This is a genomic window from Nocardiopsis flavescens, assembly GCF_900141985.1.
GTDB lineage: Bacteria > Actinomycetota > Actinomycetes > Streptosporangiales > Streptosporangiaceae > Nocardiopsis > Nocardiopsis flavescens.
Genome location: NZ_FQZK01000004.1, coordinates 284573 through 340696, shown reverse-complemented (window position 1 = coordinate 340696; position 56124 = coordinate 284573). Strand labels below are relative to the sequence as shown.

The following is a 56124-nucleotide window of genomic DNA, read 5'->3' as shown; positions in this document are numbered from 1 at the left end:
CGGACCTGGAGGAGATCCCGGAGTCGGCGGAGGAGGCCGTGGTCGCGCAGGAGCACCGTGAGGAGCTGCTGGAGCAGGCCATGGAGGAGTCCGTGGAGGTGGGTGCTCCGGAGGACTACCTGGTGCTGGCCAAGGAGCTGGTGGCCGGGTACGTGCCCGGGGTGAACATCCTGAACGGGTGCACCCTGACGTTGACCGAGGGCGAGGTCGTGGCCATCATCGGCCCGAACGGCGCCGGGAAGTCGACGCTGATCAAGACGATCTTCGGGCTGATCCCGGTCCGGGAGGGCGGGCTGACGCTGCGGGGTACGAGCATCGCGGGCCTGCCGGCGCACAGCCTGGTGGAGCGCGGTGTGGGGTACGTCCCGCAGACGCAGAACGTGTTCCCGTCGCTGACGATCGAGGAGAACCTCCAGATGGGGGCCTACCTGCGGCCGAAGGCGTTCGCGGAGCGGTTCGCGTTCGTGGCGGGGCTGTTCCCGCTGCTGGGGGAGCGCCGCCGGGCCAAGGCGGGGTCGCTGTCGGGCGGTGAGCGCCAGATGGTGGCGATGGGCCGGGCGCTGATGATGGACCCGTCCGTGCTGCTGCTGGACGAGCCGACGGCGGGCCTGTCGCCGCTGTACCAGGAAGAGGTCTTCAAGCGGGTCAAGCAGGTGAACGAGGCCGGTGTCTCGGTCATCATGGTGGAGCAGAACGCCCGCCGCTGCCTGCAGATCTGCGACCGCGGGTACGTGCTGGACCAGGGGCGCAACGCGTACACGGGTACGGGTGCGGACCTGCTGAACGACCCGAACGTCATCGAGCTGTACCTGGGGACGCTCGGCAAGAAGGACTGACCGGGGGCGGTGACCCCTGACGGGGGCGGGGCCGGCGGCCCCGCCCTTCGTGTTGCGTGGTGGTGGTCCCCGGCGGGGAGGGGCACCCGGCCCGTGCCGGTCGGCGGACCGGGGCCTTGGCCACGTGGTTTTCCACCCGACCGGGGCGCCCGGCCCCAGCGGGAGGGTGTCGCTCCCACCCCAGGTTGCGGGGGTGAGAGCTCGACCGGAGTTCTCCAAGAGCTCAGCCATCTGGAAACGGCGGCCAGCGGAGCGTGGACCTGGCCCCGGCGCGGTCGGGGTGCGGCAGAGCGGCGGGCCGGTGCGTTGGGCGCACGTCCACGGTGGTGGGGGTGTGATCCGGGGCTGGGTCGAGCGAGGCGATCCCAGCCCAGACACAGCGGCGGGAGGAATGCCCCCTGCAAAGGACCAGGCGCGCGAGGAGCGGCCCGTACGTAGAGCCCACCCATGCCCTCCCAATGCCATAGGGGGTGAAGCGTGCGCTCTCTCTGGGCCTGAAGCACAGCCGGTCGGCATTGATCGCCACCCCGACTCCCAGGGGTTTCGGTGGGCGTACTCGGCTCCGCAGGCACACGGGGGTGAAGGCCGCGCGCACCTACCGGCCGCGCCACTGGGTGTTGTCCACCCGCCTGGAGCGCTCAGCCGTAGTCGGAGGGTGTCGCGCCCACCTCAGGTCGCGCGGGGTAGGGCCGCGCGTGCCTGCTCGCCTGGCCGCGCGGGGGTGAGGGCGGCGCACACGCGCGGCCTCGGTGCGTTGTGGTGCGGGAGGGTGCTTTGGTGCTGGTTACTGCGTCTGGGGTTGGTGTTCCAAGCGAGGTCGTGAGCAACCGCGCGGCCCCGGTCGGACCCTTCCTCCCTCTCCACGTGGTCGGGCGGGGCAGGCCTCGCCCGGACCCGCCCCCGGAAAGCGCACCCCCACCACCCGGGACGTGCACCCAACACGTCTGCCTGGTGGTCTGCCGTCCGTTGCATCGTGGGGGCGGATCCGGCTCCGCCGGTCTGTGCCTTTCCAAGCGGTGACCGTCTTGGAGACCAAAGGTTCTGGTCGGGCGCGTCCACAGACCGCCCTTCCCAACGGGTGACCGTTCTGGAAGCCTCCACGTCCGTCCCACCCCCTGGGGCGGAGCAGGCGGGAGTGTGCCCCGACACCCCCTGTGGTCGGGCCGAACAAGAGCGCGCGGCCCTACCCCGCGCGGCCTGGTGTGGGAGCGGTGCCCTCCGGCCGTGGCTGGGGGATCCGAGCGGGTGGACGACCCCCGGTGGCGCGGCGGGGCAGGTGCGCGCGGCCCTCAACCCGTGTGGCTGCGGAGGGAAAGTACGCCCTCGTCAACCCCCTGGAGCCGGGGTGGCGATCAATGTTCACCGGCTGTGCTGGAGGCCCGAAGACAGCGCACGCTTCACCCCCACGGCGTTAAAGCGGGTGAACAACCCCCAGCAGCGCGGCGGGCAGGTACCCGCGGCCTTACCCCGCGCGGCCTGAGGTCGGCGTGACGCCCTCCGGCTGTGGCTGAGGGCTCCGGGCGGGTGGACAACCGCCACTGGCTGGGCGGGGTAGGTACGCGCGGCCTTCACCCCCATGCGCCCGGGGAGGGAGGTACGCCCTCGTCAACCCCCTGGAGCCGGGGTGGCGATCAACGCCCACCGGCTGTGCCTCAGGCCCAGAGAGAGCGCACGCTTCACCCCCTACGGCATTAGGAGGGCATGGGTGTGCTCTACGTACGGGCCGCTCCTCGCGCGCCTGGTCCTTTGCAGGGGGCATTCCTCCCGTCTCAAGGGCTGGGGTGGGATCGCCTCGCTCGACCCAGCCCCGGATGACACCCCCGCCACTGAGGATGTGCGCCCAACGCACCGCCCCGCCACGCTGCCGCACCCCGACTGCGCCGGGGCCAGGTCCACGCTCCGCTGGCCGCCGTTTCCAGATGGCCGGGCTTTCGGAGAACTCCGGTCGAGCTCTCACCCCCACGACCTGAGCTGGGAGCGACACCCTCCCGCTGTGGCCGGGGCCGCGGTCCGCCGACCGGTAGGGGCCGGGCGCTCCGGTTCGGAGAGATACCACTGTGGCGCAGGCCCCGGTCCAGCCCCGGGCTGTGGCCGGGCGCCCCGGTTCGGAGAAGAACCACTACGGCGCAGGCCCCGGTCCAGCCCCGGGCCACGGCTCGGCGCCCCAGGCGGGTGGGGAATCACCGCTGCCCAGGCCCCTGCCATCCGGCCGGTGCAGGACGGGGGTACAGCCGGAAGACCGCTGCGGTCCCGCCCCCGCCCGCCTCCGGACGACGAAGCGCCCCGGGACCGCGTCCCGGGGCGCTTCAGGGGATGACCGGTGGGGCCGATCGGGTGGTGCTACTCGTTGACCGAGTACTCCTCGAAGCCGAGGGTCTCGTATCCGTCGTCTCCGAAGTGGAAGACCTGGAAGGTCGCGGAGGTCGGGTCGCCGTTCTCATCGAAGTCGATGTTGCCGCTGACGCCCTGGTAGTTGATCTCCTCGCCGTCCGTGAGCAGGTCACGGCACTCGGCGAAGGTGGTGCACTCGGTGCCCTCGGGGCTGGTCACGTTGGCCAGCTCGCCGACGTAGTCGGCCGGGGTGACGCTGCCCGCGGCCTCGGCGGCCAGGGCGATGGAGATCGCGCAGTCGAAGACCTGCGGGCCGAACTGGAAGGTCTCCAGGTCCGGGGCGAACTCGTTGAGGCCCTCGTCGAACTCCGGGTTGTCCGCGCCCGGGGCGACACCGGTGATGCCGGTGACGATCTCGGGGTCGCTCTCGTTGACGGAGTCGCCCAGCTCGGGGCTGTTGAGGCCGTCGGTGATGTAGAGCTGGTCGCCCTCGGTGCCGGTCTCCAGGAGCTCGGCGATCACCTGGGCGCCCTCCTCGAAGGAGATGAGCGCGACGGCGTCGGCCTCGGCGTCGTTCACGGCGCCGACCACGGACGCGAAGGTGGTGGTGTCGGGGTCGTAGGTCTCGTTGGCCACGACCTCGGCGCCCAGCGCCTCCAGCTCGCTCTCCAGGCCGCCGGCGTAACCCGCGCCGTAGTCGTCCGCGCGGGCGATCACGGCGACGCTCTGGTGGCCGTCCTCGACGATCTTGCGGGCCATGACCGGACCGGACAGCAGGTCGCTGGGCGCGGTGCGGAAGTAGTAGCCGCCGTCGTCGATGTTGGTCAGGTCGGGGGCCGTGTTGGAGCCCGAGCACATGACGATCTGGGAGCCGGTGATGGTGTCGTAGGTCGCCATCGCCATGCCGGAGGCGGCGGTGCCGATGACGGCGTGGACGCCGTCGGACACGAGGGAGTTGGCGGCCTCGTTGGCCTGGGCGGCGTCGCCGGCCTCGTCACCCTCGATGATGGCGGGGACCTCGGTGCCGAGGATGCCGCCGGCCTCGTTGATCTCCTGGATCGCGAACTCGGCCGCGGAGATCTGGGGCGGGCCGAGGAAGGCGAGGCTGCCGGTCTGGGGGTAGAGGATGCCGAACTGGAAGGCGTCGCCGCTGGCGCCGTCGCCGTTCCCGTCGCCACTACCGCCGTCACCGCCGCCGCACGCAGTAAGCCCCAGTACCAGGGCCGCGGTTGCGGCAGTGAGGCCTAGGACCTTCTTGCTTGCCATGATGTGGTCACTCCGTTCAACCGGCGAGCACGCGCTGCCGTGGTGCAGCCGTGCCGGATGATGCTCTTGCGTCCTGATGCCCGCGATGTGTGGCATGACTTAATCGGGTGCGTTAGCGGAGCTTAATCACGGAAGTTCGTTGTTCGAAAGCGGCAAATGCGCGTTGGTGCCGACTCGCCGTCATGCTGTTATGCCTCTGTAGTCATATCCGGCATCAGAGGCGCCTGAGCTGGACGGTCGACGCTTTTGAGTGCGCGCGGGGTGACAAAGTGTCGCGATCGCGTATACAGGAGGGCCCGACCGTCGAGCTTCGGCGGTCGGGCCCGGGAGCCGTCACAGGCTGACTTCACGGTGTTCTGTAGCGTGCCTGTTTCCGGTCGGTCGCCAATGAATGAACTATTCGAACCGTTTTTGCTCAGCCGGTGGGGAGTTCGCGGAGCATGCAGGTGAGCCGGGAGGTGCAGACCTTGCGGTCCCGCTCGTCGGTGATGGTGATGTCCCACGTGGCCAGGGTGCGCCCCAGGTGCACGGGGGTGGCGACGCCGGTCACGTGGCCCTCGGTGGCCGAGCGGTGGTGCGTCGCGTTGATCTCGATGCCGACGGCCACCCGGCCGAACCGCTGCGCGTGCAGGGTCGAGCCGATGGAGCCCAGGGACTCGGCCAGGACGCAGGAGGCGCCGCCGTGCAGCAGGCCGAACGGCTGGGTGTTGCCCTTGACCGGCATGCGGCCGACGACGCGCTCGGCGGAGGCCTCGGTGATCTCGATGCCCATCAGCTCGCCCAGGCCGGCGCTGAGGGAGCCGATGTCCGGCGCGGTCCCCGGGTCCTCGGGTTCGGTCGCCATGGTGTGCCGCCTTTCCGGTGCGGGCCGTGTTCCGGTCGGCCCTGTCGTGCTCGCGTGGCCGCGAAGTGTCCCCGTCGCATCCTAGGATTCACCTGTGGTGACCAATCGTGAGACCCCCGAGACATCGAAGGCCCGCCTACTTCTCCTGGACGGCCACTCGATGGCCTTCCGCGCGTTCTTCGCGCTGCCGGCGGAGAAGTTCGGCACCAGCACCGGGCAGTCGACCAACGCCGTGTACGGCTTCGCATCGATGCTGGTGAAGCTGCTCAGAGACGAGGAGCCCACCCACGTCGCGGTGGCGTGGGACCTGTCGGGGCCCACGTTCCGCCACGAGGAGTACGCCGAGTACAAGGACGGGCGGTCCGAGACGCCGCCGGAGTTCCCCTCGCAGGTGCCGCTCACCCAGGAGCTGATGCGCCTCATCGGGGTGCCCAACCTGTCCTCGCCGGGCTTCGAGGCCGACGACGTCATCGCGACGCTGGCCCGCGTGGGCGGTGAGGCGGGTGCGGAGGTGCTCATCGCCTCCGGCGACCGGGACGCGTTCCAGCTGGTCACCGAGTCGTGCACGGTGCTGTACCCGGGCAAGAGCCTGTCGGACCTGCGCCGGATGGACCCGGCCGCGGTCGAGGAGAAGTACGGGGTGACCCCGCCGCGGTACCGCGACCTCGCGGCGCTGGTGGGGGAGAAGGCCGACAACCTGCCGGGCGTGCCCGGGGTGGGTCCCAAGACCGCGGCCAAGTGGATCGCCAAGTACGGGTCGCTGGAGTCGCTGGTCGAGCACATCGACGAGATCGGCGGCAAGGCGGGCCAGAACCTGCGCGACCACCTGGACGACGTGCTGCGCAACCAGCGGCTCAACCTGCTGGCCACCGACGTCGACCTGGGCGTGGGCCTGGACGACCTGCTGCTGGGCCGGACGGACCGGGCGGGGGTGGACGCCCTGTTCGACAACCTGGAGTTCGCCTCCAGCCTGCGCGAGCGCCTGTACGCGGTGGTGAACCTGGATGGGGCCGAGGCCCCCGTGCCCGCCGCGGAGGCGGTCGAGGTCGACGTGACGGTGGCCGGGACGGGGGAGTTGGCGGCGTGGCTGGCCGAGCACGCCTCGGCCGACGACGTGACCGCCGCGGCCCCCGCCGGGCTGTTCCTGGACGGGGTGTGGGGCGCCGGTACCGGCCGGGTGGACGGGCTGTCGGTCGCGGTGGCCTCCGGCGCGGCCGTGGCGGTGGACCCCGCGCGGCTGGACGCCGCGGACACCGAGGCGCTGGCGGGGTTCCTGGCCGACCCTGAGCGGCCGGTCGCGGTGCACGAGTACAAGGGCGCGCTGCTGGCGCTGGGCGCCCAGGGCTGGGACCTGGGCGGGGTGGTGAGCGACACCGCGCTGGCCGCGTACCTGGTGCAGCCGGGCCAGCGCCGCTTCGACCTGGTGGACCTGTGCCGCAAGTACCTGGGGCGGGAGCTGGAAGAGGAGTCCTCCGGCGACCAGCTGGCCCTGGACCTGGACGGTGGGGAGGCCGAGGGCGCCTCGGGCCGCTGGCACGCCCTGGCGGTCCGGGCGGCCGCCGTCCGCGACCTGGCCGGCGTGCTGGCGGCCGAGGTCGACAAGCGCGGCGGCGCGCACCTGCTGAGCGGTGTGGAGCTGCCGCTGGTGCCGGTGCTGGCGCGCCTGGAGCGGGCGGGCATCGCGGCGGACCGCGCCTACCTGGAGGAGTTGCAGGGCGAGTTCGCGTCGGCGGCGCGGGCGGCGGTGGAGCGGGCGCACGAGATCGTGGGCCGGGAGTTCAACCTGGGGTCGCCCAAGCAGCTCCAGCAGGTGCTCTTCGAGGACCTGGGGCTGCCCCGGACCAAGAAGATCAAGACGGGGTACACGACCGACGCCGACGCGCTGACGTGGCTGGCGGCCCAGTCCGACAACGAGCTGCCGGGCGTGCTGCTGCACCACCGCGACCAGACCAAGCTGCGCACGACGGTCGAGGGGCTCATCAAGACGGTCGCCGACGACGGGCGCATCCACACGACGTTCAACCAGACGGTGGCGGCGACGGGCCGGCTCAGCTCCACCGACCCCAACCTCCAGAACATCCCGGTGCGCACCGACGTGGGGCGGCGCATCCGGCGGGCGTTCGTGGTGGGGGAGGGCTACCAGGAGCTGCTCACCGCCGACTACAGCCAGATCGAGCTGCGGATCATGGCGCACCTGTCGCAGGAGCAGGCGCTGATCGACGCGTTCAACAGCGGCTACGACTTCCACGCCCAGATGGGGGCGCAGGTGTTCGGCCGGGCCGTGGACGAGGTCACCGGCGAGGACCGGTCGCGGATCAAGGCCATGAGCTACGGCCTGGCGTACGGGCTGAGCGCGTACGGGCTCTCGCAGCAGCTGGGGATCTCCCCGGAGGAGGCGAAGAAGCTCATGGAGGACTACTTCGCGGAGTTCGGCGGGGTGCGCGACTACCTGAACGCGGTGGTGGAGGAGGCCCGCAAGGTCGGCTACACCGAGACCATCCTGGGCCGCCGCCGGTACCTGCCGGACCTGACGAGCGACAACCGCCAGCGCCGGGAGATGGCCGAGCGGATGGCGCTCAACGCGCCCATCCAGGGGTCGGCGGCCGACATCATCAAGGTGGCGATGCTCCAGGTGGACGCGGCGCTCACCGAGAGCGGGGCCGCCTCGCGGGTGCTGCTGCAGGTGCACGACGAACTCGTCGTGGAGATCGCGCCGGGCGAGCGCGAGGCGGTGGAAAACCTCGTGCGCCACGAGATGAGCAGCGCCTATGATCTGCGTGTCCCGCTGGCCGTGTCGGTCGGCGGCGGGCGCAGCTGGCACGACGCCGCGCACTAGGCGCGCAGGGAGGGGACGGTGGCATGAACGCGAGCACCGCCGGGGACGGCGGCCTGTCCGTGGGTTCGGTCACCGTTCCCGCCGACGCCCTGGTGTGGCGGTTCTCCCGCTCGTCGGGGCCGGGCGGGCAGCACGTGAACACCTCGGACACCCGGGTGTCGCTGTCGCTGGACGTGGCGGGGTGCGGCGCGCTGGGCCGGACCCGGCGCGAGCGGGCCCTGGAGCGGCTGTCGGGGCGGCTGGTGGGCGGTGTGCTGACGGTGTCGGTGCAGACGCACCGGTCGCAGGCGCGCAACCGCGCGCAGGCCCTGGAGCGGATGGCCGAGCTGTTGGCGGAGGCGACGGCGCCGCCGCCGCGGGAGCGCAGGGCGACCCGGCCGGGGCGTGCGGCGCGGCAGCGCCGGCTGGACGCGAAGAAGCGGCGCGGGGACGTCAAACGGTCACGTTCTCGTCCGCCGCTCGACTGACCGAAACCGGTACGGGGGGTGCCCGGTGATGCCGGGTGACCGTTTCAGTACGGACCGCACCGGCCGTTTCGGGGCCGCCGGAATGCCCGCTGTGCGGGGGTGTCGACCCAGTTCACGGGCGTCGGTATCGCCTAGTTGATCTTCCCCTGTGCACTCGGGTACATTGCCGCCATTGCGATCTTCGCCGGGTTGGCGCTTCGGGGTTCCGATTGACCAGGACGCCCTTGTCTCATATGCTGGCCGCAGCGTTGTGGGTCCGTGCGCCGTCTGATGTCCTCCGCCAGGAGGGCGGAGGGGCGGCACCACCAAGGTCCACTCTTCTGGACCCGGCGGTCGGTCGCTGCGGAAGGCTCCTTTCCGCGGTGGCACCGTTCCTCTCCTTCAGGACGATGGATCGGCGGGCTCGGATCTGCGGCGTGCCCATCTTCTGAATCTGTCCGTATCCGGAGTCCACCCACAAATGACGAGCAGCACCGAGGCCACCTCGACACCCCAGGTAGCGGTCAACGACATCGGGTCCGAGGAAGCCTTCCTCGCGGCGATCGACGAGACCATCAAGTACTTCAACGACGGTGACATTGTCGAGGGCACCATCGTGAAGGTCGATCGAGACGAGGTCTTGCTCGACATCGGCTACAAGACCGAGGGTGTGATCCCGTCACGGGAACTCTCGATCAAGCACGACGTCGACCCCGGTGAGGTCGTCGCCGTCGGCGACCAGGTCGAGGCCCTGGTCCTCCAGAAGGAGGACAAGGAAGGCCGTCTCATCCTGTCCAAGAAGCGCGCCCAGTACGAGCGCGCCTGGGGCACGATCGAGAAGATCAAGGAAGAGGACGGCGTCGTCACCGGCACCGTCATCGAGGTCGTCAAGGGTGGTCTCATCCTCGACATCGGCCTGCGCGGCTTCCTGCCCGCCTCCCTGGTCGAGATGCGCCGTGTCCGCGACCTGCAGCCGTACGTCGGCCGCGAGCTCGAGGCCAAGATCATCGAGCTGGACAAGAACCGCAACAACGTGGTCCTGTCCCGCCGCGCCTGGCTCGAGCAGACCCAGTCGGAGGTCCGCCAGACCTTCCTCAACACCCTCCAGAAGGGCCAGATCCGCAAGGGTGTGGTCTCCTCGATCGTCAACTTCGGTGCGTTCGTGGACCTGGGCGGCGTCGACGGCCTGGTGCACGTCTCCGAGCTGTCCTGGAAGCACATCGACCACCCGAGCGAGGTCGTCGAGGTGGGCCAGGAGGTCACCGTCGAGGTCCTGGACGTCGACATGGAGCGCGAGCGCGTCTCCCTGTCGCTGAAGGCGACCCAGGAGGACCCGTGGCAGCAGTTCGCCCGGACCCACCAGATCGGTCAGGTCGTCCCGGGTAAGGTCACCAAGCTCGTCCCGTTCGGCGCGTTCGTCCGCGTCGAGGAGGGCATCGAGGGCCTGGTCCACATCTCCGAGCTGGCCGAGCGCCACGTCGAGGTGCCCGAGCAGGTCGTCCAGGTCGGCACCGAGATCTTCGTCAAGATCATCGACATCGACCTCGACCGCCGCCGCATCAGCCTCTCGCTGAAGCAGGCCAACGAGAGCGTCTCCCCGGACCAGGTGGACTTCGACCCCACCCTGTACGGCATGGCCGCCGAGTACGACGAGCAGGGCAACTACAAGTACCCCGAGGGCTTCGACGCCGACACCGGCGAGTGGCTCGAGGGTTACGAGGCCCAGCGCGACGAGTGGGAGCGCAGCTACGCCGAGGCCCAGGCCCGGTTCGAGGCGCACCGCAAGCAGGTCGAGGAGGCCCGCGCGGCCGAGGCCGAGGCGGCCAACGCCCCGGCCGAGGCCGAGGAGGAGGACTACACCGGTGGGGCCCAGAGCTCCGGCGGCGGTTCCGACTCCGCCTCCAGCGGCGCCCTGGCCTCCGACGAGGCCCTGGCCGCCCTGCGCGAGAAGCTCGCCGGCGGCGAGGCCTGACCGGTTCGCGAGAGCCGTTGGGCCGGCCCCGTCCGCGGGAGCCGATAGCCGAGTGAAGGGCCGTCCCCTCCGGGGGGCGGCCCTTCGCCGTGTCCGGGGCCGTGCGCGGGCGAGAGGCGGCGGGTCAGTCGCCGGGGTCGGCCGCGACCGCGCGCAGCAGGTCCCGCAGCAGGGCGGTGTCCACCTTCTCCGGGCGGGAGAAGCGCAGGCACCCCTTGCCGGTGTCGTGCCCGGCCAGCCGGTCCGCGAAGGCCTCCCGCACCCGTGGGTGCAGGAGGTAGACCGAGATGTAGCGCTTCTGGGAGGCGAACGCCACCGCGACCTCCCGCTCCCCCCGCCGCCGGTAGGCGGGCATGCCGTACTCCATCGCCTCCTCGAACCCCGGCAGTTCGCGCCGGCACAGGTCCCGGATGGCCGTCAGCGCCTCCCGGCGCGTCTCGGGCAGCTCCGCCAGGTAGTCGTCGACACCGGTCGCCTTGCTCGTCACCATGTCCGCGACACTACGCCCCGGGGGTGACCGACGGGCTAGTCTCGTGCCGTGGCGCCCCGGCGGGCGGGGCGTGTGAGGAGTCGCCGTGTTCGAGATCCATCCGGCCGCCCCCGCCGACGCGGGGGAGATCCACACCCTCCAGCGGGCGGCGTTCGTCGACGAGGCGCAGGACTGCGGGGACCCGTTCATCCTGCCGCTCACCGAGACCCTGGAACGGATGGGCAAGCTCCTGGGCTCCCCGGACACCCTGGTGCTCAAGGCCGTCGAGGGGCACCGGATCGTCGGGTCGGTGCGCGCCCAGACCACCGGGACGACCGGGGTGGTGGGCCGCCTGGCGGTGGCGCCTGACCGGCGGCGGCGCGGGGTGGGCACGGCCCTGCTGGAGCGGGTGGAGGGCGAGCTGCGCGGGCGCCGCCCCGACCTGGCGGCGCTGACCCTGTTCACGGGGGCGCAGAGCGCGAGCGGCCAGCTCCTGTACCGGCGGGCGGGGTACGCGGTGACGCACCGGGAACGGGTCGCCGACCACCTGGTGATGGTGCACATGCGCAAGGAGCTGGCGGTGCCCGCGCCCTGAGGCTCCGCCCGGCCCCGCGGGACGAACGCCGCCCCGTGGGCCCCGTCGTCGCGGGTGCGTCCCCGGGGCCGGTGCGTGTCTCCCCGGTTGCGCTCGTTCGCTCCCGACCCCCTCGCAGGGCCCCGTGCGCCTCTGGCGTCCCGTGTCCCGCAGGCCCTCGTGGGTCCCCGGGGCCGTGCGGGTCTCGCTGTCGCCGGTGCGGTGCGGGCCGCCGTGCGGGTCTCGCTGTCGCCGGTGCGGTGCGGGCCGCCGGGCGGGTCCGGTCGCCCCGTGCGGCCGTCCGGTCCCGTGGGTACTGCCGTTTCGCGTGCCTTGCAGGGCCAGGCACAACCTCGTCCGCCCTCGGCGCCCCGCAAGCCGCCGTGCGGGCCCGGTCGTTCCGTGTGCGTCCTGCGGGTCCTGTGCGGTTCCGCCGCCTCGGTGCGTCCGCAAGGCCCGGGGCGCCGTACGGGCGGTGCGTTGCGTAGGGTCGTCGCATGCTGAAAGTGGGACTGACGGGGGGGATCGGCTCGGGCAAGAGCGCGGTCTCCGCGGAACTGGCCGGGTACGGCGCGGTGGTGGTCGACGCCGACGCGATCGCCCGCGAGGTGGTCGAACCGGGCACGCCGGGCCTGGCGGAGGTGGTCGGGGAGTTCGGCGCGGAGGTGCTCGCCCCGGACGGCTCCCTGGACCGGGCCCGGCTGGGGGAGATCGTGTTCGCCGACGAGGCGAGGCTGGCCCGGCTCAACGCCATCGTGCACCCGCTGGTGGGGGAGCGCAGCGCCGAGCTGATGGAGCTGGCGCGGGAGCGGGGTGCCCCGGTGCTGGTGTACGACGTGCCGCTGCTGGTGGAGAACGGCCTGGAGCCGCTGTACGACGTGGTGGTGGTCGTCGACACCCCCGACGAGGAGCGGGTGCGCCGGGTGGTCCGGACCCGCGGCATGGACCCGGAGCAGGTGCGGGCGCGCATCCGGGCGCAGGCCGACCGGGAGACCCGGCTGGCCGCGGCGGACCTGGTCGTGGACAACTCCGGTACCCGGGAGCAGCTCACCGAGCGGGTCGCGCGCCTGTGGGACGAACTGCTGTCCCGCGCGGCCTGAGCCCGCCCCGCGGGGCGGGCCCGCGCCGGGGTTCAGTCCTGCGCCGCCGCGGGGCCCGGGGCGGGCTCGGGGGCGGTGCAGGGGCGCGGCCGGGGGACGTCCAGGGGTCCGCGGGCGGCGTTCCCGGTCCCGGACCCGTCCGTCCCGGCCCCGGCCCCGGGGTGCAGCGCCGCCGACAGCGACGAGCCGGCGTCCACGGCCTCGCGCACCAGCTCCTCGCGGACGGAGTGGGCGGCCCGGACGCTGAGCAGGCTGTCGTCGATCTCGTCGGTCCGCATGGTCCCGCGCGCGGTGGTCAGGGCCAGGTCGGCGTACTCGGCGGCGCGGTCGGCGATCGCCTGGCACTGCTCCCACTCGCGGTGGGCGGTGACGGCGGCGCGAACGCGCCCGCCGTAGTCGGCCAGCACGCCGATGCGCTCGGCCAGGGCGGTGTGGGCGCGGGCGACCGCCTCCTCCTGGGGCTGGAGGGCGCGGGTGACCTGCCGGGAGACCGCCTCCCGCTTGCGCTGGAGCAGTTCGCGGCGGAGCGCGCGCAGCCGCAGCAGCTCCTGGGACATGCGCCACTCCTCCTCGCGGAGCAGGGGCAGGGTGGAGGCGGCGTCGAAGGACCCGCCCAGCACCCGGCCGCCCTCCTCGACGCGGTCGGTGGCCTGCTGTAGTCGGGCGAACAGGTGGGCCTCGGGCTCCTCGTGCCGGGTGGCGTGGCTGTAGGGGCGGCCGAAGTCCTCGGGCAGCACGTACCGGCGGCGGTTCTCCGAGGCCAGCCGGGGCAGCATGCCGGGGCGCATGACCGCGCCGGCCCCGCCTCCGGCGACGGCGAGGTAGAGGGCGGCGGCGGGGGCGCTGCCGGGGACGGCGGCGGCCAGCGGCTCCAGGGCGCCGCCCAGGAGCAGGTGGCCGGCCATGACGGCGGCGGTGGACACCGGCAGCGCCCAGAAGGCGTGCATGAGCAGGTCGGCCCAGTCGTCGGCGAGGGAGCCCCGGTCGGAGACCAGGTTCAGGACGGCGGCGGTGACGACGAGGCACAGTAGGGCGATGAGGGGCGTGGCCGCGCCGGGCACGAGCAGGGCGACCGCGGCCAGGGAGGTGCCGCCGGCGGCGGTGAGCGCGGCGCCGCGGCGCCAGGTGAGCCGTGCGGAGGGGCCCACCGAGTCGGGCAGGAGCCGCTCGGGGTGGGCGCGCAGGCGGGCGAGCGTCCGGGGCGGCAGGGTCGGGTCGAAGGTGGGTCGGCGGGGGTGGGACACGGCTGGCACCTCTATTCCGGGGGCGCGGTGCGCTGGTCTCGATGGTAACCCCGGGACGCCCGCCGGGTCAGGGGTCTCGGGGGCCCGGTCGGCCGTCCCGGGCGGGCGGGGGCGCGTGCGCCCGCGGGCCGCGGGATGTCCGGGGCGGTCGGTAGCGTTAGGTGGACGGGGACCCGTGTGCGGGGCCGGGTCCCGGGCGACGAGGGGAAGAGGGCGACGTGCGACCGGTCACCGAGATCAAGCGCAGCGAGAACCCGTTCGAGGTGGTCTCGGACATGCGTCCGGCGGGCGACCAGCCCAGGGCGATCGAGGAGATCGCGCGGCGGGTGGGCGGCGGCGACCCGCACACGGTGCTGCTGGGCGCGACGGGCACCGGCAAGACGGCGACGGTCGCCTGGTCGGTGGAGAAGCTGCAGCGCCCGACCCTGGTGATGCAGCCCAACAAGACGCTGGCCGCGCAGTTCGCCAACGAGCTGCGGCAGATGCTGCCGAACAACGCCGTCGAGTACTTCGTGTCGTACTACGACTACTACCAGCCCGAGGCGTACGTCCCGCAGAGCGATACCTACATCGAGAAGGACTCCTCGATCAACGACGAGGTGGAGCGGCTGCGCCACTCGGCGACCAACTCGCTGCTCACCCGCCGGGACACGATCGTGGTGGCGTCGGTGTCGTGCATCTACGGCCTGGGCACGCCGCAGGAGTACGTGGACCGGATGGCGCAGCTGCGGGTGGGCATGGAGGTGGACCGCGACGACCTGCTGCGCCGCCTGGTGGACATGCAGTACACCCGCAACGACGTGGCGTTCACGCGGGGCACGTTCCGGGTGCGCGGGGACACGGTCGAGATCATCCCGGTGTACGAGGAGCTGGCGATCCGCATCGAGATGTTCGGTGACGAGGTCGAGCGGCTGCTCACCCTGCACCCGCTGACGGGGGAGGTGCTGGGGGAGAGCGAGGAGATGTTCATCTTCCCGGCCTCGCACTACGTGGCGGGCGAGGAGCGCACGGCGCGGGCGGTGCGGACGATCGAGGAGGAGCTGGGCGAGCGGCTGGCGGAGATGGAGGGCCAGGGCAAGCTGCTGGAGGCGCAGCGGCTGCGCATGCGCACCACCCACGACCTGGAGATGATCCGGCAGCTGGGGACGTGCTCGGGGATCGAGAACTACTCGCGGCACTTCGACGAGCGCCCGCCGGGCAGCGCGCCCAACACGCTGTTGGACTACTTCCCCGACGACTTCCTGCTGGTGCTGGACGAGTCGCACGTGACGGTCCCGCAGATCGGGGCGATGTACGAGGGCGACGCGTCCCGCAAGCGGACCCTGGTGGACCACGGGTTCCGGCTGCCGTCGGCGCTGGACAACCGGCCGCTGAAGTGGGAGGAGTTCGTGAAGCGGATCGGGCAGTCGGTGTACCTGTCGGCGACGCCGGGCCGCTACGAGCTGCGCCAGAGCGGCGGCGACGTGGTGGAGCAGGTCATCCGGCCGACCGGCCTGGTGGACCCGGAGGTGCTGGTCAAGCCCACCGAGGGGCAGATCGACGACCTGGTGCACGAGATCCGGGTGCGGGCCGAGCGGTCCGAGCGGGTGCTGGTCACCACGCTCACGAAGAAGATGGCCGAGGACCTCACCGACTACTTCGCGGAGCTGGGCATCCGGGTGCGGTACCTGCACAGCGAGGTGGACACCCTGCGCCGGGTGGAGCTGCTGCGGGAGCTGCGGGTGGGCGAGTTCGACGTGCTGGTGGGCATCAACCTGCTGCGGGAGGGCCTGGACCTGCCGGAGGTGTCGCTGGTGGCCATCCTGGACGCCGACAAGGAGGGGTTCCTGCGGTCGGAGACCTCGCTGATCCAGACGATCGGCCGGGCGGCGCGCAACGTCGACGGCCAGGTGCACATGTACGCGGACAACGTCACCGACTCGATGCGGGCGGCGATCGACGAGACCACGCGGCGCCGGGACAAGCAGCTGGCGTACAACGCCGAGCACGGGATCGACCCGCAGCCGCTGCGCAAGCAGATCGCGGACATCCTGGACTCCCTGAACCGGGAGGACGTGGACACCGAGGCGCTGATGGCGAGCGGGTACCGCGGTGCGGGCTCGGCGGCCAAGGCGCCGGTGCCGGCGCTGGGCGAGCGGGGTGTGGACGCGGCGAACATGCCGCGGGCGGAGCTGGCGGGCCTCATCGACCAGCTGAGCGGTCAGATGCACCAGGCGGCGGCGGACCTGAGGTTCGAGCTGGCGGCCCGGCTGCGGGACGAGATCGGGGAGCTCAAGCGCGAATTGCGGGGTATGGACGCGGCCGGAACCCCCTGAGCCATGGGGCTTCGCGTCCCGCGAGGTCTCGGTGCGGATACGGTGACGCAACGATAGGGTCGCGCAGTTACCTCCGCGTGACATAATCTTGGTCTTGCGCAGGATGTATGTCGCAAATGCCGGGTGAAGCCGGGTGTGGGGGAAACGATGAGGGCTCGACTCCAGCTGGTCGCCTGCGGTGCCGTGCTGCTCGGCACCGTGCTGACCGGGTGCGGCCTGGCCTTCGGCCGCGAGCAGGTCGAGGGCCCCGACCTGCCCCCCGGGGCCGACGCCGTCACGATCCCCGAGGAGAACGTGGACGCCGACGATGTGATCATCGTCGTCGACGACGGCTCCGAGGTGCACGAGGAGTGCGGGGGTCGCGAGGTCGTGGTCTCGGCCGACGACGCCGTCGTGGTCCTCGACGGGACCTGCGGGGTGGTGCGCGCCACCGGCCGCGGGTCGACCGTCGACGTGGGCTCCGCCGACAAGATCGTGCTGGTCGGGGTGGACAACACGATCTCCTTCGCGGACGGCGAGCCCACGATCGTCAACCAGGGCCGCAACACCACCGTCGCCGAGGGCGGCGTCGCCCGCAAGTGATCCCCGGCGGCGGATCGCCGCCCCCGCGGTGTTTCCGTGTCGGTGGATTGACCGTCCCGCCGCCTGAGAGTGACCTTGGATCGGTTACGGTGGTCACCGTCCATATCCGCGTCAATGCGGATGGGTGACGACGGATCGGGCGGACGCCACCACCGAGTGTGAACTTTCGGTGTCGGTCGGCTGTACCGTTCCCCCGCCCGACTCTGAGACGGTACGGTCGATTCGTCCCGCTCGTCGTCGAGGCGGCACGACGGCGGGGTGGACACGTCAGACCCGCTGGGGGAGGGGTGGATGAGCGGTTATGTCGCCCGGGTGCGACATGATGAGTCGCCCGGGGGCGATGCGGGCCTCGATCCGCTGGTGCGGTCCGCCGCTCAGCGCTGGGCGGCCGCGGACCCCCTGCTGCCCGAACCGGTGAGCTTCGCCGCCGACTCCTATCCCCTGCTGACCGTCAGCGACGAGGACGGCCGCACGGTCGCCGCGGGCGCCATGCACTACACCTGGTACCAGCCCGGCGAGGTCGGCCGGATCTGGGGCGTGCCCGACCAGCACTGGCTGACCCCCATCGTCGGCGGCCCCGACCCCTCCCGCGCCCTGGACTCCCTGCTCACCAGCTGGCGCGACCAGCTGGAGGACCTGCCCACCGGCACCGGCTCGGAGTCGGCCGCCCTGGTGAGCTGGCCCTCCCGCGACGTGTGCGGGGTCATCCCGCTCCAGCGCCACGGCCTGCAGCCCTACACCGTGCTCGCCGCCCGCCAGCGCCGCCGGGGCGTGCCCCCGTCGCTGCCGCCGCGCGACGTCACCATCCGGCTGGCCGACCGCAGCGACCTCACCCAGGTGGTGGGGCTGCTCATGGAGGAGCACCGCTACGAGCAGCACTTCGGCGGCGTGTTCCTCCAGCCCGACACCGCCGAGCAGACCCGCAAGGTGGCGGCCCGCGCCCTGGAGCGCTCCCGCTCCTGGATCTGGCTGGCCGAGCGCCGCGGACGCGCCGTGGGCCTGCTGTGGGTGTCCCCGCCCGAGCGGTCCCGCTGGGCCAAGTCGCTGGTCCGGGCCCGCCCCATCGCGCACATCGGCTACGGGGTCGTCACCGCCGCCGAGCGCGGCAACGGCATCGGCACCGCCCTGGTCGGCCAGGCCCACCAGGCGCTGGACAGCCACGGCGTGGGCGTCTCGGTGCTCAACTACGCGGCGATGAACCCCCTGTCGGGCCCGTTCTGGAACCGCATGGGCTACCGCCCCGTGTGGACGACCTGGGAGATCCGCCCCGCCCTCGCCCTGCGCTGACCGGCCCCGCCGCCGGGGCGCGCGGGGCCGCTGGGCTAGCCTGTGCGCGAACGCAGGGACGGGTGGAGGGGGAACACCATGGCCGTGGACGACCGGGGGCCGGCGGGCGCGGAGCACGTCGAGATCGTCGAGGTGGGACCGCGCGACGGGTTGCAGAACGAGGCGAAGGTGCTCTCGGTCGACGACCGGATCGCGATGATCGACCGGGCCGCCGACGCGGGCCTGCGCCGCATCGAGGCGGTCAGCTTCGTCAACCCCAGGCGGGTCCCGCAGATGGCCGGGGCCGAGGAGATCATGAAGGGCGTCCGGCGCGGCCCGGACGTCTCCCACATCGGTCTGGTCCTCAACCGGCGCGGGCTGGACCGCGCGGTGGAGGCCGCGGTGTCCGAGGTGAACGTGGCGGTCCCCGCCACCGACGGGTTCAGCGTCCGCAACCAGGGCAGCACCGTCGACGCGATGCTCGACACCCTGGCCGACATCGACCGCGCCCTGGAGGGCACCGGCATCCCGCTGAGCGTCACCGTGTCGACGGCGTTCGGCTGCCCCTTCGACGGCGAGGTGTCCACGGAGCGGGTGGTGGAGGTGGTGCGGCGCATCGCCGACACCTCGGCGGTGGAGATCGCGCTGGCCGACACGATCGGGGTGGGCGTGCCCGGCCAGGTCACCGAGCTGGTGGGCGCGGTGGCCGCGGTCGTCGGCGGGCGTGCCCTGCGCTGCCACTTCCACAACACCCGCAACACCGGGTACGCCAACGCCTGGGCCGCCGCACAGGCGGGGGTGCGGGTGCTGGACTCCAGCGTCGGCGGGTTCGGCGGCTGCCCGTTCGCCCCGGCCGCGACCGGCAACATCGCCACCGAGGACCTGCTGTACCTGCTGCACCGCAGCGGCCTGCACACCGGTGTCAGCCTGTCGGCGGCGGCCGCCCTGGGCGACTGGACGGGCGCGCGCCTGGACAAGGAGCCCCCCGCCTACCTGGGCCGCGCCGGGGACTTCCCCGCCTGAGCCCGGCCCCGTACGGCCCCGCGCACCCGGTCTCCGGGGCGCGGGGCCGTTCCCGTCGGCGCCGCCCGGGCCGGCCGCGCCGCGTCCGGCGGGCCGACCGGGCGCGAGGTGCGTGTGTGACGGGTGGGGCGGGTGTGATCCAGCGTGTGGCGTTCGTCGCGCTCGGTGGCCCCCGCGCCGCACCGCGGGCGGCCCGTGCGGGCCCGCACGGCGGGCGCCCGCGGCGCGGTGACGCACGCGACACGGGGCCCTGCCCGGACGCGCGTTCCCGTGGTCGCAGGGATCGGCGCAGGTCGAGGTGGGAACAGGGAGCCCGCGAGGGGCGTTCAGCGGATGTGGTTCCGCGGGGGCCTGTTATCCTGGTGCCCCGTGGATGTCCGGGCGGACCGAGCGATGATCCACCGCCTCGGAACCGGACCGCCGCACGGCCGCTCTTGCCTCGTCCGAGCCCGCCGTAGCCACTCAACCCACGGGAGCAACACTTTGGCATCCGCCGCGAGTACCAAGCACCTTTTCGTTACTGGCGGCGTCGCCTCCAGTCTCGGCAAAGGCCTCACCGCCTCCAGCCTGGGACGGCTCCTGAAGTCGCGCGGTCTGCGGGTCACCATGCAGAAGCTGGACCCGTACCTCAACGTGGACCCCGGCACCATGAACCCCTTCCAGCACGGCGAGGTGTTCGTCACCGACGACGGCGCCGAGACCGACCTGGACGTGGGCCACTACGAGCGCTTCCTCGACACGGAGCTGTCGGCGACCGCCAACGTCACCACCGGGCAGATCTACTCCAGCGTCATCGCCAAGGAGCGGCAGGGCGCCTACCTCGGCGACACCGTGCAGGTCATCCCGCACATCACCAACGAGATCAAGTCGCGCATCTACGCGATGGACGACCCCGAGGTCGACATCGTCATCACCGAGATCGGCGGCACGGTCGGCGACATCGAGTCGCAGCCGTTCCTGGAGGCCGTCCGGCAGATCCGGCACGAGATCGGCCGCGACAACTGCTTCTTCCTGCACGTCTCGCTGATCCCCTTCCTGGGCCCCTCGGGCGAGATGAAGACCAAGCCGACCCAGCACTCGGTCGCCGCCCTGCGCAGCATCGGCATCCAGCCCGACGCGATCGTGTGCCGCTCGGACCGGCCCATCACGCAGAGCCTCAAGTCCAAGATCAGCCTCATGTGCGACGTGGACGAGGCGGGCGTGGTCTCCACCCCCGACGCCCCCTCCATCTACGACATCCCCAAGGTCCTGCACCGCGAGGGCCTGGACGCCTACGTCGTGCGCCGCCTGGGCATGCCCTTCCGCGACGTGGACTGGACCGAGTGGGACTCGCTGCTGCGCCGCGTGCACCAGCCCGACCACGAGGTCACCGTCGCCATGGTCGGCAAGTACATCGACCTGCCCGACGCCTACCTGTCGGTCAGCGAGGCGCTGCGCGCCGGCGGCTTCGCCACCGACACCCGGGTGAACATCCGCTGGGTGGCCAGCGACAACTGCGCCAGCCCCTCGGGCGCGGCGGCCGAGCTGGACGGCGTGGACGGCATCCTCATCCCCGGCGGGTTCGGGGTGCGCGGCATCGAGGGCAAGATCGGCGCCATCCGCTACGCCCGCGAGAACCGCGTCCCGCTGCTGGGCATCTGCCTGGGCCTGCAGGCGATCGTCATCGAGTACGCGCGCAACGTGCTGGGCCTGGAGGGCGCCAACAGCACCGAGTTCGACGACAAGGCCGCCGACCCGGTCATCGCCACCATGGCCGACCAGGAGGACGTGGTCTCCGGCGAGCGCGACATGGGCGGCACCATGCGCCTGGGCCTGTACCCGGCCGACCTGGCCGAGGGCTCCCTCGTCCGGGAGCTGTACGAGGGGCAGGGGCAGGCCTCCGAGCGCCACCGCCACCGGTTCGAGGTCAACAACGCCTACCGGCCCGAGCTGGAGGGCGCGGGTCTGGTGTTCTCCGGCCTGTCCCCGGATGGCAAGCTGGTGGAGTACGTCGAACTGCCCCGGGACGTCCACCCGTTCTACGTCGCCACGCAGGCGCACCCGGAACTGCGCTCCCGCCCCACCAAGGCCAACCCGATGTTCCGCGGCCTGATCGCGGCGGCCCTGGAGAACAAGAAGTCCTGAGCGCGGGGGCCGGGCGGGGCACGACTCTGAGAGGCGAGAGCACATGAGCCAGATCCGCCCGGCCGGAACCGAGGACCCGGGGACGGACGCGAAGGTCGCGGACGTCCCCGAGTCGTGGCCGGTGGAGCGGTCCGAGGACCGCTTCCGCAGCCACAGGGTGGGCATGCGCACCGACTGGCTGCAGATGCCCGGACCGGACGGCGCCCCCGCCACGGTGGCCCGCGACTACATGGTCCACCTGGGCGCCGCGGCCGCGCTGGCCCTGGACGGCGCCGGGCGGGTGCTGCTCCAGCGCCAGTACCGGCACGCCGCCCGCCACCTGCTGTGGGAGCTGCCCGCCGGGATCATCGACGGCGAGGGGGAGGGGCCTCTGGCCACCGCCCGCCGCGAGCTGGTGGAGGAGGCGGGGCTGCGCGCCGGCACCTGGCACGAGCTGGCCGACTTCTTCCCCAGCCCCGGGTTCTCCGACGAGCGCATCCACGTGTTCCTGGCGCGGGGGCTGTCGGAGGTGCCGGAGGAGGAGATCGACTTCGTGCGCCAGCACGAGGAGGCCGACCTGGTCTCGGAGTGGGTGCCGCTGGAGGACGCGGTGGGCCTGGTCCTGTCCGGGCGGCTGCACAACGGGGCGACGGTGATCGGCATCCTGGCCGCGCACGCCGCCTCGCGCGAGGGCTTCGCCGGGCTGCGCGAGGCCTCGTGAGCGGTGCCGGGCGGCCCCGCGGGGTGGAGCCCGCGTGCGCGGCGTTCCTGGACCACCTGAGCGCCGAGCGGGCCCTGGCCGACAACACGCTGGCCGCCTACCGGGCCGACCTGCGCCGCTACCGGGAGCACCTGGAGGCGCAGGGGGTGGACTCCCTGGACGGGGTCACCCCGGCCGTGGTGGGCGGGTTCGTGCGGGCCCTGCGCGAGGGCGGGGACGGGCGGGCGCCGCTGGCGGCGGCGTCGGCGGCGCGCACCCTGGCCGCCGTGCGCGGGCTGCACCGGTTCGCGGTGCGCGAGGGCCGGTCCGCCGCCGACCCGACCGTGGACCTGGCCCCGCCCGTCACCCCGATGCGGCTGCCCAAGGCGGTCCCGGTGGAGGCGGTCGAGCGCCTGCTGGCCGCGGCCGGCCCGGTGGAGGCGCCCGTCGCCGCCGGGGACCGGGCGGCCCTGCTGGCGCTGCGCGACCGGGCGCTGCTGGAGCTGCTGTACGGGACGGGGGCGCGCATCTCCGAGGCGGTCGGGGCGGACGTGGACGACGTGGCCGACGCCGTCGGCCTGGACGCCCCCGTCCCCGAGGACCACGTGGGCCTGGTGCGGATCACCGGAAAGGGCGGCAAGGAGCGGCTGGTGCCGGTGGGCTCGCACGCCCGGCGGGCGCTGGCCGCCTACCTGACCCGTGCGCGCCCGGTGCTGGCCCGCGCCGGGAGGGGCGGGGGCGGCCCGGCGCTGTTCCTCAACGCGCGCGGGGGCAGGCTCACCCGGCAGGGCGCCTGGGGCGTGCTGGCGGCCGTCGCCGACCGCGCCGGGGCGCGGGGGGTGTCGCCGCACACCCTGCGGCACTCGTTCGCCACCCACCTGCTCGACGGCGGCGCGGACATCCGGGTCGTGCAGGAACTCCTGGGGCACAGTTCGGTCACCACGACACAGGTCTACACACTTGTGACAGTCGACCGGCTCCGCGAGGTCTATGCGTCCAGTCACCCGCGCGCGCACCGCTCCGCGGTCGCCGACCTGCGGGAAAGCCCGGCGGAATAGGGGGTCGCGCGGCGGCCGGTTCCGGCGTTCGGTTTCCCCCGGGGGCGGGGACGTGGGATTCTACACTCGGGTTTCATTGAAGTGCGTCGTGTCGGCGTTCTAGAGTCGCCGCACAGAGGTACGTTGCTGTCGACATATTGAGTTTCCGACGGCCGCCAGGCTCCAGGGGCACGGCATCCCTTCGGGCCGTGGCCGGTCCGTAGGGGAGGTCCAGGGTTGTGAACTGGTCGGAGAACGACGCCGCCGCACACGGTGCGGCCGTCGGCGAGAGGGAAAGCGCCGACCCGGTGACCAACCCCTGGGGCACGACACGCAACACGGGGGCCGATCTGCACGCGTCAAGACCTGAGCGGACCTATCCGGTGCCAGAGCCCGTCGACGAACACGGCCCGGCACGGATTGTAGCACTCTGTAACCAGAAGGGCGGGGTCGGCAAGACCACCACCACCATCAACCTCGGCGCCGCCATCGCCGAGTACGGCAGACGGGTACTGCTGGTCGACTTCGACCCGCAGGGAGCCCTGTCCGTCGGCCTGGGCCGACTCGACCCGCGCGAGCTGGACCTGACCGTCTACAACCTGCTCATGCAGCGGGACGTGACGGTCGAGGACGTCCTGCTCAAGACGGACATCGACGGCCTGGACCTGATCCCGAGCAACATCGACCTGTCCGCCGCCGAGGTCCAGCTGGTCGGCGAGGTGGCCCGCGAGCAGATGCTCGGCCGGGCGCTGCGCCCGGTGATCGACGACTACGACGTCGTCCTCATCGACTGCCAGCCCTCGCTCGGCCTGCTCACCGTCAACGCGCTCACCGCGGCCGACGGTGTCATCGTGCCCCTGGAGTGCGAGTTCTTCGCGCTGCGCGGGGTGGCACTGCTCATGGACACCATCCAGAAGGTCCAGGAGCGGCTCAACGAGGACCTCGTCATCGACGGGTTCCTGGGCACGATGTACGACCCGCGCACGCTCCACGCGCGCGAGGTCCTGTCCACCATCATCGACGGCTTCGGCGACAAGGTGTACGGCACGGTCATCAACCGCACCGTGCGCTTCCCGGACGCCACGGTGGCGGGCGAGCCCATCACCCGGTTCGACTCGTCCTCGGCCGGTGCCAACGCCTATCGTGATCTGGCCAAGGAGGTGCTGGCGCGGTGGCCTCTCAGCGGTCACGGCGCGTGACCCTACCGGGGGCGGACGAGCTGTTCTTCCGCCCCAGCGGCACCGAGGTGGACGCGGTGCCCGACACGGAGACCGAACGCCAGTACACGGCACCGGAGCAGCGCAGGGGCCAGGCGCAGGCGCGCCCGGCGCGCGCCAAGGGCTCCACCAGGGTGGTCGACGCCGCGCCCAGGCCGAGCGGCCGACAGCGCCACGACGAGAAGATCACCGTTTATATCTCCGGGCCCGAACTGCTGGCCCTGGAGCAGACCCGGCTGTCGCTGCGCGCCGAGCACGGGCTGACCGCCGACCGGGGCCGCCTGGTCCGCGAGGCCGTCGCCGTCCTGCTCGCCGACTTCGACGAGAACGGGGCGGCCAGCATGCTGGTGCGGCGGCTGACCGAGGACTGAACGGCGTCCACCCGGTGTCGGAGGGGGTACCGGGGGGACGGGCGGGTGTCACCGGCCGGTTCGGGCCGGTGACACCCTTGTGCGTATGGGTTACGACGACGAGGGGCCGCGAGCATGACGGCCGGACCGGCTCCGGAGGGGGTCGCGCAGGAGGGCGAGAGCTCCTTCCAGGTGCACCTCGACAACTTCGAGGGCCCCTTCGACCTGCTGCTGGGCCTGATCGCCAAGCACAAGCTCGACATCACCGAGGTGTCGCTGTCGAAGGTCACCGACGAGTTCATCGCGCACATCCGCGCCCACGGTGAGGCCTGGGACCTGGACCAGGCCAGCAACTTCCTGCTGGTGGCGGCCACCCTGCTGGACCTCAAGGCCGCCCGGCTGCTGCCGCGCGGCGACGTCGAGGACGAGGAGGACCTGGCGCTGCTGGAGGCCCGCGACCTGCTGTTCGCGCGGCTGCTGCAGTACCGGGCGTACAAGGAGGTCGCCGCGTTCCTGCGCGACCGCCTCGCCTCCCAGGGCCGGCGCTACGCCCGTGCCGTGCCGCTGGAGGAGCGGTTCGAGGCGCTGCGCCCGGAGGTGCTGTTCAAGCTGGGCCCGCAGGAGTTCGCGGCGCTGGCCGGCCTGGTGTTCACCCCCCGGGAGCCGCCGAGCGTCCCGGTCACGCACATCCACCAGCCCAAGACCTCCGTCAAGGAGCAGGGCGAGCTGATGGCGGCGGTGCTGCGCGAGCGGGGGAGCATGACGTTCGCGGAGCTGGCGGCCGAGTGCGACGGTACCTTCGAGGTCATCGCGCGCTTCCTGGCCCTGCTGGAGCTGTACCGCGCCGCGAATGTGGGCTTCGACCAGCCCGAGCCGCTCGGTGAGCTGCTCGTCACCTGGACGGGCGGCGACGCGCGGGTCGAGGTCGAGAGCGAGTACGACGCCGATCCGGCGGACGGGGAGACGGGGGAGGACCAGTGACCGTGGAGGAGACCGCCGAGGTGCCGCCGACCCTGCGCCGCGACCTGGAGGCGGTGCTGATGGTCGTGGACCAGCCGGTGTCGGAGTACGAGCTGGCCAGGGCCATGGGCGTGCCGGTGACGGTGATCGCGGACGCCCTGGAGTCGCTGTCGCGGGAATACACGGACCAGGGCCGGGGTTTCGACCTGAGGGCGGTGGCCGACGGCTGGCGTGTGTACACGCGGCCGGAGTGCGCCGACATCGTGGAGCACTTCCTCAAGGAGGGGCAGGAGGTGCGGCTGACCCAGGCCGCACTGGAGACGATGGCGGTGGTGGCCTACCGCCAACCGGTCTCCCGGGGCAGGGTCTCCGCCGTCCGCGGTGTCAACTGTGACGGCGTCATGCGTACCCTCGTACTGAGGGGCCTGATCGAAGAGTCCGGACACGACCCGGAGTCCGGTGCCCTGCTGTATCGGACCACCTCCTATTTCCTGGAACGGCTCGGCCTGCGCAGCCTCGACGAGCTGCCGGATCTGGCACCGTTCCTGCCCGACGACATCGAAGGTCTAGACGACACCGGTGAGCACACCTAATGAGAGTTCCCGCGGTGCGCGGGACGACGCCCCGCGCGGTGAGCGCGGCGAACGCTACGACGACCGAGGCGGCCGAGGCCGCCGCGACGACAGGTCCCCCCGAGGCGGGGAGGACCGCGGCCCGCGCGGCCGCGACGACCGGGGCGGCCGCTCCTACGGCGGCTCCCGCGAGGGCGGGGAGCGCGGCGGTCACCGCGGTTCCCGTGACGGCGACTCCCGCGGCGGGCGCGACTTCCGCGGTTCCCAGGGCCGCTCCTTCGGAGGCGGCCGTGATACGCGTGAGGGCGGTGACCGCGGTGGTCACCGGGGTTCGCGTGATGACCGCGGCGGGCGTTCCTTCGGGGGCGACCGCGATTCCCGTGGTTCGGGCGGGCGTTCCTTCGGGGGTGCGCGCGATGACCGCCAGGGCGGGTACCGGGGCGGGCGCGACGGCGACGACCGCCGTTCGTTCGGTTCCCGTGACGGCGGCGACCGCGGTGGCTACCGGGGTTCGCGTGACGACCGCGGCGGGCGCTCCTTCGGGGGCGACCGCGACTCGCGCGGTTCGGGCGGGCGTTCCTTCGGGGGCCCGCGCGATGACCGCCAGGGCGGGTACCGGGGCGGGCGCGACGGCGACGACCGCCGCTCCTACGGCGACCGCGACTCGCGCGGCTCGGGCGGGCGCTCCTTCTCCGGTGCGCGCGACGACCGCGGTGGCTACCGGGGTTCGCGTGATGACCGCGGCGGGCGCTCCTTCGGGGGCGACCGCGACTCGCGCGGTTCGGGCGGGCGTTCCTTCGGGGGCCCGCGCGATGACCGCCAGGGCGGCTACCGCGGCGGGCGCGACGGCGACGACCGCCGTTCGTTCGGTTCCCGTGACGGCGGCGACCGCGGTGGCTACCGGGGTTCGCGTGACGACCGCGGCGGGCGTTCCTTCGGGGGCGACCGCGATTCCCGCGGTTCGGGCGGGCGCTCCTTCTCCGGTGCGCGCGACGACCGCGGTGGTCACCGGGGTTCGCGTGATGACCGCGGCGGGCGTTCCTTCGGGGGCGACCGCGACTCGCGCGGTCCCGGCGGGTACCGGGGCGGCTCCGACGAGCGCCGTTCCCACGGCGGTCCGGGCCAGGACCGGGGCGGGCGCTCCTTCTCCGGTGCGCGCGACGACCGCCAGGGCGGGTACCGGGGCGGGCGCGACGCCGACGAGCGCCGCCCCCACGACGACGGCGACACCCGGGCCACGCGTCCCAAGCGCCACAAGGTCGACCACTCCGGCGACCTGCCCGGCGGCCGCAAGGCGCCCCGGGGCGACATCAAGAGCGAGAACCAGCTCTCCAAGGCCGCCCGCGAGCGGCTCAACGCGCTGCGCTCGGAGTACGACCCCAAGGACGAGGACCGTCCCGCCGAGGACCGCGACAGCTACACCGACGTCGAGGGCGGCATCCGCCTGCAGAAGGCCCTCGCCGCCGCCGGCGTCGCCAGCCGCCGCGCCAGCGAGGAGATGATCGCCGCCGGACGCGTCAGCGTGGACGGCGAGACCGTGCGCCGCTTCGGCGCGCGGGTGGACCCGGAGAAGTCCGAGATCCGCGTCGACGGCATGCGCGTCGTCACGTCCCCGGACAAGCTCTACTTCGCGCTCAACAAGCCGCGCGGCGTCGTCAGCACCATGTGGGACCCCGAGGGCCGCCCGACCCTGGCCGACTACACCGGCCAGACCGAGGAGCGGATCTTCCACGTCGGCCGGCTGGACACCGAGACCGAGGGCCTCATCCTGCTGACCAACGACGGCGAGCTGTCCAACCGGCTCACCCACCCGCGGTACAAGGTCGTCAAGACCTACATCGCCAAGGTGCCCGGGCCGGTCCCGCACAGCGTCGTCAAGCAGCTGCGCGGGGGCGTGGAGCTGGAGGACGGCCCCGTCGAGGTCGACTCCTTCCGCGTGGTCGACAACGACGGCCCCAAGGCGCTGGTGGAGATCCGCCTGCACGAGGGCCGCAAGCACATCGTGCGCCGCCTCATGGAGGCCGTCGGCCACCCGGTGGCGGACCTCGCCCGCACCCAGGTCGGCCCGATCGACCTGAACGCCCTCAAACTGGGCACCATGCGGGCGCTGACCTCCCGCGAGGTCAGCGAGCTCTACAAGGCGGCGGGCCTGTAGGCGCCGGCTGGCTATACAGTTGACGGCGGTCGCGACCACGGGTCGCGGCCGCCGTTCCCGTCTCCCCGGCCGGGGACGGGCCGAGCGGAACGACGGACAAGGCGGGATCGACGTGGCGGTACGGGCCATTCGCGGAGCGGTGCAGGTCGACGCGGACGAACGCGACCAGGTGCTGGAGGCCACGGCCGAACTGGTCTCCGAGGTCATGCGGCGCAACGGGCTGGACCGGGACGACGTGATCAGCGTGCTCTTCACCGCCACCCCGGACCTGAACAGCGAGTTCCCGGCGCTGGCCGCCCGCGGGCTCGGGTTCGTCGACGTCCCGCTGATGTGCGCCGCCGAGATCGGGGTCCCGCACGCCCTGCCGCGCGTGGTGCGGCTGATGGCGCACGTGGAGACCGACCGCCCGCGCTCGGAGCTGAACCACGTGTACCTGCGCGGCGCGCAGGCGCTGCGCCTGGACATCGCCCAGTAGCCCCGCGCCGGCCGGCGGCCGGCGCGCACCCGCCGCGGCGGCAGGGCCCTGCGCCCTCCGCTCCCGGGTCCGGGTCCGCCGCGCGCGGACGGCGTCGCACACGCCCTAATCTGGGAGGACACGAAAAAGCGCACGCGGCGGGCAGGGGGAGCACGGTGGACGGTGGCGGGGACGCGGGGACGCACGGCGGGCGCCCGTCGGTGCGCCGGGTCGCGGTGCTGGGGGCCGGCCTGATCGGCACGTCGATCGCGCTGGCCCTGCGCTCGCGCGGTGTCGAGGTGCTGCTGTCCGACCCGGACCCGGCCTCCCTGCGGCTTGCCTGCGACCTGGGCGCGGGCACCCCGCTGGCGGACGCCGACGGCCGCCCCGCCGACGTCGCGGTGATCGCCGCCCCGCCCGCCGTGGTCCCGCGCGTGCTGCGCGAGTCCCAGGACCGGGGGCTGGCGCACGTGTACACGGACGCGGCCAGCGTGAAGGCGAGCGTGGTGGCGGCGGCCGAGGCCCTGGGCTGCGACCTGGCGACCTTCGTCCCCGGGCACCCGATGGGCGGACGGGAGAAGCGGGGGCCGGGCGCGGCCCGCGCCGACCTGTTCCTGGGCCGCTCCTGGGCGCTGTGCCCGACCGGCAAGGCCGACCCCGGCGCGGTGGAGCGGGTCGCCGAGGTGGCCCGCCTGTGCGGCGCCGACCCGCTGGTCATCGACGCCGCCGCGCACGACCGGGCGGTCGCGCTGGTCTCGCACGTGCCGCACGTGGCCTCCTCCGCGGTGGCGGCCCGGCTGGTCGGTGCGGGCGAGGACGCCCTGGCCCTGGCCGGGCAGGGTGTGCGCGACGTCACCCGGGTGGCGGGCGGCGACCCGTCGCTGTGGACGGAGATCCTCACCCACAACGCCGCCCCGGTCGCCGAGGCGCTGCGCGCGGTCGCCGCGGACCTGGCCCGGGCCGCCGACGCCCTGGCCGCCCGGCAGGCGCGCGCGGAGCCGGTGCGCGATTTGCTGGCCCGCGGCCGGGAGGGGCACGGCCGCATCCCCGGCAAGCACGGCGAGGCGACGCTGCCCGACTACACCGTCATCCCCGTGGTGATCCCCGACGAGCCGGGCAGCCTGGGGCGCCTGTTCGCCGCCGCGGCCGACGCCGGGGTCAACATCGAGGACGTGCGCATCGAGCACACCCCGGGGCTGCCGCTGGGCGTGGCCCAGCTGCACGTGCTGCCCGCCGGGGTGGACACGCTCGCCCGCGCGCTGGCCGCCGACGGCTGGTCGGTGCACCCGGGCGCCTGAGCGCCGCCCGCCGCGCACGTACTCCGGGGTACCGCGCACGGGTAGGCTGGGGCGTCGGCAGTACGCGAGTGGCAGAGGCAGGAACACGTGAGCGGGCAGGGCAGCACCGAGGGCATCGTCATCGCTATCGACGGCCCCTCCGGGTCGGGCAAGTCGAGCACCTCCAAGGGTGTGGCGAAGGCGCGCGGTCTGCGCTACCTCGACACCGGCGCCATGTACCGCGCGCTGACCTGGTGGATGCTCGACAACGGGGTGGACGTCGAGGACCCGGCCGCGGTGGCCGCAGCCGTGGACCGCCCGGTCATCACGATGGGCACCGACCCGGCCGCTCCGACGGTGTCCGTCGACGGCCGCGACGTGGCCGCCGAGATCCGCGGCCGGGAGGTCACCGCCAGCGTGAGCGCCGTCTCCGCGGTGCCGCGGGCCCGTGAGCTGCTGGTGGCCGCCCAGCGCGAGGCCATCGACGCCGCCCGGCGCGAGGGCCCGGGCATCGTGGTGGAGGGCCGCGACATCACCACCGTGGTCGCCCCCGACGCCCCGGTGAAGCTGTTCGTCACCGCCAGCGCCGAGGCCCGCGCCCAGCGCCGCAGCAAGGAGATCCGCACCGGCGACGTGGCCGCCACCCGGGCCGACCTGGAGCGCCGGGACCGGCTGGACTCCAGCCGCGCCCACTCGCCGCTGACGCTGACCTCCGGCACGGCCGAGCTGGACACCACCGGCCTGGACCTGGACGAGGTTGTGGCCCTGGTCGTCGACCTGGTCGACGAGGCCGCCCGGGCCGCCGCCACGGCCCGCGCCTGACACCGGGCGGCCGGGTCGGCCGCCCCTCCCCGGGTCCGCCCGCTCCGCCCCCGCGGGGTGGGACGGGTCACCGGGGGAACACGAGGACCCCCGCGGAGGTCGCCCTTCGCGGTACACGCGTGGACGCCGTCGGCGTTCCGCCCGGATCGGGCCGCCCCCGTCTCGCACGGGAGCGGCCGGTCCGTTTTCGCACTCCCCGCGGCACGCATCCTGGGCGCGCGGGGACTCAAGGACCGGGAGCAGTACATGAGTGAGGACTTCGAGACCGCCGACATCGGCGTGGAGGACGGCCCGGCCGTCCCCCTGCCGGTGGTGGCCGTGGTGGGCCGCCCCAACGTGGGCAAGTCCAGTCTCGTCAACCGCATCATCGGCCGCCGCGAGGCCGTGGTCGAGGACGTGCCGGGGGTGACGCGGGACCGGGTCGCCTACGACGCCGAGTGGCAGAGCACCCAGTTCACCCTGGTCGACACCGGCGGCTGGGAGACCAGCGTCAGCGGGCTGGCCGCGATGGTCGCCCGCCAGGCCGAGTACGCGGCGCAGACCGCCGACGTGATCCTGTTCGTGGTGGACGCCACCGTCGGCATCACCGACGCCGACGCCGCCGTCACCCGCGTGCTGCGCGCCACCAACCGCCCCGTGGTGCTGGCCGCCAACAAGGTGGACGGCAGCATGCAGGAGTCCGACGCGCTGGAGCTGTGGAACCTGGGCGTGGGCGAGCCCTACCCCATCAGCGCCCTGCACGGCCGCGGTACCGGCGACCTGCTGGACGCCGTGGTGGAGGCCTTCCCCGACGGCGACCGGGAGGTCCAGGAGCCCGAGGCCGAGGACGGCCCGCCGCGGGTGGCCCTGCTGGGCCGTCCCAACGTGGGCAAGTCGAGCCTGCTCAACCGGCTCGCCGGCGAGGACCGCGTGGTCGTGGACTCGGTGGCGGGCACGACCCGCGACGCCGTCGACGAGCTCATCGAGCTGGGCGGCAAGACCTGGAAGTTCATCGACACCGCCGGTATCCGCCGCCGGTTCCGGGCTCTTCAGGGCGCCGACTACTACGCCACCATGCGCACCGGCACCGCCCTGGAGCGGGCCGAGGTCGCCGTGGTCCTGATGGACGTCAGCGAGCCGCTGGCCGAGCAGGACATCCGGGTGGTCGAGCAGGTGCTGGAGGCCGGGCGCGGCCTGGTGCTGGCGTTCAACAAGTGGGACGTGCTGGAGGAGGACCGCCGGATCTACCTGGAGAAGGAGATCGACCGCCAGCTGGCGCGGGTCGCCTGGGCGCCCCGGGTGAACATCTCCGCCAGGACCGGCCGCCACATGGAGAAGCTGGTCCCGGCGGTGGAGACGAGCCTGGCGGGCTGGTCGCAGCGCATCCCGACGGGGCAGCTGAACAACTGGCTCAAGGAGCTGGTGGCGGCGACGCCGCCGCCGGTGCGCGGCGGCAAGCAGCCCAAGATCCTGTTCGCGACGCAGGCGGGGGCCAAGCCCCCGCAGTTCGTGCTGTTCACCACCGGGTTCCTGGAGGACAACTACCGGCGGTTCATCGAGCGGCGCCTGCGCGAGGACTTCGGATTCGAGGGCTCGCCGATCCACATCAGCATGCGGATCCGGGAGAAGAAGGGCGGGACCGTGGGCAGGGCGTCCAAGGGCAGCGTCCGCCCGGACCGCCAGCGCCGGCGCCGTTCCTGACGGCCGGTCCGCGACGGTGTGACCGGGGGCGCCTCCCCGCCGGGGAGGCGCCCCTCGCGTGCGCCCGGAGCCCGGCTCAGGAGTCGGAGGGCAGGCGGCGCACGTTGCTGGGGGGCACGAAGCGGCCGTCCCCGTCGCCGGTGCGCGGGTAGGGCAGGCGGGTGCCGCCCGGGGCGGGTTCGGGCACGGGGATGGCGGGCGCGCCCGGCAGCGGACGCCCGGCGCTCTCCTTCATCCGCCACACCACGAACAGCCCGACGACGCCGGCGCCCATCACCAGCCAGGCGGGCGAGTACGCGTTCCCGGTGGACTGCACGAGCGTCTCGGCCAGCAGCGGGGTGGTGCCGCCGAACAGCGCCACCGAGATGTTGAAGCTGATCGCCAGCGCCCCGTAGCGGACGCTGGTCGGGAAGAACGCCGGGAGCGCCGCCGGGGCGCCGCCGGAGAAGTGCACCAGGGTGACCGCCAGCACCATGATCCCCAGGGCCACCCCGACCGTGTTCCCGGACTGGAGCAGCCAGAAGGCGGGCAGGGTCAGCACGATGGAGAACAGGCTGCCCGAGAGCAGCACGGGCCTGCGCCCCACCCGGTCGCTGAGCGTGCCGAACCCGGTGACGGCGGCCAGCATGAGCACCATCGCGCCCAGGGTGAGCACCAGGGCCATGGTGGGGCTGTAGCCCAGCACGGCCTCCAGGTAGGTGGGCATGTACGCGGTCACCATGTAGTTGTTGACGTTGAACACGAGCACCAGGCCCACGCACAGGAGCATGTTGCGCCACTGGCCGACGACGGTCTCGCGCAGCTGCCCCTTGCGGTGGTGGCCCTCGGAGTCCTTGGCGAACCCCTGGGTGTTCTCGTTGAACACGGGCGTCTCGTCGAGCTTGATCCGCAGGTAGAGGCCGACGGCGCCGAGCGGCAGGGCGAGCAGGAACGGGATCCGCCAGCCCCAGGCGAGCATGGCGTCCGAGCCCACCAGCAGGGTCATGGCGGTGACGAGCGCGGCGCCGCCGACGTACCCGCTGACGGTGCCGAACTCCAGCCAGGAGGCGAGGAAGCCGCGGCGCCGGTCGGGGGCGTACTCGGCGATGAAGGTGGTGGCGCCGCCGTACTCGCCGCCGGTGGAGAACCCCTGGAGCATGCGGGCGACGAGCAGCAGGATCGGCGCGGCGATGCCGATGGAGGCGGCCGAGGGGATGAGGCCGATGCAGAAGGTGCTGGCCGCCATGAGCAGCATGGTGAAGGCCAGGACGTGCTTGCGGCCGATGCGGTCGCCCAGGGGGCCGAAGAACATGCCGCCCAGCGGCCGGACCAGGAAGGCCGCGGCGAACGTGGTGAAGGTGGCGATGAGCTGGACGCCCTGGGACTGCGACGGGTAGAACACCAGGCCGATGGTGACGGCGAGGTAGCTGTAGACGCCGAAGTCGTACCACTCGGTGGCGTTGCCGATGGCGGCGGCGGTGACGGCCTTGCGGGTGGCGCGGTGCTCGGTGGCCAGCTCCTGCGCCTTCCCCCCGGGCGTTTCGCCCGGTTCCCCCTGCGGTGCGCCACCCGGCGGATTCTCGGGCCGCCCCCCGGACCGGTTCTCGCTCACGTGCCCCCCTCGGTGAAATCACTCAAAGTAACACGATAGCGACCTTATGTTATAAGTCCTGGATTGTGGGGGTGTGCCGTCCGTGTCGCGGGGCGCACCCGTGACGGCGGACCGGCCCGCCGCGGGGCGGTAGCGTGGACCCGCGGCGGTCGGCCGTCCGGGGCTGCGGGGAACGCGGCGGCCGGGGCGACCGCGGGGAACGAGGGGGAGAGGCATGGACAGGGTCCTGGTCAGCGCCTGCCTGGCGGGCCGCCCGGTGCGCTACGACGGCCGTGCCAGACCCGTCGGCGACGCCCTGCTCGACCGCTGGCGCGCCGAGGGCCGCCTGGTGGTGCACTGCCCCGAGGTCGCGGGCGGCCTGCCCGTGCCGCGACCGCCCGCGGAGATCGAGCCCGGCGCCACCGCGGCCGACGTGCTGGCGGGCCGGGCCCGCATCCTCACCCCCGCCGGGGACGACGTCACCGCGTACTTCACCGCCGGGGCCCGCGCGGCCCTGGCCTTCGCCCGCGACCGGGGCGTGGCGGTGGCCGTCCTCAAGGAGTCCAGCCCCTCCTGCGGGCTCCGCGAGGTCTACGACGGCACCTTCAGCGGGCGCAGGAGGCGCGGGCCCGGGGTGACCGCCCACCTGCTGGCCGGGCACGGCATCGCGGTCTTCACCGAGCACGACCTCGCCGCCGCCGACGCCCGCCTGCGGGGCGCCGGCGGCGCAGGCCGCTAGGTGCATCGACCTGAGGGGTCAGGAGCGCACGACCTCGTAGCGGGCGCAGGCGAAGGCCGCGGTGCGGTGCACGTCCAGCGGCTTGAGGTCCACCCGGCCCGCGAGCAGCGGGGCCCCCGCGCCCAGGGTGACCGGCGCGATGGACACGATCACCTCGTCCAGCAGGCCCAGCCGGGCCAGGTCGGCGGCGATCCCGCCGCCGCCGAGCAGCCACAGGTCCTTGCCCGCGGCGGACTCCGCGGCCCGCGCGTGCACGGCGCGCAGCTCCTCGTCGGAGTCGGCCGAGGCGAACCGGATGTCGGGCCCGCCGTCGAACGGCGGCAGCTCCCGGTGGGTCAGCACCCAGGACGGCATGTCGTACTCCCAGCCCTTGGCCCGCTCGTGCCGGTGCACCCACTCGTAGGTGGAGGCGCCCATGAGGACGGCGCCCACGCCCTTCATGAACTCCTCGACCTCGCTCGTCGCGCTCTCCTCGCCGGAGTCGGCGGCGAACAGCCACTCCAGCGAGTGGTCCTCGGTGGCGATGAAGCCGTCCAGGCTGGTCGCGGTGTTGTAGACGGTCCTGGTCATGACGTTCCTCCGTGTCGGTCCTGCAGCCACTCGATGGGATCCCCGTGGTCCGCCTCCACCCCCGCGGCGCGCAGCATGTGCCGCACCAGCTGTCTGCGGTGCGCCGCGTACGTCAGGACGTGCGCGACCACCGAGCCCAGCACGAAGCTCTCCGGCGGGTCGCACAGGGCGTCGACCAGCCGGTCCCCCCAGGCGCCGCGGCGGCCGATGCCGTCGACCGTCGCGATCCAGTGCGGGCCGATCTCGCGGTGCCGCCCGGCCAGCGACGCCGGGTCGTCCCCGCCCCGCGCGGGGACGTCCTCGCCGTCGATGGAGGCGCACCACATCTCCTTGGAGCGCACCAGGTTCTCCAGGACCGCGGCGACGGACTCCTCGGGCCCGTCCCAGCTCAGGACGGTCTGCCCGGGGGAGTGCACCCTGCGGTAGGCCTCCTCCGGCAGGCCCGCGGCGGCCTCGATGAGCCGTCCGGTGTCGGCGATGTCGTGATGGACCTGCAAGGACAGGGGATCCATGGCGGGGCGCTCCTCGGGGCGCGACTCGATCCACAGGTGGATCGGCGGGTGGAAGTGGATGCCGTTCGGCGCGGGCAGCCAGCCCGGGCTGCCGGAGGTGGTCGCCCCCGGCGGGTGCCCGAAGGCCCGCCCGAACGCGCGGATGAACCCCTCCACCGACCGGTAGCCCGCCTCGAACGCGGCGTCGGTGACGCTGGACCCCTGGCGGATCTGCCAGGCGGCCCGCTCCAGCAGCACGCGGCGGCGCAGTGCGACCGGGGACTCCCCGGTGTCGCGGCTGAGCCTGCGCGAGAAGTGGAACGGCGAGCTGTGGGCCCGGTCGGCCATGGCGGCCAGACCGGTCCCGCCGCTCCCGTCCCCGTCCGCCAGGACCGCGTCGAGCAGTTCGCGCAGCCGGTCCCGGCCGGTGGTGGGTTCGCTCATGTGACCAGTATGTTCGTGCGGCCCCCGGCGGCGCTTGACCGTTCTTGCTCACCCCGCCGCGGCCCGTGGCAGCGGGGCGCGGGGCGACGCGCCCCGGCGGCCGGGACCGCGCGTAGGGTGTGGTGCGAGCGGCCGGGGCGCGGCGCCCCGGCCCCGGGACGGGGCGGGGAAACGCGTGCGACTGGTCTGGGTACTGGACACCAACGACCTGGGGGCGGCGGCCGACTTCTGGTGCGCGGTGCTCGGCTTCGTCCGGGAGGAGGGGGACCACCCCGTCTACCTGGCGCTGCGCGATCCGGCCGGGAGGTGGCCCGACCTGCTGCTGCAGGAGGTGCCCGAGCCCAGGGCCGGCAAGAACCGGATGCACCTGGACATGGTCGTGCACGACCTGGAGGCCGAGACCGCGCGGGTCCGCGCCCTGGGCGCGCGGGTGGTCCGCCCGGCGTTCGAGGAGGACGGCCACCGGCTGGCGGTCCTGGGCGACCCCGAGGGCAACGAGTTCTGCCTGGTCGAGCGCCTCGACGGCACCCTGGGCCCCTGACGGCCGGGCCGCGGCTCGGTACGCCGCCGGTGCGGGAGGCCCCGGGAATGCGATAGAGTCTTCCCCGTCGGCCAGGCCAGCGGCCCGGCCCGACGGGACGTAGCGCAGTTTGGTAGCGCACTTGACTGGGGGTCAAGGGGTCGTGGGTTCAAATCCCGCCGTCCCGACAGAGGATTAGCAGGTCGGAGAGAGGTTCGCCGGGTGGCGAGCCTCTTTCTTCGTCTCTGGTGGGGTCGGGGTGGGGTTGAACCGGGGTCGGGTGGGCCGTCAGCCTACGTCGTGCAGGATTTCGTCCATCGCTGCGGCCGCTGACCGGCGTACCGGCCTCAGTTGGTGGCGGTAGACGCGTTCGGTGGTGTCGGTGCCGTCGTGACCGACCAGGAGTGAGATCTCTTCGATTCTGACGCCGTGGTCGGAGAGCAGGGACACGAAGGTGTGGCGCAGTTCGCGCGCTGTCCATTCCTTGTCGTTGAGTCCTGCCTTTCTCATGATGGTGCGCAGGTCCCGTAGGACGTTGTGGTGGTCCAGCGGGGTCCCGTGCCTGGTGCAGAACACGAGGTCGTTGTCCTGCCACAGCTCGGCCGCCGCTAGCCGCTCTCGGGCCTGCATCGCCTTGTGGGCGGTGACCGCCCTGACGGCGATGCGGGGCAGTTCCAGGGAGCGCCGTGACCGTCGGGTCTTGGTGTCCCCGTTGCCTCGTACCGAGGTCCACACGTGGATCGTGGGAACCGTGCTGTCGGTGTCGATCTGCTCCCAGGTGAGCGCCCGGATCTCCTCGGTTCGGGCTCCGGTGACGATGGAGAGCACCAGGTAGGCGTACCACCGTGTGCCTTCCGCCGCCTTGAGCACCGCTGCGGCCTGTTTCAGTGTCATGGACTTGGAGGGGCGTCCGGGCTTGTCGCCCTTGAGCCTGCCGCGCTGGTCGAGTCGGGCGAGTTCGGCGACGTTGCGGGCCACCATCTCTTGGACCTGTGCGTAGCGGATGGCGCGCTCCAGCAGGTTGAGCACCAGCCGCAGTGTCCGCGAGGACAGGTGCGGTTTGCGGCCCCGGAGCCAGGCGAGCACATCGGCCACCCGCAGTTCGGCCAGCAGGTACCGGCCGAGGTAGGGGGTGATGTGCGTACGCGCGAGCCGTGTGTAGTTGTCTCGTGTGGCGGGCGCCAAGTCGCCGGTCTGGTCCCGCAGGAACTCCGCCACGCAGTCGGCGACGGTGTAGCGGGCGGGGGAGTTGACCCCCTCATCCAGCGCTTCCAGCACCCGGGCGAGTTTGTCGTAGAGGGTGTGCTTGTTCTTGCTGCTGACCTTCTTGACCTGGCAGCGGCCGGTGTGCGGGTCCTGGCGGAGCCGGATCTCCGCGCGCCAGAGCTTGCGTGCCTTGTCGAGGTAGACCGACACCTCGGGCCGGTCGGCCAGGTCTGCCCTGGTGGGCTTGCGTGGTGTTCTGGGCACCACTCCTCGTCTTTCCCGGGAACGGTCCCGTCCAGCCTAAGCCGATGCCTGGTCGTCTAGGAGGCGGTTGATGTAGGTCTCCAGGGCGGAGCGGGGGACGAGGCGCCGCCGGCCGACGCGGACGGAGGGAAGCTGCCCGGTGGCGATGAGCTTCTTGACGGTGGTGGTGCCCAGGCTCAGGGCGTGAGCAGCCTCTTGCATGGAGTACGCGACCTTGTGTTCCACACCGGGGTCCCTTCTTGCGAGTGGGCTTCATTTCCTGGTCGCGATCGAGGGGCCTGATCGGGCTCACGTGGGGTGCGGAAGGCGTGCGTACGCACTGCGGGCCCTGCCGCTAGAAGCGGCAGGGCCCGCAGAAGAACGGAGATCCGTTGTGCTCACGCTACTGGTGGGGCGGCGTGTGGGGAGGGGCGACCCTACTCGGTTCCACCCTTGACAGCCGTGAGGAGTGCTCCCCACTCCAACCGGGATGCTTCGACATGGCCAAGGGAGCGGTTCTGGGTGTCTCGGATGGCGGCACCGGCGGATGTGCGTCTGGCCTCCACGCACTGTCCACCATTGCCGTGGGAGTAGGTTGACGTCCCCCACTCAGTCTTGAGACTCATCTTCGTGCTTCCTTCGATGGAGGTTGAGGAGTTTGAGGGACTCCTCCGGCGATAGAGCGACTCCCAGGAGATCGCTGAAAATCCTATCCATCCTGCTGACCTCTGGCTCTTCGTTCACCATCCTGCCCGTCACCCCGTCTTCCACGTACAGGGCGTCGGCCTCACCGTTGAAGCTGAGGAGGGTAAAACTCATGGTGGAGGGTGGCCGCTTGGTCTTCATGGGGATGATGTGCGCCCTGATGAGATCGCGCTCCACCATTTCCATCAGGTGGGTGAGTTGGGCTGACATGACGTGAGGGCCGCCGGTGCAGCACATCAACACGGCTTCGTTGAGGATGAGGATCATCCTGGGGGGATCTTCGCGGTTCCAGATCTCCTGCCGGTCCATGCGGCCGGACACCAGTTCCTCGACGTCCCTGACAGGGCCCAGTGAGTTGTTCGCCTTGATCAGCGTCCGTGCGTAGTCCTCAGTTTGGACCAACCCGGGAACCACTGTGGTCTCGAACTCCCTCATGAGGAAGGTGCGGCCTTCGGCCTTGACCAGATCCGAGGCCCAGTCGGGGTAGGACTTCTTGGAGTTGAGCCTGTCCCAGAGGGTGACCAGGGACTTTCCTTCGGGGAGGGCCTCAGCCAGCTTCACCGCCATGTCGCGGCCCGGCCAGTGCGTTCCCTGCTCGAATCCGCAGATCAGCGTGTCCGAGCACCGCACGGCAGTGGCGACGGACTTCTGTGTTCTGTTGGCCTTGGCCCGGAGAACCTTGAGTTCGGTTCCCCACTCCTTTGCATGTGGCCTGACCTTGCGTTTCGCCATGACACCACCAAATTTCACCAAGCATCAACAACAGGCAACCGGCCTTATCCGATGTTCTCACCTGTTCAGGCGCCCTAGGTTGTCTTTCCTTCCTCTCGGAAGATCTTCCTGTAGCCCCTCGAAGTTCGGTCCGTTGAACGAGGGAATTCAATAGCTTTTCGGGAGATAAGGGACATGGGCGAAACCAGGGAGGCCGCGAAGCGTCTGTGCCACTGGGCGGATGAGAGCGACCTGAAGGCTCTGCCGCATCCCGGTCAGGTGGTCGAGCTGAAGAAGGGGAGGCAGAGCCAGCACGTCCGTCTGTCCCGGGCGGAGGGCGGTTGGTTCTGGTTCTGGCTCTGGGAGCCGTTCCGCACCGAGCAGGACGTGTGGGAGACAGAAAAGGGTCTGCCCATGGGGCAGGAGCGGGACATGGTGCGCCGGGTGCTGGCGGTGCTGGAGATTGCTGAGGCAGGGGAGAAGGTGACGTGACCTCGCACGAGTTTCCCCGCTACCTTGCGGAGGTTCCGCCCGAGGTCGCCGACGCCCTCGCGGAGACCGAAGGAGTCGAGCGGGTCACCCATCGGCAGATCCTGTGCTCGGCGGTCGGGCTGCTCAACCTCAAGAAGCGGGGCACACTCTTCTTCGCCAACGGCGGCGCGGTGCTCATCCGCCCCGGCCAGAAGATGATCACCTTCTCCGAGCTGAGAAGAGACGATCTGCCCAAACGCTACCTCTGACCCCACACCGCTCGAAATCCGAACCCCTTCCACCGGATCCCTGGTGGAAGGGGTCTTCTACGACAACGAGCTTCCAGGTACAGAAAACTACGCTCACCGAGCCCTGCCAGCCGAGGTTGCCCGCGTTGCATGCTGAAGATCTCTAACGGTCTAGGCATCCAGCAGGTCCGGGCTGTCGGGCGGGTTCTGGAACGTTTCCTTGATGTCCTCGCTGTGCGGATGCTTCTTAGTGAGGCCGTCCTCAGGCCTGTTTGCATCGACATTCCAGGTGGTCCCGTGGGTGCGTCGATCGGTACACCGACCAGACTGCCCGTATGACGGGCTCCCCCTTGCGGGCGCGTTTTCCCTGGTCAGACAGCGTTGAACCTAGGCCAATGGGGTGCCCGATAGGTGGCGCCTTCTTGTCAATGGCACTACCTGGCTGAAGTGCTGAAGCCCGCGCATCGGTTGGCGAGCGTCTCGAAGTTGGCCACATCTGGCCAAACTCTTTCATGTAGTGGTTTGTCATAATCGTCGGCCCTGGAGATGGAATAAAGTGTTGGTTCTATTGGGGGGTCGGATGGTCTCATCTGTGCAGGCTTGGGTTCCCGTGCTTGTAGTTTTCTTTGTGGTTGCGGTTACCATTTTTGCTTTTTCTCATGTTCGAAGTGTGCCTGAAAAGAGAAGTTCCGTCGATCATTCCTGGTCTGTCGTGAGTGACTCGGTCATCCTTGATGTTTCGCTTTCTGGTGCAGAAAAAATGAACGCTTACAGTGCCCTGAGTGGGGGTGATCCGAGTGTTCGACTCAAGGAGGTTGCTAGGTATACCCCCAGTGACTATCAGTCCGCGGTTGGTGAGGTCTCTATAAAGTTTCGCGAGGGCCGAGTTGTGGTGATTGATCTAAGTAGGATGGATCCCTCGCAGGCTGCTCGTTTGGTGGATTTTTGTAGTGGAATGGCCACTTTTTCTGGCGGATGGATCTACAGGTTAACTGATAGGTCTTTTGCTCTCACGCCTAGAGGGTAGATTGATTTTTCCTTCCAACTTTAGAGAGGATTGGTTTTATTTTGGCTGCAGCAAGGGGTGCGACCGAGGTAAATGATCAGCTTCTTTTGCTGAATCACCAAATCAGGCAGACGGAGTTGAGTCTTCAGGAGGCTAGGAGAAGGAGGGTTTCCTCTAATATTTCGCTCTTCTTGGGTCCGTTCTCTCTGGTGATTCTTTACGTGCTCTGGTGGACACCTCTCGTGCCCGAGGAATTGAGGCTGCCGATCTATGTCCCCTCTACGCTCGTTGCACTCGTATTTGGTGTCTACTCTCTCTATCTAAAAAAGAACCCGGGTGGGATTCCCAGGGTTTTGGATGGTTCGGATCGAAATCTTCGGTCGATCCAAGAAAATTCTGCTGATATCCCCTGGCTTGAAAGGATATTTAAGAGGGATTCTCGCCGCCCTAGCGAGGGAGACCTTGAACTTGAGCTCGCCCGTCTTCGTGACACGAGGAAGCTGGTAGTTGCGCGTGAAGACATATCGACCAAGGTGAGGCGTGTCACTTATAAAGAAGATGCCTATGCTGATATCGATCAGCTGCGAAATGAGAGCAGGTCGAATCGCCGTATAAATAATATCCTTCAAAGTGTGATCATCATGGGTTCCCTGCTGGCCACGGGTGTATCCGGGCTGACTGTGGAGTGGGAGTACCTTCGTTGGATCGCCATGGCGACCACATTCCTTGTCGGTATTTCCAGTGGATTTATGGGATACTTCAAATACAAGGAAAGGAGCTTCTATCTCCAGCAAACCGCCGATGCCATTGAGAGTGAATGGGAGGCGGTTGAAATTGGTGTGGGGAGATATAAAAAACTTGCCGACGAAGACGAGCGTCTGGCTGATTTTGTGGAAGAAGTTCACCGTCTTAAGTCTGAGCAGAAAAAGCGCCAGCAAAATCTTGAGCAGCCTCCAGAATCCAGAAATGCTGCAGAATGAAGCGATGCGCTTTGCCTGAATCGGGTGGGGTGGAGGTGGGGTTGGGGGAGGGGCGCCCGTGGGCGCCTCTCGGTGACCGGTCCCGTTGGTCGGTGGCCGGGGCGGGCGGCCCCGGCCTGCGGGTTCGTGTTGTCAGGTGACCTTCCGCGACCCCCGGCGGCTACGCCGGGGGTGCCTGGGGGTCAAGGGGTCGTGGGTTCAAATCCCGCCGTCCCGACAGAGAAGTAGCAGGTCGGAGAAGGGTCCACCGTTTTCGGTGGGCCCTTCTCCGCGTCTGCGGTGGGGGCGCGTGCCGGCCTCGCGGCCGGTGAGGGGTCCGGGCGGTCGTGGCGCGCTTGCGGAGGGGCGGGCCGGATGCGGACCGGTGGCCGGCCGGCGGCGCCGGCTCAGGAGCCGCGGAGGTGGAAGCCGCGGCCCAGGTAGAGCAGGTGCAGGGTGTTGGCCGCCAGCACCAGGGGGACCACCGCGGGCACCAGTCCCGGCCAGAAGCCCAGGACGACGGTCCAGGCGGCGAGGGCGAGCACCAGGGCCAGCAGAAGCGACTGCAGGCCCAGCGCGAGGAAGAGGGCCGGCCGGGAGGGGCGCCGGAGCAGGTGGCCGCTGACCAGGCAGGCGACGCCGAACGCGGCCACGAGGGCTCCGGTGGCGGGGCCGGCCGGAGCCGCCTGGCCGCACGAGAGCAGGGAGGCGAGCAGGAACAGGCCGCCGGTCGCGTACATCGACCGCTGTGCGGAGCGCACGCGCGGCGGCGGTGGGTGGGCCGGGCGCGGTCCGGGGGGTTCCGAGGGGGCCATGGCCCGATGCTGCCATCCGGTCACCGTTCGCGGTACCCCGGTACGGGCGGATTCCGGGCGTCCGGGCGGAGCGGGCCCGCCCCGTCGCCACCGGCCGCCGGGCCCGGCACGGGCCGCCCGGACGGGCGGCCCGCACCGCGGGTCAGGGCTTGCGGCCCACGCCGCCGTACTGGTCCAGGCCGCGCTTGGTGTTCGCCTCCAGGGGCGCCGGACGCCAACGCGGGCAGGGCACCACACCGGGTTCGAGCAGCTCCAGGCCCTCGAACCGGGCGGCGATGAACTCGGGGCTGCGCAGCAGGTACGGGACGTCGCCCTGCTCGTTGCCGACCTCGATCGCCTTGTTGTAGGCCTCGCTGGTGTTGGCCCCGTCGTAGCTGGCCAGGTAGCTGCCTGAGGGCAGGGCGTCGAGCAGGCGGCGCACGATCGGCTGGACGTCGTCCTCGGGGACGTGGCCCAGGATCCCCATGAGCATGAGCGCGATCGGCTTGTCGAAGTCCAGGGTCTGCGCGGCCCGCTCCAGGATGGCGTCCGGGTCGCGCAGGTCGGCGTCGATGTAGTCGGTGGCGCCCTCCGGCGACCCGACCAGCAGGGCGCGCGCGTGCGCGAGCACCAGGGGGTCGTTGTCCACGTAGACCACGCGGGTCTCCGGGGCGATCGCCTGGGCCACCTCGTGGGTGTTGTTGGCCGTGGGCATCCCGGTCCCGATGTCGAGGAACTGGCGGATGCCGACCTCCTCGGTCAGGTGCGTGACCACCCGGATGAGGAACTTGCGGCTGGTCCGGGCCAGGTCCACGATCTCGGGGAAGCCCTCGGCCACCGCGTCGCCCGCCAGCCGGTCGATCGGGTAGTGGTCCTTGCCGCCCATCCAGTAGTTCCAGATCCGGGCCGAGTGGGTCCGGGTGGTGTCGATGAGCGGGGGACGGTCGGAGCCCTCGGGGGCGGCCGGGGACGGGGCGTCGGTCATGGGTGCATCCACCTCGGTGTTCAGGGGGTCCGTCGGGGACGGCGGAGCACCGGCGTCCGAACACCGGCGAAGCCCGTCCGCAACGGGGTTCTCGTCTGTCCCAACCCTAGACGACGCCGGGCCCGCCGCGCCGTTGCGACGGCACCCGGTCCCGGTTCCGTTCGCGCGCCCGGGGCCGGTCCTCCCGCGGGCGGGTCAGCCGGGCAGGGGCACTTCGCGCAGCGGGTCCCCGCCGTCGACGAACAGCCGGCCACCGGGCACGAGGGCGCGGGCGAGCCGCTCCAGGGCGCGTTCCCCGGCCCCGGGGTGGCGGCCGTCGAACGCGCCCACCCGGACGGCGAAGGCGAGGTCGTAGGGCCGCTCGCCCTCGGCCAGGGCCAGGTGCTCGGCCTCTCCGCACCGGGCGGTGAGCCTGCCCGCCGCGATGAGGTCCGTGGCCGACGCCGTGGTCCGCGCGATCGCGGCGGCGGAGCGGTCGACCGCGAGCACGTGCCCCTCGGGGCCGATCCGGGCGGCGACCTCGCGCGCCGCAGCGCCCGGTCCGCAGCCGATCTCGATCACGCGCAGCCCCGGGCGCAGGGGCAGGGCGTCGACGATCCTTCGCAACCGCGGTGACAGGGCGCTCATACGGCCAGGGTAGGCGGGTACCGCTGCCGCCCGGGGGACGTGCCGGTGCGCGCCGCCGCCCGGGTCAGCCCTCCCACTCCAGGGCCGCCACCACCGTGTACGCGGTCAGCGTGACCACGGTGGCCCCGCAGCGCGGGTGGCGCTCCAGCTCGACCAGGGCGGACGCGACCAGGACCGCGTTGCGCCGCAGCTCGGCCTCGGTCGAGCCCACCGGGATCACCCGGCGCACGTGGTGGCAGCGCGCCCCGTCCGAGTCGTGGGCCATCGCGACCACGTAGGTGCGGGCCAGCCGCCGCATCGCCGCCGCGCGCGGGATGGGGTAGCGGTACCGGCAGCGGACCGGCGTCCCGTCCGGGGCGACCGCCCGCGCCTCGTAGGTGATGGACTCCCAGTCCTCTTCGACCTGGCGCACGACGGCGCCGCGGGCGCGCGCCCACGCCTCGATTCCGGCCCGGTCGCGGACGACCAGCACGTCCGCCACCCGTCCGGGGCCGGCCTCGGCACCGGCCCGCTCCGCCGCCCTCGCCCGCTCCGCCGCCCCCGCTCTCGCCGCCGTGGCCGCCCTCTCCGCCACCTCGGGCGTCCCCCCTGTCGCCGCCGTTCCCGCCGTCCGCGCCGCTCGCGCGGTGTCCGGATTCCGCTGCACGGTGTCCGATTCTCTTCCCTGGAAGCGCCCGCTCCGCCGCCCCGTTCCCCGGGGCGGCGCCCCTCGCGCAGCCGCCCCTCCCCGGGCGGGCGCCGGTGCGCCTCCGTGCCTCGTCGCTCGTCGCCGGTTCTGTGAACCCCCGGTGGGTTCCCGGCCCCCTTCCGGGCCGGGAACCCACCGACGCTAACCCGCCCCGTCCGGCCCGGGGGGCACGGAATGTGCCCCCTGACAGGCAAAGACCGTGCCGCGCCCCCTGCCGGGGCGCGGCGGCTCAGGCCGGTACGCCCACCCGGTCGGCCAGGGCGGCGGCCTGCGCGCGGTACTCGCGCGAGCTCAGGCCCTCCGCGATCATGGCGCGGGCGTGCCCGTTGTAGCGGATGGTCTCCGGGGCCGCGGCGTGCGCCTGCGCCAGCAGCTCCAGTGCCTCGCCCTCGCGGCCGTCCAGCCGGTGCGCCCGGGCCTGCTCGATCCGGTGCCGGGCCCGCCGCGGGCGGGAGGGGATGGTGTGCGCCTGCGCGCGCAGCGCCTGGCGCACCCCCTCGCCGCCGTTGCGCAGCTCCACCGCCACGGTCACCGCGTGCGCGCCCATGACGGCCCGGGAGAACGAGGTCACGGGGTGGTAGAACCCGTCCGGGAGCCGTGCGACGGCCCGCAGCGCCGTGTCCCAGCGGTGCCAGGCGGCGCCGCTCTCGCCGCGCCGGGCGGCGGTGTGGCCGGCCTCGAACTGCAGCGCGCCCCACAGTGACAGGAGCTCGTCGGAGTCCGCGTCGGCCAGGTGCGCGCCCAGGTGCTCCAGCGCGCCCGCGGTCACCGCGTCGGCGGCGTCCCAGTCACCGGCGTCGCGGTGCGCCTGCACCATCAGCCAGGCGGCGATGCCCAGGGAGCGGGGGTCGTCGGCCTCGCGGGCGGTCACCACGGCGCTCTCGCACACCCGCCACAGCAGGTTCTGCGCGGGCTGGTAGGCGAGGAAGAACTGCGCCAGGGAGTACACCTCCGACAGCAGCGCGCGGGCGGTGCGGCGCTCGCACTCCTTCGCCGCCCCGAGCACGGCGGCCTGCGCGTCCGTGATCAGCCCCGGCAGCAGGGCGCCCAGCACCTCGCGGTGGTCGGGGGCCGCGTGCCGGGCCAGCCACGCCCCGCGCAGCCGGGAGTGCAGCAGGGGCAGGGGCGGGGCGGGCCGGTCGGCCGGGGGAGCGAAGGCGTTGACGGCCGCGCGGACGGCGGGCAGCCTGCGGTGCCCGGGGCCGCTGAAGGGCTCGACCGGGATGGATCCGGCGCCGGTCAGCTCGGCCAGGTCGCGCACCCGCAGGGCCTGCGCCAGTCTGAGCAGCAGCGGAAGCCTGGGGGTGCCCAGGCGCCCGGTCTCCAGGGCCTTCACCCAGGAGGCGGAGCGGCCCACCAGCCCGCCCAGCACCTCGCGGGTGAGTCCCCTGCGGGTGCGATGGAGTTTGAGCCGGGTACCGAAGGGGACCTCGGCGAACGCGGATGCGCCGCCCTCCCCGGTGTCGTCGAAGGCCATGCGGAGTCCCTCCCGATGCGCCGCCGCGGCGGACGGCACCAGATTAGGGGCGGTGCGCACGCTCCGGGAGGGTTTCCCCACGATCCGTTACGGGGGCGGTATGCGGGCCCGGCGGCGCTCCGGGCCCGGCACGGTGCGGGCCCGCCGGCGAACACACGCGCGGTCCCGCGCGTCCCACCACCGCGGGGGCGCCGTCCGGTCGGCGGCGCCCCGGTGCGTTCGGGAAGGGGCGGGATGGGCGAAGCGGGGAGAAGCGCGGGCGCGGGGCTGCTGGCCGGGGCCGTCGCCCTGGCCGTGCTGACGGCCCTGCCGTGGTCGGACCGGGCGGGCACCGGGTGGGAGGTATGGGCCGGGTTCGGCGTCGCCGCGGGGGCGTGCCTGCTGCTGTTCCACACGTGCGGACCGCGTGGACGCGCGGGGCAGGGCCGGGCGGGGGTGCGCCGCTGGGCCGGGGCGCTCGCCCTGCTCGCCGCCGCGGTGGCCGCGGTGACCTTTCCGGCCGATTCCCTGGAGGCGTTCGCCCCCGCCGAGGGGCTCGTGGTGCCCTCGCGCGCGGCCGTGCGGCTGTGGGTGTGCGTCGCGGCGACCGCGCTCGGCGCGCTGTTCCTGGCGCTCGCCGGCGCCCCGGCGGGGCCGCGTCCGCCGCGGCGGTCCCCGGCCGGGCCGCTGGCCGGAGCGCTCCCGGTCCTGGTCGCGGGAGCGCTGGTGGGGCCGGCGCTTTTCCCCGCGGAAAGGCACACCGTGGCGGCGGGAGCGCCGCCGGCGGGGGACGCCGTCGCCTGGGAGTGGGAGCCGCCGGGGCGGGTGGCGGTCCGCGAGGTGCTCTCCGGCCCGTACGGCCCGCTGGTCCTGCTCGGGGACGGCGCGGTGGCCCTGGACGGGGCGTCCGGCGGAACGGTGTGGACCTACCGGCGGCCGCATCCGGGGACCGGCGGCGGGGGTGTGGGCTCCTGGGGCGACGCGATGGAGGTGTGGAGCGGGGGCGGGCGTGTGCACCTCGCCGAGCGCTCCGAGGAACCCGCGGCGGTGCTCGATGCGGTCACCGGGGCGCGTCTGGCGGGCCGTTTCCCCGGCCGGGAGGCCGTCCGGGCGGCGGCGGAGGAGCGGCTGGAGGAGGGGCGGCGGATCTGGCGGCGGGCCGTGGAGGAGCCGCCGGGGTGCCACCGCGGGCCGGGGCGCGAGGTGGCCGGTGTGCTGGTCGGCCTGGTGGGGTGCGCGGACGGGTTCGACGACCTGGGCGTCCTGGTCGTGGACGGCGTCCGGGCGCGGTTCTCGCTGGTCGGGGTGGACCCGGACAGGGGGAGGGAGCTGTGGCGGCGCGAGTGGGAGGGGAGCCGGCCGTCGTTCACCCCCGTGGCCGCCGTGCAGGGCGATCCCCTGGTCGTCCTGGAGGCCGGTGACGGGGAGCCGCCGGTCGGCCTCGACCCGGCCACGGGGGAGGAGGTGCTGCCCTTCCCCGGGGAAGAGCCGTCCCGGCCGCCCGACGCACTGCTCCAGGCGGACACGGCGGGTCTGGTCGCCGTGTTCGAGACCGGGGACGGCGGGCTTCTCGTGCGGCGCTCCGCGCCGGACGGAGGGATCGTCTCGCGGTGGCGCCCGGAGGGGGCGGCGTTCGACGGCGCCGTTCTCGCCGCGGCGGCCGTCACCCCGGACGCCGTGTTCCTGCCGGTGTACGAGGGCGGCGGCCGTGAGCCGGGGGCCCCGGTGCGCGTGCTGCGCCTGGCGGACGGCGGGGCCGTCGACGACCTCGGCGTGCATCCGGCCGTGGACGTCCTGGCCGGGCCGGGGTGGGCGGTCGCCGTGCTGGGGGACGGGTACGGGCCGACCGGCCTGCGCTCCCTGGCGGGGTGAGGCGCGCCCGGGGCCGACCGGAGGGCGGAGTCCCGGCCGCCGTCGCGGCCGGGATCGGACGCGGTCGCTCCGCAGGGCGGGCAGTGCGGCGTGACCGCCGGGGTGTCGGCCGTGCCGCCTGTGCGGCCGGTCCCGGTGGCTCCCGGAATGCGATAAGGTTTCACCTGTTGGCGCCGTCGCGACGGCCGCCGGCGGGACGTAGCGCAGTTTGGTAGCGCACTTGACTGGGGGTCAAGGGGTCGTGGGTTCAAATCCCGCCGTCCCGACAGGGCAGTAACAGGTCGGAGAAGGGTCCACCGTTTTCGGTGGGCCCTTCTCCGCGTTCCCGGCGGGTGGCGGCCGGGCCCGTGGGGTCCCGGTCCGGGTCGGCCGGGCCCGGAGCGACGGTACGGGCGCGGAACCCGGCCGCCGCGGGCGGACACGCGGGCGGTGCGGGCGCGGCCCGTCAGGGGGTCCGGAGGGAGGCGAGGAACGCGTCGGCCGCGGCCACCTCCTCGCGGTCGTAGGTGCTGACGTTCGCCAGGACCTCCGCACCGCCGGTGTCGTCGAGGAGGTCGCCGAGCGCGTCCTCCACCTGCTCCGGGGTGCCCGCGATCGCCGAGTCCAGCCAGTCGTCCACCGCCCTGCGCTTCTTCTCGCGGGTGGTCCCGTCCAGCAGCCGCCGCACCTCCTCCACGGGGCGCAGCGCGCGGAACTCGCCGACCTCCCGCGAGTCCGCGAAGGCCCAGGCCTCCGGCAGCAGCAGCTCCCGGGCGCGCTCCGGCGTGTCCGCCACGGAGACGTCCACGTTCACCACCAGGTAGGGGTCGGGCACGGCCGGGCTCGGCCGGAAGTCCCGGAAGTACGCGGCCAGGCGGTCGGCGTCGCGCAGCACCGGCCCGCCGACCACCGCCGGCAGCCCCAGTTCCGCCGCCAGGGCCAGCCCGCCCCGTACGGCGAGCACGAACACGGGCACGGGTCCGGTGCCGGGCCGGGCGGTGACCTCGGCCCGCCCCTCCAGGTACTCCAGTACCTTCTCCACGTCCGCCCGGTACTCGCCCTCGGCCAGGGAGGTGCGCCCGAGCGCGCGCCGGATCGGGGCGGTGAACCCGAGGGAGCCGCCCAGCCCCAGGTCGACCCGGCCGGGGGAGAGCGCCTCCAGGACCAGCGCCTGCTCGGCGACCACCAGCGGGCTGTGGTTGGGCACCATGACCCCGCCCGTGCCCAGGCGGATGTCCCGGGTGCGGGCCCCGATCGCCGCCAGCAGCACCGCGGGGGCCGCGCCGGCGACGCCCGGGACCGCGTGGTGCTCGGCGGTCCAGAACCGGTGGAACCCCAGGCCGTCCGCGCGCACCGCCCGGTCGACGGTCGTCGCGATCGCCTGCGCGTCGGACTCGCCCTCGCGCGTGCGCGAGCGGTCGAGCAGGGAGACTCGCATGGTCCCCGGTCCTCTCCGTGCGGTGGTGCGGCCTTCGGGTCAACGGTACGGGCGCCCCGCCGCCGCGGCGGCGGGGCGCCCGTGTCCGGCGTCAGCGCACCGGGTGGCCGCTGGCGATCGAGATGCGGTTGAACGCGTTGATGAGCGTGGCCGTCCACTCCACCGCGGAGATCTGCGCGGTGGTCAGGTGTGCCGCCGCCCGGGCGTTGACCGCCTGGCGGTCGACGGTCGGGTCGATCACCGTCAGGGACTCCGCCAGTTCGAGCGCGGCCTTCTGCTGGTCGGTGAACAGGTCGGCCTCGCGCCAGGCCGGCAGCACGTCCAGGGCGCGCTGCCCCACCCCGGCCTCACGGGCCTTGGGGAGGTGGACGCTCAGACAGGTCGGGCACCCGTTGATCTGGGACACCCGGATGTTGACCAGCTCGATGGTGTCGTCGCCGAGCCCCGCATCGCGCGCGGCGGCCCGGGAGGCCACGGCCGCCTTGACGGCGGCCTTGTAGACCTCGGGGTGCTCCTTGTCGATGTAGGGGCGCTCCGCGTTCATGCCCGCCCCTTCACTGCCTGCTCGACCAGGGCCAGGTCGGCCGGCCTGGGCCGCCGGAACCGGCCGCCCCCGGCGGTGTACGCGTCGCCGTGCTCGCGCAGGTGCCGGGCGAACAGCGGGCACACGGGCACGACGGTGAGGTTCTCGCGGGCCGCGCCGGCCAGGGCCTCGCGGACCAGGATGCCGGCCAGGCCCCGCCCGCCGAACTCGGGTGCGACCTCGGTGTGGAAGATGACGCGCTCGCCGTCGGCCCCCGGCGGGTCGACGAAGTCGGCGCGGCCGGCCGGGGTGCCGTCCTCCAGGCGCACGGTGTAGGCGCCGACGGCGGGCGGTGGTGCGTCGAGTGTGACGTGCACGGCGGCGCCGGTCCTGTCGGTCTGCGGCTCGGGCATGGTGAAGGTCCTTCCGTGGAAGAGGCGGGTGCTGCGGAGGCGGTGGGGCCGGGCGGGGGCGCCCGCCCGGCGCGGGCGGCCCGGGGGCCGGTCAGGCGTCGGAGCGGGCGTGGGGCGGCGGGTTCCTCCTGGGGAGCATCGTGACCGGCGGCAGCTCCGGGGCGGGGATGCGCTCCATCCCCTCGCGGTTCCTCCCGGGGCCGCCGTGCCCGACGTACCCCTCGACGCGGCCGAACCGCTCGCCGTGGTCCTCCCACTCCTGGCGGTAGCGCCGGATCTCCTCCGTCGAGCGGGCCAGGAAGTTCCACCACATGACGACCTCCTCGCCGAACGGTGCGCCCCCCAGGAGCACGAGCCTGGCGTCGCCGTCCCCCTCGTTGGCGATGCGCAGGGTGCGGGACCCCACGCCGGTGTAGCCCAGGGCGTCCTCGGGCACGCGCACGCCTTCGAGCGTGACGGCCCCGCCCGTGTCCACGAGGAGCCCGTGCTCGAAGCCGGGGTCGACCGGCAGGTCCAGTACTCCGCCGGGGCGGAGCCGGATCTCCGCTCCCACCAGCGGCGTGTACACGCGCACGGGCGACCGCGAGCCCAGCAGCGAGCCCGCGAACACGAGCGCGGACCCCCCGTCGAACTCGACGGGTTCGGGGACGTGGTGCTCGAACCCGCGCTCGGGGCGGTGGCGGGCCTCCTCGGGCAGGGCCACCCACAGCTGCACGCCGTGGAGCCGCTCGGCGTCGGGGGTGGAGGTCTCGGAGTGGCAGATGCCCGCTCCGGCCGTCATCAGGTTGACCTGCCCGGGCAGGACGCGGGCGGCGTGGCCGCCGGAGTCGTGGTGGGAGATGGAGCCCTCGAACAGCCAGCTGACCGTCTGGAGGCCGGTGTGCGGGTGGGGGGCCACGTCCATTCCGCCGGTGTCGGCCACCTCGTCGGGCCCGTAGTGGTCGATGAAGCACCACGCCCCGATCAGCGAGCGCCGGCGCTGGGGCAGGGTGCGGCGCACGTCCATCGCGCGGATCCCGCCCAGGGGCACCGCCCGGGCGGTGATGATCTCGACCGGGGCCCCGCCGCCGTGTTCGGCCCGGGGGCCGGGGAGGCCGCCGTCGGCGCACACCTGTGCGGTCGGGTGTTCCTCTGGGTTGGTCATCGCGGTGTCCTCTCTGCCGCGCGGGTGCGCACGGGGAATCTCACGTCGGGTGTGCCCGCGGCCGGGGCCCGCGGCCCCGGGGCGCCCGGAGCCCCCGGGCTCGGCCGGCGCGCGGTCCGTGTCCTGTTCTCGCGTCCTCGTCGCCGTACCGGGGGCCGCGGCGCTCTCCGGGCGCCGCGCGCCGCCCCGGCCGGCGGCGCCGGTCAGGGGCCCTCCGGTGCGGGCGCCCGTGTTCCCGGCTCCGGGCCGGTTCCGCCCGTCGCCGCGGCGTTCTCGTGTTCCAGGGCCGCCAGGGCGCCGTCGACCGTCCGCCGGACGTGCTCCTGGTGCAGCCGGCACGCGAGGTCGGCGTCGCGCCCGACGGCGGCCTCGAAGATCGCCCGGTGCTCGGCGGCGACGTCGCGCCCCTCCTCGCCGTGGGGGTGCGTCCACCGCCGGTACAGCGCCGCGCACTGCACCAGGCCGGTGATGGTCTCCAGCAGCCGCGGGCTGCCGCAGGCCGCCATGGTGGCGGCGTGGAAGGCGTCGTGCGCCCGCGCCCACTCGTCGGCGCCGTCACCGGGCCCGTCCGGGTCGGGGACCGGGGTGCGCGCGAGCCGGTGGTGGGCGGCGACCACCCCGCTCTCCCACTCCAGGGTGCCGCGCTCGACCGCCTCCCGCAGCGCCGCGGTCTCCACCAGGGCGAGCACGTCGAAGAGGTCGACCAGGTCCGCGGCCGTCGCCTGCACGACGGTGAACCCCTGCTGCGGGGTCGCCCGCACCAGCCGTTCCCCGGCCAGCCGGTTCAGCACCTCCCGCACCACGCTGACGCTCACGCCCTGGGCCGCGGCCAGCCCGGCCGGGCGCAGGCGCTGGCCCGGTCGCAGCCGCCCCTCCAGGATGTCCGCCCGCAGGCGGGCGTAGGCGCGCTGGGCCAGCGACGACGCACCGGTTCGATTGGTCATGGGACAAGCCTACTGAAATCTATGCCAAGGCGAAAAAAAGATTTTTTGTTTGACCGTCTATTTTCCCCGGTGTATAACGGCACGTGCCGGAGCCGGCGCGGTCGTGTCGGCGGACCGGGACCCGCACATCCGGAAGGACAACCGTGACCGCGTCCGAGACCGCATCCGCGACCGAGAGGCCCGATTTCTCCGGGCTGCGCGCGATGTACATCAACTGCACCCTCAAGCGCTCCCCGGAGCCCAGCCACACCCAGGGCGTGATCGACCGCAGCGTGGCGATCATGGAGGCGAACGGGGTGGCCGTCGACCAGATCCGCGCCGTCGACCACGACATCGCCACCGGCGTCCGCCCGGACATGTCCGAGCACGGCTGGGAGACCGACGCCTGGCCCGGGCTGCTGGAACGCGTGCTGGCCGCCGACATCCTGGTCATCGGCGGGTCGATCTGGCTGGGCGACAACAGCTCGGTGACACGCCGGGTGATCGAGCGGCTCTACGGCTACTCGGGCGTGCTCAACGAACAGGGCCAGTACGCCTACTACGGCCGTGTCGGCGGCTGCCTGCTCACCGGCAACGAGGACGGCCTCAAGCACTGCTCGATGAGCATCCTCTACAGTCTCCAGCACATCGGTTTCACCGTCCCGCCCCAGGCGGACGCGGGCTGGCTCGGCGAGGTCGGCCCCGGCCCCTCCTACCTCGACGAGGGCTCCGGCGGGCCGGAGAACGACTTCGCCAACCGCAACATCGCCTTCATGACCTACAACCTGCTGCACACGGCGTCGATGATCCGGAGCGCGGGCGGCTTCCCGGCCTACGGGAACCAGCGGACGGCCTGGGACGACGGCAGCCACCCCGACAACGCCAACCCCGAATACCGCTGAGCACCGTGCACACCGGACGCCCCGAAGGAAGTGAGTGCCGATGGACACCCCGGCGACGACGAGCTGGCCGAGCCTGCGGGTATCGGACTGGACCGCCACCCGCGACACCCTGCACATGTGGACCCAGATCGTGGGCAAGGTCCGGATGGCCCACGCCCCGCTGCTCAACCACTGGTGGCAGGTGACCCTCTACGTCAGCCCGCGCGGGCTGACGACCTCGGCCGTCCCGTACCGCACGGGGGCCTTCGAGATCGAGTTCGACTTCGTCGGCCACCGGCTGGAGGTCCGCAGCAGCGACGGCGGGGTGCAGGCGCTCCCGCTCCGGCCGATGCCGGTCGCCGAGTTCTACGCCCGGCTCATGGACATGCTCGACCGGCTCGGGATCGAGGCGCCGATCCGGCCGAGCCCCAACGAGGTCGACCCGGCGATCCCGTTCGCCGAGGACCACGACCACGCCTCCTACGACGGTGAGGCGGCCACCCTCTTCTGGCGCCAGCTGATCCAGGCGGACCGGGTGATCGGCGAGTTCCGGTCGCACTTCGTGGGCAAGGTCAGCCCGGTGCACTTCTTCTGGGGCGGGATGGACCTGGCCTGCACCCGCTTCTCCGGGCGCTCGGCCCCGCCGCACCCGGGCGGGGTCCCCAACTGCGGGGACTGGGTCATGGTCGAGGGCTACTCGCGGGAGCTGTCCAGCTGCGGGTTCTGGCCCGGCGGGGGAGAGGAGGGCGCCTTCTACTCCTACGCCTACCCCGCACCCGAGGGGTTCGCCGACCACCCGGTCGGCCCCGAGGGCGCGTACTTCAGCCAGGAGTTCCAGCAGTTCCTGCTGCCCTACGAGGCGGCCCGCTCCGCGCCCGACCCCGACCGGGCGGTCGCCGAGTTCCTGCGCACCACCTACGAGGCCGCCGCGGACCTCGGGAACTGGGACCGCGCCGCGCTGGAGGACGACCCCTTCCGGTGGCACGGGACCGCCTGAGCCGCGGGGGCGGCGCCCGGCCCTGCCGGCCGGGCGCCGCCGCTCAGCGGGCGCCGGCCGCGGCCAGGCGGTCCCGGCGCTCCCGGGCGTCGCGCAGGAGGCCGTCGATCGCCCCGCGGGCCCGGTCCAGCTCGTCGATGTGCGCGGTGAGGCGCTCGCGCTCGCGGGCCAGGCTCCCCATGGCGCCGTCGACGGTCTCCTCGCTGGGCGCGTCCAGGCAGGGCATCATCTCGGCGATGGTGCGGGTGGGCACGTTCGCGGCCAGCAGCAGCCGCACGAAGCCCACGCGCCCGACCGCCTCCTCGGCGAACACCCGCTGCCCGCCCGCGTTGCGCTCGCTGGTGATCAGGCCCTGCTCCTCGTAGTAGCGCAGCAGCCGGACCTTCACGCCGGTCCGCTCCGACAGCTCCCCGATCCGCACGGCTTCCCCCTCGGTGCTCTGAGGCACGGCGCTCGCCTCTCACATGGATGTGAGGTTTCAGCGTAGCCGCGGACCGAGGGAGCGGCGAGCGGATCCGCGGCGGCACCCGACACGACCGGCCGACCGCCGCGGTGCCGGGGCCGTCCGCCGGCCCCGGGCGGCGCCCCCTGCTTCAGGCCCCGGTGGTGGCCCCGCGGGCGGGCCCGGCGGCGAGGACGGCGCGGGTGCCGTCCAGGACGGCGTTGAGGGCGCGCTCGGCGCCGGCGGCGTCGTCGGGGGAGACCCGCTCCCAGACCGGCGCGGTGAGCGCGTCGATCCGGCGGCCGGTCCGGTCGAGGAACGCGCGGCCCTCGCCGGTGAGACGGTCCGCGCGGACCAGGCCGCGGTCGGCCAGGGCGGCGAGCAGGGGGCCGGGATCGGAGAAGCGGGCCCGGTCGCGGATGTGCGCGGCCAGGTCGCCCCCGCCGTCGAACAGGCCGGTGAGGCGCAGGGCGACCCACTGCTCCCCGGTCAGGCCGCTGTCGGCCAGGACGGTGGCCAGGAGCGCGTTGAGGGACTTCTCGGTCTGTCCGATGAGGCGGGCGCCGAACGGGATCACGGGGACCTCCACTGTTGTTGGTGGAGCCAACGGTACATCTTTATTGGTGGCACCAACAGACTGATAGCGTG

54 protein-coding genes and 2 tRNA genes (1 of these 56 running past the window's edge) are annotated in these 56124 nt (G+C 72.7%); 33 read left to right on the top strand and 23 right to left on the bottom strand.

Annotation, left to right across the window (positions count from 1 at the left end):
* Positions 1 to 836, top strand: the 3' portion of a protein-coding gene (locus tag BUE45_RS10410; RefSeq protein WP_073378164.1) for an ABC transporter ATP-binding protein. It extends 25 nt beyond the left edge of the window; 836 of the gene's 861 nt are visible here — the last part of the coding sequence; the start codon falls outside the window, past its left edge; it ends in the stop codon at positions 834 to 836.
* Positions 837 to 3176: 2340 nt separating this feature from the next.
* On the opposite strand, the gene BUE45_RS10405 is transcribed toward BUE45_RS10410, so the two are convergent.
* On the bottom strand, positions 3177 to 4433 hold the full coding sequence (locus BUE45_RS10405) for an ABC transporter substrate-binding protein (RefSeq protein ID WP_073378162.1): 1257 nt from the start codon (positions 4431 to 4433) through the stop codon (positions 3177 to 3179).
* A gap of 415 nt (positions 4434 to 4848) precedes the next feature.
* Positions 4849 to 5277 (bottom strand): hotdog fold thioesterase, encoded by a 429-nt coding sequence (locus BUE45_RS10400; protein WP_073378160.1) that lies wholly within the window; start codon positions 5275 to 5277, stop codon positions 4849 to 4851.
* Positions 5278 to 5371: 94 nt separating this feature from the next.
* Between BUE45_RS10400 and polA the strand changes: the two genes are divergently transcribed.
* The 3 genes from polA to rpsA all read left to right on the top strand — a co-directional run bounded on the left by polA (position 5372) and on the right by rpsA (position 10531).
* Positions 5372 to 8113, top strand: coding sequence for a DNA polymerase I (gene polA / locus BUE45_RS10395; protein WP_073378158.1), 2742 nt, complete (start codon positions 5372 to 5374; stop codon positions 8111 to 8113).
* Between the two features lie 23 nt (positions 8114 to 8136).
* The gene (gene arfB / locus BUE45_RS10390; RefSeq protein ID WP_073378156.1) at positions 8137 to 8580 is read left to right on the top strand and encodes an alternative ribosome rescue aminoacyl-tRNA hydrolase ArfB; all 444 of its coding nucleotides are present in this window, start codon (positions 8137 to 8139) and stop codon (positions 8578 to 8580) included.
* A 460-nt stretch (positions 8581 to 9040) separates the two neighbouring features.
* Complete coding sequence (gene rpsA, locus BUE45_RS10385; RefSeq protein WP_073378154.1) at positions 9041 to 10531, top strand: 30S ribosomal protein S1; 1491 nt, start codon at positions 9041 to 9043, stop codon at positions 10529 to 10531.
* A gap of 124 nt (positions 10532 to 10655) precedes the next feature.
* Here the strand turns inward: rpsA and BUE45_RS10380 are convergent, their stop codons facing one another.
* The gene (locus tag BUE45_RS10380; RefSeq protein WP_073378152.1) at positions 10656 to 11021 is read right to left on the bottom strand and encodes an iron chaperone; all 366 of its coding nucleotides are present in this window, start codon (positions 11019 to 11021) and stop codon (positions 10656 to 10658) included.
* A gap of 85 nt (positions 11022 to 11106) precedes the next feature.
* Between BUE45_RS10380 and BUE45_RS10375 the strand changes: the two genes are divergently transcribed.
* Positions 11107 to 11595, top strand: a complete 489-nt coding sequence (locus BUE45_RS10375) for a GNAT family N-acetyltransferase (protein ID WP_073378150.1) — start codon at positions 11107 to 11109, stop codon at positions 11593 to 11595.
* A 476-nt stretch (positions 11596 to 12071) separates the two neighbouring features.
* The gene (coaE, locus tag BUE45_RS10370; protein ID WP_073378148.1) at positions 12072 to 12674 is read left to right on the top strand and encodes a dephospho-CoA kinase; all 603 of its coding nucleotides are present in this window, start codon (positions 12072 to 12074) and stop codon (positions 12672 to 12674) included.
* A 32-nt stretch (positions 12675 to 12706) separates the two neighbouring features.
* Here the strand turns inward: coaE and BUE45_RS10365 are convergent, their stop codons facing one another.
* Positions 12707 to 13918, bottom strand: coding sequence for a hypothetical protein (locus BUE45_RS10365; protein WP_245832961.1), 1212 nt, complete (start codon positions 13916 to 13918; stop codon positions 12707 to 12709).
* Positions 13919 to 14136: 218 nt separating this feature from the next.
* Between BUE45_RS10365 and uvrB the strand changes: the two genes are divergently transcribed.
* From uvrB to der, 16 genes are all read left to right on the top strand, one after another.
* Positions 14137 to 16233, top strand: coding sequence for an excinuclease ABC subunit UvrB (gene uvrB / locus BUE45_RS10360; protein WP_073378146.1), 2097 nt, complete (start codon positions 14137 to 14139; stop codon positions 16231 to 16233).
* Between the two features lie 147 nt (positions 16234 to 16380).
* A complete protein-coding gene (locus tag BUE45_RS10355) occupies positions 16381 to 16815 on the top strand; it encodes a DUF3060 domain-containing protein (protein WP_084737106.1) in 435 nt (144 codons plus the stop codon).
* Positions 16816 to 17106: 291 nt separating this feature from the next.
* Positions 17107 to 18102, top strand: a complete 996-nt coding sequence (locus BUE45_RS10350; RefSeq protein ID WP_073378141.1) for a GNAT family N-acetyltransferase — start codon at positions 17107 to 17109, stop codon at positions 18100 to 18102.
* A gap of 78 nt (positions 18103 to 18180) precedes the next feature.
* Positions 18181 to 19104 carry a hydroxymethylglutaryl-CoA lyase gene (locus BUE45_RS10345; RefSeq protein WP_073378139.1) on the top strand — a complete coding sequence of 308 codons (924 nt, stop codon included), beginning with the start codon at positions 18181 to 18183 and terminating at the stop codon, positions 19102 to 19104.
* Between the two features lie 483 nt (positions 19105 to 19587).
* A complete protein-coding gene (locus tag BUE45_RS10340) occupies positions 19588 to 21228 on the top strand; it encodes a CTP synthase (protein ID WP_073378137.1) in 1641 nt (546 codons plus the stop codon).
* Between the two features lie 43 nt (positions 21229 to 21271).
* On the top strand, positions 21272 to 21928 hold the full coding sequence (locus tag BUE45_RS10335) for an NUDIX domain-containing protein (RefSeq protein ID WP_073378135.1): 657 nt from the start codon (positions 21272 to 21274) through the stop codon (positions 21926 to 21928).
* A complete protein-coding gene (locus BUE45_RS10330; protein ID WP_073378133.1) occupies positions 21925 to 22965 on the top strand; it encodes a tyrosine recombinase in 1041 nt (346 codons plus the stop codon). Before BUE45_RS10335 ends, BUE45_RS10330 begins: the two co-directional genes overlap by 4 nt.
* A gap of 218 nt (positions 22966 to 23183) precedes the next feature.
* Positions 23184 to 24143, top strand: coding sequence for a ParA family protein (locus tag BUE45_RS10325; protein WP_073378131.1), 960 nt, complete (start codon positions 23184 to 23186; stop codon positions 24141 to 24143).
* A complete protein-coding gene (locus BUE45_RS10320; RefSeq protein WP_073378129.1) occupies positions 24140 to 24532 on the top strand; it encodes a hypothetical protein in 393 nt (130 codons plus the stop codon). The genes BUE45_RS10325 and BUE45_RS10320 overlap by 4 nt, the downstream gene beginning before the upstream one ends.
* 114 nt (positions 24533 to 24646) lie before the next feature.
* A complete protein-coding gene (locus BUE45_RS10315; RefSeq protein ID WP_073378127.1) occupies positions 24647 to 25492 on the top strand; it encodes a segregation and condensation protein A in 846 nt (281 codons plus the stop codon).
* A complete protein-coding gene (gene scpB / locus BUE45_RS10310) occupies positions 25489 to 26064 on the top strand; it encodes an SMC-Scp complex subunit ScpB (protein ID WP_073378125.1) in 576 nt (191 codons plus the stop codon). Before BUE45_RS10315 ends, scpB begins: the two co-directional genes overlap by 4 nt.
* Entirely contained in the window at positions 26051 to 28198 is a 2148-nt protein-coding gene (locus tag BUE45_RS10305) for a pseudouridine synthase (RefSeq protein ID WP_073378122.1), read from the top strand. The genes scpB and BUE45_RS10305 overlap by 14 nt, the downstream gene beginning before the upstream one ends.
* 112 nt (positions 28199 to 28310) lie before the next feature.
* Positions 28311 to 28673, top strand: coding sequence for a chorismate mutase (aroH, locus tag BUE45_RS10300; protein ID WP_073378120.1), 363 nt, complete (start codon positions 28311 to 28313; stop codon positions 28671 to 28673).
* 155 nt (positions 28674 to 28828) lie between these two features.
* Positions 28829 to 29950, top strand: a complete 1122-nt coding sequence (locus BUE45_RS10295) for a prephenate dehydrogenase (RefSeq protein ID WP_073378117.1) — start codon at positions 28829 to 28831, stop codon at positions 29948 to 29950.
* An 87-nt stretch (positions 29951 to 30037) separates the two neighbouring features.
* Complete coding sequence (gene cmk, locus BUE45_RS10290) at positions 30038 to 30751, top strand: (d)CMP kinase (RefSeq protein WP_073378115.1); 714 nt, start codon at positions 30038 to 30040, stop codon at positions 30749 to 30751.
* A gap of 246 nt (positions 30752 to 30997) precedes the next feature.
* Positions 30998 to 32431, top strand: coding sequence for a ribosome biogenesis GTPase Der (der, locus tag BUE45_RS10285; RefSeq protein WP_073378112.1), 1434 nt, complete (start codon positions 30998 to 31000; stop codon positions 32429 to 32431).
* 76 nt (positions 32432 to 32507) lie between these two features.
* Here the strand turns inward: der and BUE45_RS10280 are convergent, their stop codons facing one another.
* Positions 32508 to 33926: an MFS transporter gene (locus BUE45_RS10280; protein ID WP_073378308.1), complete on the bottom strand. Its 1419-nt coding sequence runs from the start codon at positions 33924 to 33926 to the stop codon at positions 32508 to 32510.
* A gap of 310 nt (positions 33927 to 34236) precedes the next feature.
* On the opposite strand from BUE45_RS10280, the gene BUE45_RS10275 reads away from it, so the two are divergent.
* Positions 34237 to 34740 carry a 2-thiouracil desulfurase family protein gene (locus tag BUE45_RS10275; RefSeq protein ID WP_073378110.1) on the top strand — a complete coding sequence of 168 codons (504 nt, stop codon included), beginning with the start codon at positions 34237 to 34239 and terminating at the stop codon, positions 34738 to 34740.
* An 18-nt stretch (positions 34741 to 34758) separates the two neighbouring features.
* Here the strand turns inward: BUE45_RS10275 and BUE45_RS10270 are convergent, their stop codons facing one another.
* Together BUE45_RS10270 and BUE45_RS10265 are read right to left on the bottom strand one after the other, a co-directional pair.
* Positions 34759 to 35310 carry a dihydrofolate reductase family protein gene (locus tag BUE45_RS10270; protein ID WP_073378107.1) on the bottom strand — a complete coding sequence of 184 codons (552 nt, stop codon included), beginning with the start codon at positions 35308 to 35310 and terminating at the stop codon, positions 34759 to 34761.
* Entirely contained in the window at positions 35307 to 36245 is a 939-nt protein-coding gene (locus tag BUE45_RS10265; RefSeq protein ID WP_073378105.1) for a helix-turn-helix domain-containing protein, read from the bottom strand. Before BUE45_RS10265 ends, BUE45_RS10270 begins: the two co-directional genes overlap by 4 nt.
* Positions 36246 to 36420: 175 nt before the next feature.
* Here BUE45_RS10265 and BUE45_RS10260 point away from each other — a divergent pair, with 175 nt between their 5' ends.
* Together BUE45_RS10260 and BUE45_RS10255 are read left to right on the top strand one after the other, a co-directional pair.
* The gene (locus tag BUE45_RS10260) at positions 36421 to 36786 is read left to right on the top strand and encodes a VOC family protein (RefSeq protein WP_073378103.1); all 366 of its coding nucleotides are present in this window, start codon (positions 36421 to 36423) and stop codon (positions 36784 to 36786) included.
* 93 nt (positions 36787 to 36879) lie between these two features.
* Positions 36880 to 36953, top strand: a tRNA-Pro gene (locus BUE45_RS10255).
* 100 nt (positions 36954 to 37053) lie between these two features.
* On the opposite strand, the gene BUE45_RS10250 is transcribed toward BUE45_RS10255, so the two are convergent.
* From BUE45_RS10250 to BUE45_RS10235, 4 genes are all read right to left on the bottom strand, one after another.
* A complete protein-coding gene (locus BUE45_RS10250) occupies positions 37054 to 38235 on the bottom strand; it encodes a site-specific integrase (protein WP_178378501.1) in 1182 nt (393 codons plus the stop codon).
* Between the two features lie 36 nt (positions 38236 to 38271).
* Entirely contained in the window at positions 38272 to 38436 is a 165-nt protein-coding gene (locus BUE45_RS10245) for a helix-turn-helix domain-containing protein (protein WP_073378304.1), read from the bottom strand.
* A 215-nt stretch (positions 38437 to 38651) separates the two neighbouring features.
* On the bottom strand, positions 38652 to 38840 hold the full coding sequence (locus BUE45_RS10240; RefSeq protein WP_073378101.1) for a DUF397 domain-containing protein: 189 nt from the start codon (positions 38838 to 38840) through the stop codon (positions 38652 to 38654).
* The gene (locus tag BUE45_RS10235; protein WP_073378099.1) at positions 38824 to 39651 is read right to left on the bottom strand and encodes a helix-turn-helix domain-containing protein; all 828 of its coding nucleotides are present in this window, start codon (positions 39649 to 39651) and stop codon (positions 38824 to 38826) included. Before BUE45_RS10235 ends, BUE45_RS10240 begins: the two co-directional genes overlap by 17 nt.
* A 174-nt stretch (positions 39652 to 39825) precedes the next feature.
* Here BUE45_RS10235 and BUE45_RS10230 point away from each other — a divergent pair, with 174 nt between their 5' ends.
* The 4 genes from BUE45_RS10230 (at position 39826) to BUE45_RS32940 (ending at position 42335) form a co-directional block, all read left to right on the top strand.
* Positions 39826 to 40122 carry a hypothetical protein gene (locus BUE45_RS10230; RefSeq protein ID WP_073378097.1) on the top strand — a complete coding sequence of 99 codons (297 nt, stop codon included), beginning with the start codon at positions 39826 to 39828 and terminating at the stop codon, positions 40120 to 40122.
* Positions 40119 to 40370 carry a hypothetical protein gene (locus BUE45_RS10225; protein WP_073378095.1) on the top strand — a complete coding sequence of 84 codons (252 nt, stop codon included), beginning with the start codon at positions 40119 to 40121 and terminating at the stop codon, positions 40368 to 40370. The genes BUE45_RS10230 and BUE45_RS10225 overlap by 4 nt, the downstream gene beginning before the upstream one ends.
* 559 nt (positions 40371 to 40929) lie before the next feature.
* Positions 40930 to 41376 carry a cell division protein SepF gene (sepF, locus tag BUE45_RS34075; RefSeq protein ID WP_143173317.1) on the top strand — a complete coding sequence of 149 codons (447 nt, stop codon included), beginning with the start codon at positions 40930 to 40932 and terminating at the stop codon, positions 41374 to 41376.
* A 41-nt stretch (positions 41377 to 41417) separates the two neighbouring features.
* Positions 41418 to 42335: an SLATT domain-containing protein gene (locus BUE45_RS32940; protein WP_218619516.1), complete on the top strand. Its 918-nt coding sequence runs from the start codon at positions 41418 to 41420 to the stop codon at positions 42333 to 42335.
* Positions 42336 to 42721: 386 nt separating this feature from the next.
* On the opposite strand, the gene BUE45_RS10210 is transcribed toward BUE45_RS32940, so the two are convergent.
* The 5 genes from BUE45_RS10210 to BUE45_RS10190 all read right to left on the bottom strand — a co-directional run bounded on the left by BUE45_RS10210 (position 42722) and on the right by BUE45_RS10190 (position 46885).
* On the bottom strand, positions 42722 to 43075 hold the full coding sequence (locus BUE45_RS10210) for a hypothetical protein (RefSeq protein WP_073378092.1): 354 nt from the start codon (positions 43073 to 43075) through the stop codon (positions 42722 to 42724).
* Positions 43076 to 43271: 196 nt separating this feature from the next.
* Positions 43272 to 44093, bottom strand: coding sequence for an SAM-dependent methyltransferase (locus BUE45_RS10205; RefSeq protein ID WP_073378090.1), 822 nt, complete (start codon positions 44091 to 44093; stop codon positions 43272 to 43274).
* A gap of 195 nt (positions 44094 to 44288) precedes the next feature.
* Positions 44289 to 44720, bottom strand: coding sequence for an SAM-dependent methyltransferase (locus tag BUE45_RS10200; RefSeq protein ID WP_073378088.1), 432 nt, complete (start codon positions 44718 to 44720; stop codon positions 44289 to 44291).
* A 64-nt stretch (positions 44721 to 44784) separates the two neighbouring features.
* Positions 44785 to 45294, bottom strand: a complete 510-nt coding sequence (locus tag BUE45_RS10195) for a hypothetical protein (protein WP_342746020.1) — start codon at positions 45292 to 45294, stop codon at positions 44785 to 44787.
* 343 nt (positions 45295 to 45637) lie between these two features.
* Positions 45638 to 46885 carry a helix-turn-helix domain-containing protein gene (locus BUE45_RS10190; protein WP_073378086.1) on the bottom strand — a complete coding sequence of 416 codons (1248 nt, stop codon included), beginning with the start codon at positions 46883 to 46885 and terminating at the stop codon, positions 45638 to 45640.
* A 234-nt stretch (positions 46886 to 47119) separates the two neighbouring features.
* Between BUE45_RS10190 and BUE45_RS10185 the strand changes: the two genes are divergently transcribed.
* A complete protein-coding gene (locus BUE45_RS10185) occupies positions 47120 to 48736 on the top strand; it encodes a hypothetical protein (protein WP_073378083.1) in 1617 nt (538 codons plus the stop codon).
* Between the two features lie 192 nt (positions 48737 to 48928).
* Positions 48929 to 49002, top strand: a tRNA-Pro gene (locus BUE45_RS10180).
* Positions 49003 to 49181: 179 nt separating this feature from the next.
* On the opposite strand, the gene BUE45_RS10175 is transcribed toward BUE45_RS10180, so the two are convergent.
* The 5 genes from BUE45_RS10175 to BUE45_RS10155 all read right to left on the bottom strand — a co-directional run bounded on the left by BUE45_RS10175 (position 49182) and on the right by BUE45_RS10155 (position 53177).
* Entirely contained in the window at positions 49182 to 50153 is a 972-nt protein-coding gene (locus tag BUE45_RS10175) for an MsnO8 family LLM class oxidoreductase (RefSeq protein ID WP_073378081.1), read from the bottom strand.
* A gap of 91 nt (positions 50154 to 50244) precedes the next feature.
* A complete protein-coding gene (locus tag BUE45_RS10170; RefSeq protein ID WP_073378079.1) occupies positions 50245 to 50697 on the bottom strand; it encodes a carboxymuconolactone decarboxylase family protein in 453 nt (150 codons plus the stop codon).
* Positions 50694 to 51089, bottom strand: a complete 396-nt coding sequence (locus tag BUE45_RS10165; RefSeq protein WP_073378076.1) for a GNAT family N-acetyltransferase — start codon at positions 51087 to 51089, stop codon at positions 50694 to 50696. The genes BUE45_RS10170 and BUE45_RS10165 overlap by 4 nt, the downstream gene beginning before the upstream one ends.
* Before the next feature lie 91 nt (positions 51090 to 51180).
* Positions 51181 to 52233, bottom strand: a complete 1053-nt coding sequence (locus BUE45_RS10160) for a pirin family protein (RefSeq protein ID WP_073378074.1) — start codon at positions 52231 to 52233, stop codon at positions 51181 to 51183.
* A 203-nt stretch (positions 52234 to 52436) separates the two neighbouring features.
* Positions 52437 to 53177 carry a GntR family transcriptional regulator gene (locus BUE45_RS10155; protein WP_073378072.1) on the bottom strand — a complete coding sequence of 247 codons (741 nt, stop codon included), beginning with the start codon at positions 53175 to 53177 and terminating at the stop codon, positions 52437 to 52439.
* 143 nt (positions 53178 to 53320) lie between these two features.
* Between BUE45_RS10155 and BUE45_RS10150 the strand changes: the two genes are divergently transcribed.
* Together BUE45_RS10150 and BUE45_RS10145 are read left to right on the top strand one after the other, a co-directional pair.
* Positions 53321 to 54058: a flavodoxin family protein gene (locus BUE45_RS10150; protein ID WP_245832958.1), complete on the top strand. Its 738-nt coding sequence runs from the start codon at positions 53321 to 53323 to the stop codon at positions 54056 to 54058.
* A 40-nt stretch (positions 54059 to 54098) separates the two neighbouring features.
* Positions 54099 to 55034, top strand: coding sequence for a DUF5996 family protein (locus BUE45_RS10145; RefSeq protein ID WP_073378070.1), 936 nt, complete (start codon positions 54099 to 54101; stop codon positions 55032 to 55034).
* 43 nt (positions 55035 to 55077) lie between these two features.
* Here BUE45_RS10145 and BUE45_RS10140 read toward each other — a convergent pair whose 3' ends face one another.
* Complete coding sequence (locus BUE45_RS10140) at positions 55078 to 55482, bottom strand: MerR family transcriptional regulator (RefSeq protein WP_245832956.1); 405 nt, start codon at positions 55480 to 55482, stop codon at positions 55078 to 55080.
* A 145-nt stretch (positions 55483 to 55627) separates the two neighbouring features.
* A complete protein-coding gene (locus tag BUE45_RS10135; protein ID WP_073378065.1) occupies positions 55628 to 56053 on the bottom strand; it encodes a helix-turn-helix domain-containing protein in 426 nt (141 codons plus the stop codon).
* Between the last annotated feature and the right edge of the window lie 71 nt (positions 56054 to 56124).

Coding starts and splice junctions, on each gene's coding strand:
- BUE45_RS10405 (WP_073378162.1), bottom strand. CDS start 4,433: ATGGCAAGCAAGAAGGTCCTAGGCCTCACTGCCGCAACCGCGGCCCTG.
- BUE45_RS10400 (WP_073378160.1), bottom strand. CDS start 5,277: ATGGCGACCGAACCCGAGGACCCGGGGACCGCGCCGGACATCGGCTCC.
- arfB (WP_073378156.1), top strand. CDS start 8,137: ATGAACGCGAGCACCGCCGGGGACGGCGGCCTGTCCGTGGGTTCGGTC.
- rpsA (WP_073378154.1), top strand. CDS start 9,041: ATGACGAGCAGCACCGAGGCCACCTCGACACCCCAGGTAGCGGTCAAC.
- BUE45_RS10380 (WP_073378152.1), bottom strand. CDS start 11,021: ATGGTGACGAGCAAGGCGACCGGTGTCGACGACTACCTGGCGGAGCTG.
- coaE (WP_073378148.1), top strand. CDS start 12,072: ATGCTGAAAGTGGGACTGACGGGGGGGATCGGCTCGGGCAAGAGCGCG.
- BUE45_RS10355 (WP_084737106.1), top strand. CDS start 16,381: ATGAGGGCTCGACTCCAGCTGGTCGCCTGCGGTGCCGTGCTGCTCGGC.
- BUE45_RS10350 (WP_073378141.1), top strand. CDS start 17,107: ATGAGCGGTTATGTCGCCCGGGTGCGACATGATGAGTCGCCCGGGGGC.
- BUE45_RS10345 (WP_073378139.1), top strand. CDS start 18,181: ATGGCCGTGGACGACCGGGGGCCGGCGGGCGCGGAGCACGTCGAGATC.
- BUE45_RS10335 (WP_073378135.1), top strand. CDS start 21,272: ATGAGCCAGATCCGCCCGGCCGGAACCGAGGACCCGGGGACGGACGCG.
- BUE45_RS10315 (WP_073378127.1), top strand. CDS start 24,647: ATGACGGCCGGACCGGCTCCGGAGGGGGTCGCGCAGGAGGGCGAGAGC.
- der (WP_073378112.1), top strand. CDS start 30,998: ATGAGTGAGGACTTCGAGACCGCCGACATCGGCGTGGAGGACGGCCCG.
- BUE45_RS10275 (WP_073378110.1), top strand. CDS start 34,237: ATGGACAGGGTCCTGGTCAGCGCCTGCCTGGCGGGCCGCCCGGTGCGC.
- BUE45_RS10270 (WP_073378107.1), bottom strand. CDS start 35,310: ATGACCAGGACCGTCTACAACACCGCGACCAGCCTGGACGGCTTCATC.
- BUE45_RS10265 (WP_073378105.1), bottom strand. CDS start 36,245: ATGAGCGAACCCACCACCGGCCGGGACCGGCTGCGCGAACTGCTCGAC.
- BUE45_RS10245 (WP_073378304.1), bottom strand. CDS start 38,436: ATGCAAGAGGCTGCTCACGCCCTGAGCCTGGGCACCACCACCGTCAAG.
- BUE45_RS10240 (WP_073378101.1), bottom strand. CDS start 38,840: ATGAGTCTCAAGACTGAGTGGGGGACGTCAACCTACTCCCACGGCAAT.
- BUE45_RS10235 (WP_073378099.1), bottom strand. CDS start 39,651: ATGGCGAAACGCAAGGTCAGGCCACATGCAAAGGAGTGGGGAACCGAA.
- BUE45_RS10230 (WP_073378097.1), top strand. CDS start 39,826: ATGGGCGAAACCAGGGAGGCCGCGAAGCGTCTGTGCCACTGGGCGGAT.
- sepF (WP_143173317.1), top strand. CDS start 40,930: ATGGTCTCATCTGTGCAGGCTTGGGTTCCCGTGCTTGTAGTTTTCTTT.
- BUE45_RS10205 (WP_073378090.1), bottom strand. CDS start 44,093: ATGACCGACGCCCCGTCCCCGGCCGCCCCCGAGGGCTCCGACCGTCCC.
- BUE45_RS10200 (WP_073378088.1), bottom strand. CDS start 44,720: ATGAGCGCCCTGTCACCGCGGTTGCGAAGGATCGTCGACGCCCTGCCC.
- BUE45_RS10190 (WP_073378086.1), bottom strand. CDS start 46,885: ATGGCCTTCGACGACACCGGGGAGGGCGGCGCATCCGCGTTCGCCGAG.
- BUE45_RS10185 (WP_073378083.1), top strand. CDS start 47,120: ATGGGCGAAGCGGGGAGAAGCGCGGGCGCGGGGCTGCTGGCCGGGGCC.
- BUE45_RS10175 (WP_073378081.1), bottom strand. CDS start 50,153: ATGCGAGTCTCCCTGCTCGACCGCTCGCGCACGCGCGAGGGCGAGTCC.
- BUE45_RS10170 (WP_073378079.1), bottom strand. CDS start 50,697: ATGAACGCGGAGCGCCCCTACATCGACAAGGAGCACCCCGAGGTCTAC.
- BUE45_RS10165 (WP_073378076.1), bottom strand. CDS start 51,089: ATGCCCGAGCCGCAGACCGACAGGACCGGCGCCGCCGTGCACGTCACA.
- BUE45_RS10160 (WP_073378074.1), bottom strand. CDS start 52,233: ATGACCAACCCAGAGGAACACCCGACCGCACAGGTGTGCGCCGACGGC.
- BUE45_RS10155 (WP_073378072.1), bottom strand. CDS start 53,177: ATGACCAATCGAACCGGTGCGTCGTCGCTGGCCCAGCGCGCCTACGCC.
- BUE45_RS10145 (WP_073378070.1), top strand. CDS start 54,099: ATGGACACCCCGGCGACGACGAGCTGGCCGAGCCTGCGGGTATCGGAC.